This is a genomic window from Arthrobacter sp. ATA002, assembly GCF_026898095.1.
Taxonomy (GTDB): Bacteria; Actinomycetota; Actinomycetes; order Actinomycetales; family Micrococcaceae; genus Arthrobacter_B.
The window spans coordinates 170,853-227,952 of sequence record NZ_CP114015.1; the positions used below are offsets into that span (position 1 = coordinate 170,853).

Annotated in this window: 51 protein-coding genes, 3 tRNA genes, 10 pseudogenes and 1 riboswitch (2 of these 65 only partly in view); of the genes and pseudogenes, 28 read left to right on the plus strand and 36 right to left on the minus strand. The window is 64.5% G+C overall.

What is annotated here, in order from left to right; all coding sequences use genetic code 11:
- From thiM to soxR, 3 genes and pseudogenes are all read right to left on the minus strand, one after another.
- Positions 1–527: pseudogene (thiM, locus tag OL239_RS00900) on the minus strand (hydroxyethylthiazole kinase) (it extends 291 nt beyond the left edge of the window).
- Positions 510–599: riboswitch (TPP riboswitch) on the minus strand. It overlaps the preceding pseudogene by 18 nt.
- Positions 600–752: 153 nt before the next feature.
- Positions 753–1,163: a flavin reductase family protein gene (locus tag OL239_RS00905; protein ID WP_329609313.1), complete on the minus strand. Its 411-nt coding sequence runs from the start codon at positions 1,161–1,163 to the stop codon at positions 753–755.
- 97 nt (positions 1,164–1,260) lie between these two features.
- The gene (gene soxR, locus OL239_RS00910; RefSeq protein ID WP_329609314.1) at positions 1,261–1,743 is read right to left on the minus strand and encodes a redox-sensitive transcriptional activator SoxR; all 483 of its coding nucleotides are present in this window, start codon (positions 1,741–1,743) and stop codon (positions 1,261–1,263) included.
- A gap of 558 nt (positions 1,744–2,301) precedes the next feature.
- On the opposite strand from soxR, the gene OL239_RS00915 reads away from it, so the two are divergent.
- The 3 genes and pseudogenes from OL239_RS00915 to OL239_RS00925 all read left to right on the plus strand — a co-directional run bounded on the left by OL239_RS00915 (position 2,302) and on the right by OL239_RS00925 (position 4,460).
- A complete protein-coding gene (locus tag OL239_RS00915) occupies positions 2,302–3,264 on the plus strand; it encodes a hypothetical protein (protein ID WP_268910349.1) in 963 nt (320 codons plus the stop codon).
- A gap of 15 nt (positions 3,265–3,279) precedes the next feature.
- A pseudogene (gene ku, locus OL239_RS00920) lies at positions 3,280–4,196 on the plus strand (non-homologous end joining protein Ku).
- Positions 4,197–4,199: 3 nt separating this feature from the next.
- Positions 4,200–4,460, plus strand: coding sequence for a hypothetical protein (locus tag OL239_RS00925; protein WP_268910350.1), 261 nt, complete (start codon positions 4,200–4,202; stop codon positions 4,458–4,460).
- 98 nt (positions 4,461–4,558) lie between these two features.
- On the opposite strand, the gene OL239_RS00930 is transcribed toward OL239_RS00925, so the two are convergent.
- The 7 genes from OL239_RS00930 to OL239_RS00960 all read right to left on the minus strand — a co-directional run bounded on the left by OL239_RS00930 (position 4,559) and on the right by OL239_RS00960 (position 8,637).
- Positions 4,559–4,798: a DUF2630 family protein gene (locus tag OL239_RS00930; protein ID WP_268910351.1), complete on the minus strand. Its 240-nt coding sequence runs from the start codon at positions 4,796–4,798 to the stop codon at positions 4,559–4,561.
- Positions 4,799–4,807: 9 nt separating this feature from the next.
- On the minus strand, positions 4,808–5,623 hold the full coding sequence (locus tag OL239_RS00935) for a glycosyltransferase family 2 protein (protein WP_268910352.1): 816 nt from the start codon (positions 5,621–5,623) through the stop codon (positions 4,808–4,810).
- Positions 5,565–6,806 carry a bifunctional PIG-L family deacetylase/class I SAM-dependent methyltransferase gene (locus tag OL239_RS00940; RefSeq protein WP_268910353.1) on the minus strand — a complete coding sequence of 414 codons (1,242 nt, stop codon included), beginning with the start codon at positions 6,804–6,806 and terminating at the stop codon, positions 5,565–5,567. The genes OL239_RS00935 and OL239_RS00940 overlap by 59 nt, the downstream gene beginning before the upstream one ends.
- Complete coding sequence (locus OL239_RS00945) at positions 6,755–6,922, minus strand: hypothetical protein (RefSeq protein ID WP_268910354.1); 168 nt, start codon at positions 6,920–6,922, stop codon at positions 6,755–6,757. Before OL239_RS00945 ends, OL239_RS00940 begins: the two co-directional genes overlap by 52 nt.
- Entirely contained in the window at positions 6,916–7,215 is a 300-nt protein-coding gene (locus tag OL239_RS00950) for a hypothetical protein (protein WP_268910355.1), read from the minus strand. Before OL239_RS00950 ends, OL239_RS00945 begins: the two co-directional genes overlap by 7 nt.
- A gap of 26 nt (positions 7,216–7,241) precedes the next feature.
- Complete coding sequence (locus tag OL239_RS00955; RefSeq protein ID WP_268910356.1) at positions 7,242–7,958, minus strand: hypothetical protein; 717 nt, start codon at positions 7,956–7,958, stop codon at positions 7,242–7,244.
- A 211-nt stretch (positions 7,959–8,169) separates the two neighbouring features.
- Complete coding sequence (locus tag OL239_RS00960; protein WP_268910357.1) at positions 8,170–8,637, minus strand: DUF4383 domain-containing protein; 468 nt, start codon at positions 8,635–8,637, stop codon at positions 8,170–8,172.
- Positions 8,638–8,803: 166 nt separating this feature from the next.
- Between OL239_RS00960 and OL239_RS00965 the strand changes: the two are divergent.
- Positions 8,804–9,600, plus strand: a pseudogene (locus tag OL239_RS00965) (SDR family oxidoreductase).
- Between the two features lie 3 nt (positions 9,601–9,603).
- Positions 9,604–11,088, plus strand: coding sequence for an FAD-dependent oxidoreductase (locus OL239_RS00970; protein WP_268910358.1), 1,485 nt, complete (start codon positions 9,604–9,606; stop codon positions 11,086–11,088).
- 102 nt (positions 11,089–11,190) lie between these two features.
- Here OL239_RS00970 and OL239_RS00975 read toward each other — a convergent pair whose 3' ends face one another.
- The gene (locus OL239_RS00975) at positions 11,191–11,766 is read right to left on the minus strand and encodes an SRPBCC family protein (protein ID WP_329609315.1); all 576 of its coding nucleotides are present in this window, start codon (positions 11,764–11,766) and stop codon (positions 11,191–11,193) included.
- A gap of 183 nt (positions 11,767–11,949) precedes the next feature.
- On the opposite strand from OL239_RS00975, the gene OL239_RS00980 reads away from it, so the two are divergent.
- A complete protein-coding gene (locus OL239_RS00980) occupies positions 11,950–12,447 on the plus strand; it encodes a Dps family protein (protein ID WP_268910359.1) in 498 nt (165 codons plus the stop codon).
- A 109-nt stretch (positions 12,448–12,556) separates the two neighbouring features.
- Here the strand turns inward: OL239_RS00980 and OL239_RS00985 are convergent, their stop codons facing one another.
- A complete protein-coding gene (locus OL239_RS00985) occupies positions 12,557–13,264 on the minus strand; it encodes a FadR/GntR family transcriptional regulator (RefSeq protein WP_268910360.1) in 708 nt (235 codons plus the stop codon).
- Between the two features lie 154 nt (positions 13,265–13,418).
- Between OL239_RS00985 and OL239_RS00990 the strand changes: the two genes are divergently transcribed.
- From OL239_RS00990 to OL239_RS01000, 3 genes are all read left to right on the plus strand, one after another.
- Positions 13,419–13,937, plus strand: a complete 519-nt coding sequence (locus OL239_RS00990; protein ID WP_268910361.1) for a gluconokinase — start codon at positions 13,419–13,421, stop codon at positions 13,935–13,937.
- An 83-nt stretch (positions 13,938–14,020) separates the two neighbouring features.
- Positions 14,021–15,421: a GntP family permease gene (locus tag OL239_RS00995; protein WP_268910362.1), complete on the plus strand. Its 1,401-nt coding sequence runs from the start codon at positions 14,021–14,023 to the stop codon at positions 15,419–15,421.
- Positions 15,422–15,586: 165 nt separating this feature from the next.
- The gene (locus tag OL239_RS01000) at positions 15,587–16,360 is read left to right on the plus strand and encodes a metal-dependent hydrolase (RefSeq protein ID WP_268910363.1); all 774 of its coding nucleotides are present in this window, start codon (positions 15,587–15,589) and stop codon (positions 16,358–16,360) included.
- Positions 16,361–16,553: 193 nt separating this feature from the next.
- On the opposite strand, the gene OL239_RS01005 is transcribed toward OL239_RS01000, so the two are convergent.
- Complete coding sequence (locus OL239_RS01005) at positions 16,554–16,928, minus strand: VOC family protein (RefSeq protein ID WP_268910364.1); 375 nt, start codon at positions 16,926–16,928, stop codon at positions 16,554–16,556.
- 88 nt (positions 16,929–17,016) lie between these two features.
- Positions 17,017–17,793: a LysR substrate-binding domain-containing protein gene (locus tag OL239_RS01010; protein WP_268910365.1), complete on the minus strand. Its 777-nt coding sequence runs from the start codon at positions 17,791–17,793 to the stop codon at positions 17,017–17,019.
- Between the two features lie 125 nt (positions 17,794–17,918).
- Here OL239_RS01010 and OL239_RS01015 point away from each other — a divergent pair, with 125 nt between their 5' ends.
- Positions 17,919–18,350, plus strand: a complete 432-nt coding sequence (locus OL239_RS01015) for a DUF5997 family protein (protein ID WP_268910366.1) — start codon at positions 17,919–17,921, stop codon at positions 18,348–18,350.
- 111 nt (positions 18,351–18,461) lie between these two features.
- On the opposite strand, the gene OL239_RS01020 is transcribed toward OL239_RS01015, so the two are convergent.
- Positions 18,462–18,544 (minus strand) — tRNA-Leu (locus OL239_RS01020).
- A gap of 432 nt (positions 18,545–18,976) precedes the next feature.
- On the opposite strand from OL239_RS01020, the pseudogene OL239_RS01025 reads away from it, so the two are divergent.
- The 8 genes and pseudogenes from OL239_RS01025 (at position 18,977) to pknB (ending at position 28,328) form a co-directional block, all read left to right on the plus strand.
- Positions 18,977–19,704: pseudogene (locus tag OL239_RS01025) on the plus strand (FhaA domain-containing protein).
- Positions 19,705–19,763: 59 nt separating this feature from the next.
- Positions 19,764–20,187: pseudogene (locus OL239_RS01030) on the plus strand (FHA domain-containing protein FhaB/FipA).
- 44 nt (positions 20,188–20,231) lie between these two features.
- A pseudogene (locus OL239_RS01035) lies at positions 20,232–21,694 on the plus strand (PP2C family protein-serine/threonine phosphatase).
- Positions 21,694–23,211 carry an FtsW/RodA/SpoVE family cell cycle protein gene (locus OL239_RS01040; RefSeq protein WP_268910367.1) on the plus strand — a complete coding sequence of 506 codons (1,518 nt, stop codon included), beginning with the start codon at positions 21,694–21,696 and terminating at the stop codon, positions 23,209–23,211. The pseudogene OL239_RS01035 and the gene OL239_RS01040 overlap by 1 nt, the downstream one beginning before the upstream one ends.
- Positions 23,108–24,562, plus strand: coding sequence for a peptidoglycan D,D-transpeptidase FtsI family protein (locus OL239_RS01045; protein WP_268910368.1), 1,455 nt, complete (start codon positions 23,108–23,110; stop codon positions 24,560–24,562). Before OL239_RS01040 ends, OL239_RS01045 begins: the two co-directional genes overlap by 104 nt.
- Before the next feature lie 65 nt (positions 24,563–24,627).
- Positions 24,628–25,920 (plus strand): serine/threonine-protein kinase, encoded by a 1,293-nt coding sequence (locus tag OL239_RS01050; protein WP_442864184.1) that lies wholly within the window; start codon positions 24,628–24,630, stop codon positions 25,918–25,920.
- The gene (locus tag OL239_RS19905; RefSeq protein ID WP_442864185.1) at positions 25,905–26,399 is read left to right on the plus strand and encodes a PASTA domain-containing protein; all 495 of its coding nucleotides are present in this window, start codon (positions 25,905–25,907) and stop codon (positions 26,397–26,399) included. Before OL239_RS01050 ends, OL239_RS19905 begins: the two co-directional genes overlap by 16 nt.
- A gap of 6 nt (positions 26,400–26,405) precedes the next feature.
- Positions 26,406–28,328, plus strand: a complete 1,923-nt coding sequence (gene pknB / locus OL239_RS01055) for a Stk1 family PASTA domain-containing Ser/Thr kinase (protein WP_268910369.1) — start codon at positions 26,406–26,408, stop codon at positions 28,326–28,328.
- On the opposite strand, the pseudogene OL239_RS01060 reads toward pknB, so the two are convergent.
- From OL239_RS01060 to OL239_RS01070, 3 genes and pseudogenes are all read right to left on the minus strand, one after another.
- Positions 28,329–28,992: pseudogene (locus OL239_RS01060) on the minus strand (aminodeoxychorismate/anthranilate synthase component II).
- A 5-nt stretch (positions 28,993–28,997) separates the two neighbouring features.
- Positions 28,998–29,126, minus strand: coding sequence for a hypothetical protein (locus OL239_RS01065; RefSeq protein WP_268911829.1), 129 nt, complete (start codon positions 29,124–29,126; stop codon positions 28,998–29,000).
- A gap of 43 nt (positions 29,127–29,169) precedes the next feature.
- Positions 29,170–29,976: a class E sortase gene (locus OL239_RS01070; protein ID WP_268910370.1), complete on the minus strand. Its 807-nt coding sequence runs from the start codon at positions 29,974–29,976 to the stop codon at positions 29,170–29,172.
- A gap of 216 nt (positions 29,977–30,192) precedes the next feature.
- On the opposite strand from OL239_RS01070, the gene OL239_RS01075 reads away from it, so the two are divergent.
- On the plus strand, positions 30,193–30,444 hold the full coding sequence (locus tag OL239_RS01075; protein WP_268910371.1) for a cell division protein CrgA: 252 nt from the start codon (positions 30,193–30,195) through the stop codon (positions 30,442–30,444).
- A 702-nt stretch (positions 30,445–31,146) separates the two neighbouring features.
- Here OL239_RS01075 and OL239_RS01080 read toward each other — a convergent pair.
- Together OL239_RS01080 and OL239_RS01085 are read right to left on the minus strand one after the other, a co-directional pair.
- The gene (locus OL239_RS01080) at positions 31,147–31,788 is read right to left on the minus strand and encodes a rhomboid family intramembrane serine protease (protein ID WP_329609319.1); all 642 of its coding nucleotides are present in this window, start codon (positions 31,786–31,788) and stop codon (positions 31,147–31,149) included.
- Positions 31,789–32,082: 294 nt separating this feature from the next.
- The gene (locus OL239_RS01085; RefSeq protein ID WP_268910373.1) at positions 32,083–32,625 is read right to left on the minus strand and encodes a peptidylprolyl isomerase; all 543 of its coding nucleotides are present in this window, start codon (positions 32,623–32,625) and stop codon (positions 32,083–32,085) included.
- Between the two features lie 171 nt (positions 32,626–32,796).
- Here OL239_RS01085 and OL239_RS01090 point away from each other — a divergent pair, with 171 nt between their 5' ends.
- A complete protein-coding gene (locus OL239_RS01090; RefSeq protein WP_268910374.1) occupies positions 32,797–33,777 on the plus strand; it encodes a hypothetical protein in 981 nt (326 codons plus the stop codon).
- A 74-nt stretch (positions 33,778–33,851) separates the two neighbouring features.
- On the opposite strand, the gene OL239_RS01095 is transcribed toward OL239_RS01090, so the two are convergent.
- From OL239_RS01095 to dnaA, 12 genes are all read right to left on the minus strand, one after another.
- Positions 33,852–34,763 carry a DMT family transporter gene (locus OL239_RS01095; protein WP_268911631.1) on the minus strand — a complete coding sequence of 304 codons (912 nt, stop codon included), beginning with the start codon at positions 34,761–34,763 and terminating at the stop codon, positions 33,852–33,854.
- A 97-nt stretch (positions 34,764–34,860) separates the two neighbouring features.
- A tRNA-Ala gene (locus OL239_RS01100) sits at positions 34,861–34,933 on the minus strand.
- 66 nt (positions 34,934–34,999) lie between these two features.
- Positions 35,000–35,119 (minus strand): DLW-39 family protein, encoded by a 120-nt coding sequence (locus tag OL239_RS01105; protein WP_268910375.1) that lies wholly within the window; start codon positions 35,117–35,119, stop codon positions 35,000–35,002.
- A gap of 45 nt (positions 35,120–35,164) precedes the next feature.
- Positions 35,165–35,238 (minus strand) — tRNA-Ile (locus OL239_RS01110).
- A gap of 153 nt (positions 35,239–35,391) precedes the next feature.
- Entirely contained in the window at positions 35,392–35,901 is a 510-nt protein-coding gene (locus tag OL239_RS01115) for a DUF3566 domain-containing protein (protein WP_268910376.1), read from the minus strand.
- On the minus strand, positions 35,898–38,528 hold the full coding sequence (gene gyrA / locus OL239_RS01120; RefSeq protein ID WP_268910377.1) for a DNA gyrase subunit A: 2,631 nt from the start codon (positions 38,526–38,528) through the stop codon (positions 35,898–35,900). The genes OL239_RS01115 and gyrA overlap by 4 nt, the downstream gene beginning before the upstream one ends.
- Positions 38,529–38,585: 57 nt before the next feature.
- The gene (gene gyrB / locus OL239_RS01125; RefSeq protein WP_442864186.1) at positions 38,586–40,652 is read right to left on the minus strand and encodes a DNA topoisomerase (ATP-hydrolyzing) subunit B; all 2,067 of its coding nucleotides are present in this window, start codon (positions 40,650–40,652) and stop codon (positions 38,586–38,588) included.
- A gap of 293 nt (positions 40,653–40,945) precedes the next feature.
- Positions 40,946–41,548 carry a DUF721 domain-containing protein gene (locus tag OL239_RS01130; protein WP_442864187.1) on the minus strand — a complete coding sequence of 201 codons (603 nt, stop codon included), beginning with the start codon at positions 41,546–41,548 and terminating at the stop codon, positions 40,946–40,948.
- The gene (gene recF, locus OL239_RS01135) at positions 41,532–42,716 is read right to left on the minus strand and encodes a DNA replication/repair protein RecF (protein WP_268910378.1); all 1,185 of its coding nucleotides are present in this window, start codon (positions 42,714–42,716) and stop codon (positions 41,532–41,534) included. The genes OL239_RS01130 and recF overlap by 17 nt, the downstream gene beginning before the upstream one ends.
- Before the next feature lie 105 nt (positions 42,717–42,821).
- Entirely contained in the window at positions 42,822–43,790 is a 969-nt protein-coding gene (gnd, locus tag OL239_RS01140; protein WP_268910379.1) for a phosphogluconate dehydrogenase (NAD(+)-dependent, decarboxylating), read from the minus strand.
- Positions 43,791–43,835: 45 nt separating this feature from the next.
- Positions 43,836–44,960, minus strand: coding sequence for a DNA polymerase III subunit beta (dnaN, locus tag OL239_RS01145; RefSeq protein ID WP_268910380.1), 1,125 nt, complete (start codon positions 44,958–44,960; stop codon positions 43,836–43,838).
- A gap of 555 nt (positions 44,961–45,515) precedes the next feature.
- On the minus strand, positions 45,516–46,934 hold the full coding sequence (dnaA, locus tag OL239_RS01150) for a chromosomal replication initiator protein DnaA (protein WP_268910381.1): 1,419 nt from the start codon (positions 46,932–46,934) through the stop codon (positions 45,516–45,518).
- Positions 46,935–47,412: 478 nt separating this feature from the next.
- Between dnaA and rpmH the strand changes: the two genes are divergently transcribed.
- From rpmH to OL239_RS01190, 8 genes and pseudogenes are all read left to right on the plus strand, one after another.
- Entirely contained in the window at positions 47,413–47,550 is a 138-nt protein-coding gene (gene rpmH, locus OL239_RS01155) for a 50S ribosomal protein L34 (protein ID WP_056010217.1), read from the plus strand.
- 62 nt (positions 47,551–47,612) lie between these two features.
- The gene (gene rnpA / locus OL239_RS01160; RefSeq protein ID WP_268910382.1) at positions 47,613–47,981 is read left to right on the plus strand and encodes a ribonuclease P protein component; all 369 of its coding nucleotides are present in this window, start codon (positions 47,613–47,615) and stop codon (positions 47,979–47,981) included.
- Between the two features lie 7 nt (positions 47,982–47,988).
- Positions 47,989–48,359, plus strand: a pseudogene (gene yidD, locus OL239_RS01165) (membrane protein insertion efficiency factor YidD).
- Between the two features lie 8 nt (positions 48,360–48,367).
- Positions 48,368–49,329 (plus strand): annotated as a pseudogene (gene yidC / locus OL239_RS01170) (membrane protein insertase YidC).
- A complete protein-coding gene (locus tag OL239_RS01175) occupies positions 49,326–49,898 on the plus strand; it encodes a Jag family protein (RefSeq protein WP_268910383.1) in 573 nt (190 codons plus the stop codon). Before yidC ends, OL239_RS01175 begins: the two are co-directional and overlap by 4 nt.
- A gap of 46 nt (positions 49,899–49,944) precedes the next feature.
- Complete coding sequence (rsmG, locus tag OL239_RS01180; protein WP_268910384.1) at positions 49,945–50,577, plus strand: 16S rRNA (guanine(527)-N(7))-methyltransferase RsmG; 633 nt, start codon at positions 49,945–49,947, stop codon at positions 50,575–50,577.
- 535 nt (positions 50,578–51,112) lie between these two features.
- Positions 51,113–51,999 (plus strand): annotated as a pseudogene (locus OL239_RS01185) (ParA family protein).
- Positions 52,000–52,470: 471 nt separating this feature from the next.
- The gene (locus tag OL239_RS01190) at positions 52,471–53,496 is read left to right on the plus strand and encodes a ParB/RepB/Spo0J family partition protein (RefSeq protein WP_268911634.1); all 1,026 of its coding nucleotides are present in this window, start codon (positions 52,471–52,473) and stop codon (positions 53,494–53,496) included.
- Positions 53,497–55,685: 2,189 nt separating this feature from the next.
- Here the strand turns inward: OL239_RS01190 and OL239_RS19910 are convergent.
- From OL239_RS19910 to OL239_RS01205, 4 genes are all read right to left on the minus strand, one after another.
- Entirely contained in the window at positions 55,686–55,841 is a 156-nt protein-coding gene (locus OL239_RS19910; protein ID WP_442864188.1) for a class I SAM-dependent methyltransferase, read from the minus strand.
- On the minus strand, positions 55,835–55,969 hold the full coding sequence (locus OL239_RS01195) for a hypothetical protein (RefSeq protein WP_268910386.1): 135 nt from the start codon (positions 55,967–55,969) through the stop codon (positions 55,835–55,837). The genes OL239_RS19910 and OL239_RS01195 overlap by 7 nt, the downstream gene beginning before the upstream one ends.
- A 160-nt stretch (positions 55,970–56,129) precedes the next feature.
- Positions 56,130–57,044 (minus strand): hypothetical protein, encoded by a 915-nt coding sequence (locus OL239_RS01200; protein ID WP_268910387.1) that lies wholly within the window; start codon positions 57,042–57,044, stop codon positions 56,130–56,132.
- An 11-nt stretch (positions 57,045–57,055) separates the two neighbouring features.
- Positions 57,056–57,100: the final stretch of a hypothetical protein gene (locus tag OL239_RS01205; RefSeq protein ID WP_268910388.1), read on the minus strand. 210 nt of this gene lie beyond the right edge of the window; the window shows 45 of its 255 coding nt (coding positions 211–255); its start codon lies off the right edge, out of view — the gene reads right to left on this strand; the stop codon is at positions 57,056–57,058.

Here is a 57,100-nt window from a genome sequence, read left to right on the forward strand (position 1 = left end):
GGTAGGCCCGGACACCGCCACCACGGACCCGTATTTTTCGGCCAGCAGCAATGCAGCCGGGAGGGCGTCTTCGGGGTTGTCGGTGGCGTCGACGCCGCGGCCGCCGGTCCCCAGACCGGCGAGGGCGATGACCTCCGAGGCATTCCCGCGGATCGCCGTGGGCCGCAGGGCCAGCAGTTCCGCCGCGAGCGCAGTGCGCACCGGCAGGCTGCCCACGGCCACCGGATCCAGTACCCAGGGCGTGCCGGCGTCGTTGGCTGCCCCTGCGGCCTCCAGCATGGCCGCGCGCTGTTCCGCGTGCGGGGTCCCCAGGTTGATCAGCACACCGGAGGCCAGCCGGGCGAACGGCCCTGCCTCCCCGGGATGTCGGTCATGGCCGGTGCCGCCCCCAGGGCCAGCAGCACGTTGGCCGTGAAGTTCGTGACCACGGCATTGGTCAGGCACTGCACCAGGGGCGGTTCCGCACGCAGGCGCGCCAGGAGAGTGGAAACAGTTAACGGTGTCAGGCGAATAGTCATCCGCGACATCCCTTCGCTAGTTCGAACTAGATCAGGTTCAACGGGTGTTATCTCAGCCGGTCGGCACCCCGTGTCACTGCACAGCACTCTAGGCCATCGGCGCGCAGGTTCCCACCCGCTCCGCCCTGCCCGCCGTGCCCGCGTCTCCTCCCTGCCGTCAGAGCGTGGAGTGCCCGCCCAGCCGGTGGTACGTGCGGTTGTGGTAGACCAGCGGCTCGTCCGGGGCGCCCGGGCTCAGGATCTCCAGGACCTCGGCGGTGACCAGTACCGAGGAGCCCACAGGGTGCGCTGCAGAATCCGGGCACGCAGGGCACGCGGCACATCCCGCAGCAGCGGTTCCCCGGTGGGAAGCTGTTCCCAGGCCAGCGTTGAGGTGAAGCGCGCCGACCCCGGACGGGCAAAGAGGTCGGCCAAACCGGCATTCCGGGCGCCCAGGAGATGCACCACGATGGTGTCGGCCGAAGCAATAACTCCGGCTGAGCCGGCGGCGGACGCCAGCGAGAACACCAGGATGGCCGGATCGGCCGAAACCGACGACACAGACGATGCAGTGAGGCCCACCGGTCCGGAGTCACCGGCTGCGGTAATGACGGCCACTCCCGCCGGATGGGCACGGAAAGCGTCCTTGAAATGGTCTGTGAGCATACGTCCTACGCTAGAACCTCAACATTGGTTGAGGTCAAATCGGTGCCGCTTGCCGGGCCGGGGCCCCGGGATGCGGCCCGGGGCTCCGTCCGGCAGCTTAGTAGTCCAGGGCCGGGGCGCCGGTGCCCCGGCCGGCCGATTCGTCGTCGGGGTTTACGAACCGGCACTCCGTAAGCGAGAGGCAGCCGCAGCCGATGCAGCCGCCGAGGCGGTCCCGCAGGGCCTCCAGCGAGTGGATCCGGGCGTCCAGTTCCTGCCGCCAGGCCAGGGAGAGCCGCTGCCAGTCGCCGTGGTCGGGCACCGCATCGGTGGGCAGCTCGGCAAAGGCCCGGGAAATCGTGGACAGGGGGATCCCCGCGCGCTGGGCTGCCCGGATCACCGCCACCCGCCGGAGCACCGACCGGTCGAAGCGGCGCTGGTTCCCCGCCGTGCGGCGGCTGGCGATGAGGCCCTGCCGCTCGTAGAAGTGCAGGGCGGAGACCGCCACGCCGCTGCGCTCCGCCACCTGGCCGACCGTCAGCTCGGACCGGGCGGAGCCGCCCGCATCCGTCAAAGAGTCACTGTCCGCCATCTTGCCCATGTTCGCCTCCGTCCCTCCCATTATCCGCCCCGCGCCGCCCCGCGTTCATTCCTGTGTCCCGGCCCAACCCCGCCAACCCCGCCGACCCCGCCGACCCCGGCCGTTGACCCCGCCCTACCCCCGCCGAGTGTCGGGATCGTGCTGTTCCCCCCGCCCTTCCCCCGCCGAGTGTCGGGATCGTGCTGTTCCCCCCGCCCTTCCCCCGCCGAGTGTCGGGATCGTGCTGTTCCCCCCGCCCTTCCCCCGCCGAGTGTCGGGATCGTGCCGGAATCCGGCCCGGTTTGCCGCATTGCCGCGTCACTCGATGAGGCAAAGGGACCTGATTCCGACACTCGCCGGACGCCGTTGCACCCTCCGCCTCTGGCGGTCCGGACCCGCAGGTGTGAGAGTAGCGCCGTGACTACGCGCGGAAAGCTCCACCGAGTGTGGAGCTCCTGCCGGAAAGCTCCACCGAGTGTGGAGCTCCTGCCGGAAAACGGCGCGGATTGCCGCAGCATTCCGACACTCGGCGTGATGAAAGGCCCTGAGCTCAACACTGGTTTCCCCGGAAAGGCCGCTATGACTTCCACACTTCCATCCGCCGGAACCCTGGTTTTCCTGCAGGGCACCGGCGGCCCTGACCCGGTTCCAGCCGAAACCATCCGCGGCCAGCTGGCGCTGGAGTCCGACTTGTCCCGCTACACCGTCCTCGATGTGGCGTGGGCCGCCGGCGCTGCCGCGGAGGCCAGCGTGGTGCCCGCCCTGCCTCCGCGGTACCGGAACGGGGCCGATGCCGCGGCAGCGGAACTGCCCGGTGCGGACGGTGGGCGGGGCCTGGCATTGGCCGGAATGGACGTCCTGCGGGCGGCCGCGGCGCCGTGGCCGCCGACTACCGGACCGGCAGCCCCGGCCACCGAAGCGGCAGCGGCAGCGGCGGAAGAGCAGCTGCTGGCCGGCAGCGTGCAGCGGCTGGTGTTGGGGCTGGTCACCGACGCCGCAGTACGCCGGCGTGTTCCGCTGGCCGAAGCGGCCTCGGATTTTTCCCGCAGCATCCTTTATTACCTCCGCCGCGGAGACGCTGCCCGGTCCGTCATCGCCGACGCCCTCCGGATACTTCCGCAGGATGCCCCGGTCATCCTGTTCGGCCACAGCCTCGGCGGGGTGGCCGCGGTGGATCTCCTGACCACACCTGACTGGGCCGCAGCCGGAAGCCGGGTCGACCTGTTGGTGACGGCCGGTTCCCAAAGCCCGTGGCTCTACCTGCTGGGCGCTCTGGCTCATCTGAGTCCCGGGATGCCGGGCCGCATGCCGGTGCCGTGGCTGAACTTCTGGGATGAGCGTGACCTGCTGTCCTTCTGCGCCGAGGAGGTCTTTGCCGGCCGGGGCACAGTGATCCGTGACGTCGAACTTGCCTCCAACGAACCTTTCCCGGCATCGCACAGCGCCTACTTCACCGACCCCGCCCTTTACGCCGCGGTCCGTGAGGCGCTGGCAGGCACGGGTCCGGCCCGGGACCGCTCTGGTCCGGACGCCGGGGTTTAGTGTTCACTGGACTACATGAGAGCCATTTGGAAGGGTGCGATCGCTTTTGGACTGGTGAACGTGCCGGTCAAGGTGTACGCCGCCACCGAAGACCACGACGTCAGCCTGCACCAGGTCCATGAAAAAGACGGCGGGCGCATCCGCTACCAGCGCCGCTGCGAGATTTGCGGTGAGGTGGTGGAGTATAAGGACATCGCGAAGGCGTACGACGACGGCGAGCAGACCGTGGTGCTGACCGACGAGGATCTGGCTTCCCTGCCGGTGGAGAAGAGCCGGGAAATTGATGTGGTCGAATTCGTGCCCAGCGAGCAGGTGGACCCCATCCTGTTCAACAAGACCTACTATCTGGAACCGGATTCGAAGTCCACGAAATCCTATGTGCTGCTCCGCCGGACGCTGGAGGACACCGACCGCACTGCCATCGTGCAGTTTTCGCTGCGCCAGAAGAGCCGGCTTGGCGCGCTTCGGGTCCGGGGGACGTCCTGACGCTGCAGACGCTCCTGTGGGAGGACGAGGTGCGCGAGGCGTCCTTCCCGTCCCTGGACGAGAAGGTCAGGATCAGCGTAAAGGAGCTGGAAATGTCCTCCGCCCTCGTGGAGTCCTTCAGTTCGGACTTCAATCCGGCCGAGTTCACCGATGATTACCAGGAACAGCTCAAGACCCTCATCGAAGCCAAGCTCGAGAAGGGCGAGGCGCTGGACACCGAGGAAACTTTCGGCGCCGAGGACGACGACGAGGGCGGCAAGGTCCTGGACCTGATGGAAGCGCTGCGCCGCAGCGTGGAAAAGAACCGCGGCAAAAAGTCCGGCGGTGCCAAGTCCGGCAGCCCGGGCTCGCGCTCCTCATCCGGTAAGAAGAGTGATGACGGGGAAACCACCGGCAAGAAACCTGCGGCACGCAAAACCGCCGCCAAAACGAAGAAGGGTGCGTAGGGCATGGCCATCACGAACTTTTTCCGCGACCGCAACGGACGGGTCCGCATTTTTGAAGCACCCAATCTTCCCCTGCTGGCCTGGGCAGGGTTCGGCGCGGCGTCAATGATGGCCCTGACGCCGAGGTTCCAGGGGCTCATGGGCCGTTTGAGTAAGGTATCGCTGCTGTTCTGGGCACTGCTGGAGACGGCGGGCGGACGCAGCCCGTTCCGCCGGACTGTGGGGGCCGCCGTGCTTGCCGGGGAGGTGCTGCCCCGCAGCTGACAGCGGACAAGGCGCAGCCTGTGCGGCAGGGCGCGCAGCCTGCGCGGCAGGGCGGGCAGCCTGCGCGGCAGGGCGGGAACTGCCGCTCAACGCGGTTGTTACTGCTTGTAGCCTTCGACCTCACCGACCGGGCGCAGCGTTGCCTCGTCCGGGTCCTCGCCCGCGTCCAGGCGTGCCCGGCGCTGGCGCAGCAGGTCCCAGCATTGGTCCAGTTGCTCTTCCACCCGGCGCAGCTGCTCCAAGCGCTCTTCCGGGTTCTCGCCGGCGGGCGCATCCCGCAGGGACTGTTCCTTCTCGACTAGTTCTGAAATCCTGTGCTGAATCTCGCTGGCATCCATTCCCCTACGCTAGCCATCCGCCGCTGCCGTGACCAGCACCGGGCGGCCGGCGCGACGCTGTTCAGCCCGGCAGCAGCTGGCGCAGGAACCCGGAAAATCCCTCGGGCGTCCGCCCGTCGCGGCGTCCGGAGGTGACCACCCGGAGGGTGTCGGTGGCAATCCATGCGGTTCCGGCCGCCTTGAGCCGTGCCGCCAGGTACACGTCCTCATGGGATGCCAGCGGCGCGAATCCTCCGGCCCGGCGGTAGGCCGCAGCGCTGAATCCCATGTTGGCTCCGTGAATATGGGGGTGGCCCTCCCCAGTGAATGCAGCCGCTGCCAGGCTTCAAGTTCACCGGCGGTGAGATCGGCCGGATCGGGCACCACGGTTCCCAGCACGAAGCCGTAGCCGGCTGAAGCAAGCGCATGCTGGCGCACGAGCCAGTGGTGCGGAACCACTGTGTCGGCATCGGTGTTGGCGATCCACAGCCCGGGTTGCGGCCGCTGGGCGGAAATCCCGGCGGCGCGGGCAGCACCGACGGTGCCGAACGACCCTGACACGATGCGCAGGTCCAGTTCGGGCATCCACAGGCCCTGGATCCGGGCGGCGGTCTTTTCGGAGCCATCGGTGCAGGAATCGAGCACGACGGTCACGCTCACTTCCACCTGCTCAGCCGCGACCAGCGCCCGGACGGCCGTGCGGATGGACGACAGGGCGGCCGGGAGCAGCTCTTCTTCGTTGCGTGCTGGAAGGACGACGGCCAGGCGGTCCGGAGCGGTCAACCGGTCACCGCGGGTCCGCTCGCGCGTCCGGCGGGGCCTCCACCGCAGTGCGGACGAGGACATCGATCCGAAAGTCCTCTTCCCTGTGCTCCGCGAACACCCGCAGGCCGGGCCGGGCCCGGAACGCACCGTGGACCTCGTCGCCGGTCAGTTCCCAGCCCTCGTTGCGGTGCCGCCAGTGGCAGAGCAGGACCACGCCGTCCTCCGTCAGCGAAGTTTCGGTGCGGGCCGCCAGTTCGCTGAGCTCGCTGTGCTGGAGGAAGTAACCGATTTCGGAGATGACCACCAAGTCGAAGCGGCCCTCGGGCCAGTCCTGCGGCACCGCTCCCCGGGCGAGCGTGACCTGGGGCGTACCGGCCAGTCGGATCCGGGCCAGGTCCAGGGCGCGGCGGCTAATGTCCGTGGCAGTCACCGCATCCGCGCGGGCGGCCAGGTCCGCAGTAAGGACACCAATGGAGCAGCCGGGTTCGAACACCGAAGCGAAATGCGGCCGCGGCAGCATCGCCATGCTAAGGGCCCGCTTGCGGTGCTCGTAGAAGCTGCTCTCGAACTCCCAGGGGTCCGGGGAGCGCCGATAGAGGTCCTCGAAAACTTCCCGGGGCGGGCGCGGACGGGTCACGGCAAAGGACTCAAAACCGCGTTCGAAATGGGCCAGCACCGTTTGGCTGAGCAGGGCTTCGTCGCCGGGTGCGTCCGAGAGCGGTTCGACCTGGCTCACGTGGGTTGCCATAGCCCGGGCCTTCGCGGCAGCAGCGGCGGGGTCGAGAGGCAGCACCGCCAGGCCGGCCGGAATGTCGGCCGGCGTTCCCCAGTGCCAGAGCCAGATCGGATACTCCAGGAGCGGTATTCCCAGCGTCCTGGCCAGCCCAGCAGCTGCCAGGCCGGCGGTGTCGTGGTCAGTGTGGCCGTCAGTCCGCCAGGGCGCGGCGAGAACGGTGTTCTCCACCGCCGGCCCGACAATGGCAGCCAGGGCGGCGTCGAGCCCGCTCCGTGACGCGGCGAGGCCGCCGTCGGGCAAATTCAGCAGATGAACGGTGGCATCGGGAGCCAGCTGTGCCACGGCCGCCGCCAGCTCCGTCCTTCGGATGCCGGCCAGTTCCCTGCGGGTGTGGGTGGGCGAGCCGGGATGGGAAGCCTCCCCTGCGGTAGCGACAATGACGTCGACGGCGGCGCCGCGGGCCGCCATGGCTGCGATCAATCCGCCCGCGCCCAGCGTTTCGTCGTCGGGATGGGCGGCCAGGACCACCAGGCGCCCGGGTTCGCCGGGAAGAGCTCTTCCAGTGCCAGCGTCCCGCAGCCCGCCAGTGCACTAATCCACGCCTCTTCGGGCATGGAGTCATCCAGGTGGCTGAAATTCACCATGGGGCCCTGTTTCCCTGCAGCAGGGAGGCGCCCAGCGCTGCATTGTCGCGTTCGGCGTGGTGCTGGCGCAGGTAAATCCGCAAATCTGCGGTCCGCCGGGCGTGCTCCTCTTCCAGCGCAAGCGGGCCCGGCCCGAGGCCGTGATCAGCCAGGACCAGGACCTCTTCCGCGGCGTCGGCCACGATGCTTCGCACTCTCCGGGCCAGCAGGGCGCCGTCGTGCCCCTTGGCCCTGCCTGCGTCCACATCACCGGCGGCGGAGTCCAGCGCGGCACGCGCCGCCTGGAGTCTCACGTCAGCCCTGCCCAGCAGCAAGTGGGCTATCTGGTCAGGTTCCCGGTCCTGCGCCGCCAAGAACATTCGGCGCGCCACGCCCACCGCTCCCCGTACCAGCAGGCGGCGACGCCGATCCCTCCCCAGGCGAAACCGGGCCGTTCGAGGTACCAGTTGTCGTCCCCGACGGGACGGGCCGCGGCGCAGTGAAAATCCACCGGTCCGCTGTCCACCTGGGCCAGTCCGCGGCTAACCCATGTTCCGGGCACTGCCGACACGCCGGGCTGGCGCAGGTCAACGGCGAAGGCCCGGCGCAGGCCCGGTTCGGTGTGGGCGGTAACCACGGCATGGTCGAGACTGCCGGCGAGGGAGCACCAGGGCTTGCGTCCGGACAGCTCCCAGCCGCCGGGCACCTGAGTGGCTTTGAGGACGGTGCCGGGCGCTTCCGCCGCGAACACGCCCCATGTTCCGGAGTTGGCAGTGTCTCTGGCCTGCTCCAGGATGGCGAGGGCATCCAGATGGGGTTCGACGGCGCGGGCAGCCGTCAGGTCGGCGGCGGCGACGACGGCGAGGATGGACCACAGGCTCCGGGTGCGGCCTTCTCCGGGAAAAGGTGCGGCTGAGGCGACGGTGCCGGCCAGTTCGAGCGCCGCGGCCGCGGAGCCGCGCACCTCCGCTGCCTGCGTGGAAAGCCAGGGCAGGCCGGGCAGCGTCCCCTGCGCCCCAAAGCCCGGATTAGGTGCCGGAATAGCTGGAGTGTCCACCGTGTCCTTACTCCGAGGATCGGTTTAGCCGACGCGCCCCAGGTGCTCTTCTAGATAATGTTGTCCCCAGTTTGCCAGCTTTCCGGAGTGGTTTCCTCTTTGCCGCCGGGCGGCGGGGTGCGGGCCGGGCCCGGGCCGAAGCCGGGCAGTAAATTACCTGGGCAGCACAGGGAAAAGGACCGGCAGGCCGCCGGTCCTTTCCGCGGGTTGGCTAGGCGGCGGGGGACGTCCTCCCCGTCGTAGCCGAACGGCTGCCGAACAGCACGCCCAGTCCGACCATGACGACACCGAGAACCAGGTGCAGCCAGTTGTCGGCGTTGTTGACGGGTACGAAGTTCCCGGCTGAGTGGTGCGGCACGATGAGGCCGTAGATCCACAGCAGCAAATAAATAATCCCGCCGCCGATGAGGTAGATCCGGGCCGAGTTGTTGGCCCTGGCCATGATCAGTCCGAGGAAGCCGAACAGCAGGTGCACGATGTTATGCAGGACGGAAACCTGAAAAACCCCGAGCAGGACTGCTTCGGAGGTGTAGCCGGAGAAATACAGGGCTTCGTAGTTCTGGGTGATTCCCGGAACGAAACCCAAAACACCAATAACGATGAAGATAAAGCCGAAATACCATGATGCGCGTTGGGCATTGGTGCGGCGGAGTGATCTGCCGCCGGTGGGATAGGACATAGCGATCTCCTCTTGCTTTGCCGAACTCCTTTGCCATACCGGTTCCGAAACCGGCTGCGGCCGTTATCCGGGATATATTCCCTGACACGAATGGTTCTTCAACTGTTGCACAACGTCCCTAACATGGGAAGCATACTTAGCATCACCGACAGAAGGGAACGCAGTCATGGCTTTCACTCCCCGCACCGCGATCGTCACCGGCTCCGACTCCGGGATAGGCCGTTCCACGGCCGTGGCGCTGGCGGCTTCCGGAATGGACGTGGGCATCACGTGGAATACCGATGAGCAGGGCGCCAAGGAGACCGCCGAAGAAGTCCGCTCCCACGGCCAGCGGGCCTTTACCGCGCGTCTGGACACCACCGATCTGCCCGGCTGCGGACGCGTCATTGACCAACTCGTGAGGGAGCTGGGGTCCCTGGATGTGTTCGTTAACAATGCCGGCGCCGGCGACGGAAAGCCGTTTCTGGACCTGGACTACGAAACGTGGATGCAAACCCTGGACACCAACCTCAACGGCGCCTTTGTTTGCCTGCAGCATGCCGCCCGGACGATGGTTGATGCGGGACAGGAGGGCCGGCTCATCGCGGTGACCAGCGTTCATGAAACCCAGCCCGGGTGGGCTCGTCCGCCTACACGGCGTCCAAGCACGGACTGGGCGGGCTGATGAAGGTTATGGCCCTGGAACTGGGCCGGTACGGGATCACCGTGAATTCGGTGGCACCGGGAGAAATTGCCACCCCCATGACGGACCAGCACAACGAGGACCCGCATCTGGCCGACCGCCCGGGCATTCCCCTTGGAAGGCCCGGCGATGCGCGGGAGATTGCCGCGGTGGTGGCCTTCCTCGCGTCTCCCGCCGCCAGCTATGTCACCGGCGCTTCCTGGCCGGTCGACGGCGGGATGCTGCAAATGGGACCACAGGGCGGTTCCCACATCACGTCAACCGACTGGCTGGAGGCCTGATCCGTGAAGTCGCTATGGCTGGCCACCGCCCCGCCCGTTCCTGCCGACCCCTTCGCTCCGGGAGCGTCCTACGACACAGTGGTGGTCGGGGCCGGCCTGACCGGACTCACCACCGCCCTGCTCCTGGCCCGCCGGGGCCAGAAGGTCGCTGTACTGGAAGCCCGCCGGGCAGGAGCCGTCACCACCGGAAACACCACGGCCAAGGTCTCCCTCCTCCAGGGGCTGCAGCTGTCGTCGATCTCCTCCCATCAGGGGGCCGACGGCGTCCGCGGCTATGTGGAGGCAAACCGGGCAGGCCGTGACTGGCTGCTGGAGTTCTGCCGGGAGCACGGCGTGGACCACGATCTCCGCACCGCCTACACCTATGCGAACAGTGACAAGGGCCGGCAGAGCCTGGAGAAGGAACTGTCCGCCGCAACCGGGGCTGGGCTTCCGGTCCGGATGACCCGGGAGACGGAGCTGCCCTTTGAAGTATCCGGAGCCCTCGAGCTTCCCGGGCAGGCACAGATCCATCCGCTGCAGGCCCTGGCCGCCCTTGCCGCCGAGTTCCGCGCCGGCGGAGGGACCCTGGTCCAGGGTGTCCGGGTCACCGGGGCGGGCACTGCCGCCGGAGAGCGGATCCGCGTGATCACTTCTTCGGGTTCGGTGTCCGCGCAGCATCTGGTGCTGGCCACCGGCATTCCCATTCTCGACCGGGGCGGTTATTTCGCCCGGCTCCTTCCGCTCCGGTCCTACGCTGCGGCGCATCCGGTTCAGGGAGAGGTTCCGCAGGGAATGTACCTGTCCGTCGACGCTCCCTCGCGGTCGCTGCGCACGGCCCGGGTGGACGGCACCGACTACCTGATCTCGGGCGGCAACGGGCACGCCGTCGGGCGCCATCCGCATCCACAGGCACTGGTCGATGACCTGGCGGACTGGACGGTACGACATTTCCCGGTATCGGCTCCGGCCTACGCATGGTCCGCGCAGGACTATGAGCCGGCAGCCGGCCTGCCCTATGTGGGAAAGGTGCCGTTCGGCAACGGCAGCATTCTTGCCGCAACCGGCTTCAACAAGTGGGGCATGACCAACGCGGCAGCCGCGGCGCTGGGGATGAGCGATGCGATAACCCCGGCTGCGGTAGAACACCCGGCCCGAAACTGGTACCAGCCGAAACTGTCGTCCCGGGATGTACTTTCCGCCGTGCGGGACAACGCGGAGGTGGGACTGGCAATGCTGGCCGGCTGGGCATCGTCGATGGCCGGCACTGATGAGTCGGCACCCCCGGAGGGGCAGGGCAAGGTGGTGCGCCGGAACCTGAAGCCGGTGGGCATCTGCACAGTAGACGGGGATGTTTCCCGGGTGTCGGCCGTATGCCCGCATCTGGGCGGAGTGCTCGGCTGGAACGACGCCGAAGCATCCTGGGACTGCCCGCTGCACGGCTCCCGCTTTGCCGCCGACGGAACTCTGCTGGAGGGCCCCGCCGTCCGCGGCCTGGACCGGGCCTGAGGCTCCCGCTGGTCCGGTGGCCGGCGCGGCAAAGGGCGCACCCCGGGGTGCGCCCTTTTTGCCTCGGCTAGTCCATTGCCGGCGGTAGCGGTGCCCGTCAGGTCATAGACCCGCCCGGGGACCGCCGGACTCCGGATCGTCCATGGCCGGATCGGCTTCCGGAGCTGCCGCCAGCCCGGACGTGGAGGTGGCTGCGGGGGCGGCCGGCGCCGGGTCCGCTGTGGGCGGGGCGTCAACGTTGCCGCGCCAAGCTCCGGTGGGAGCGCCGCGTCCCTCGATGAACTCCTTGAAGCGCTTGAGGTCGGACTTAATCTGGCGGTCGTCAGCGCCGACCACTGACCCGACCTTCTCGATGAACGTTTCCGGATCCCAGTCCAGCTGAACCGACACCCGGGTTTCGGCGTCCCCCAACCGGTGAAAGGTCACCACTCCGGCATGGGAAGTGCCGTCGGTGCTTTTCCAGGCCACCCGCTCATCCGGGTGTTGTTCGGTGATCTCCGTGTCGAATTCCCGCTCCACCCCGCCAATTTTGGTCACCCAGTGGCTGGAAGTTTCGGAGGTTTGGGTTATGGATTCAACACCTCCCATAAACTGGGGAAATGATTCGAACTGCGTCCACTGGTTGTAGGCGGCGGACACGGGAACAGCAACATCGATTGATTCTTCTACGGTGGTCATTATGTGTCCCTACGGTAGTCGGATCGTGCGTCATTCAGATGTTCACGCTACCCAACGCACCTGCGTACTTCAACCGGAAGGTAAGCTTACTTAGGTTGACGGCTGCCGGTTCCTTCCCCATCCGGGGCAGCGGCACTAAGCAGGCGTCTTTCGTCAACATATTTCGTCACTATTGGAGGAAACGTGAAGGCATCTAAAGAACTGACCACCAATCTGCAGGCCGTGCTCGTGGACCTGATCGAACTGCATCTGCAGGGCAAGCAGGCGCACTGGAATGTTGTGGGCAAGAACTTCCGCGATCTCCACCTGCAGCTCGATGAAATCATTGAGGACGCCAGGCTGTTCGCGGACGAGCTGGCCGAGCGGATGCGCGCCCTGGAAGCCGTCCCCGACGGCCGCAGCGTGGCCGTTGCCCAGGGAACGTCGCTGCCGCCCTTCCCCGCAGGCCTGGTGGACACCCGGGACACCGTTACCCTGACCGTCGGAATGCTGAACGCCGCCGTGGGGACCATGCGGGAGGTTCATGACCAGGTGGATGAGGAAGATCCCACAACCGCGGACATCCTGCACGGTTTTATCAGCAAGCTGGAGCAGTATGCGTGGATGGTGAACGCCGAAAACGTGAAGCCCACCGCCTCGGTGGTCACCCCGGACCACGCCAACGCCCAGGCCACGCTGTAACCGCTGCCGGCGTCGGACCAGCGGCCGGTCCGTCCCGCAGGGGCGGCCGGCCGCAGCCGTGTTTAAACCGGATTAAATCCCCGGCCGGCGGCGCCGCCGGCTCCTGCCGTTATGCAACTGCGGTTCTGACCTCTTCGAGCAGCGCAGCCATCTGCAGCATCGCTTCGTCACCGTCGCCGTCGGCCACCGCCCTGGCCACCAGCTCATGGCCCTGCAGGGCCACTTCCCGCGGATGGTCGGGCATGAGGCCCTGCTGAGTCCTCCCGGTCAGCACTTCCGCCACGACCGAATCCAGGGACGAGAACATTTCGTTGCCGCTGGTGTGCAGCAGGAGAGTGTGAAAGGCGATGTCCACGGCCAGGAACTCATCCAGCCTGCCTTCCTCTCCCAGCCTCCGCATCTGCGCGGCAAGCTCCACCAGTGTCCGCCGTTCCTCGCCGCCCGCGTTCCGTGCTGCGCCGCAGGCGGCCATTGGTTCCACGGCCACCCGGAGTTCGGTCAGGGTCCGGTACTGCTCGGCCCGGCCCGGGCCGTTCAGGCGCCAGCGGATGATTCGGGAATCAAACCAGTTCCAGTGCCGGGACTCCTGAATGACAATGCCGATCCGGCGCTTGGAGTAGACCAGGTTCATTGATTCCAGGATCCGCATGCAGTCCCGCACAACGGTGCGGGAAACGCCGAAGTCTTCCTGCAGGCCGTCCAGGGTCAGCCGGGATCCGGGTTGGAGGACACCGGAAATGATGTCGGCTCCGATGGCATCAATGATGGCCCCGTTCATGACGGGTGCCGCCGACTGCGGCGACACGCTGCGCTCCACGCTGTTCCCCTGACTGCCGGTTACGGCAAGATCTACGGAACCAAGCCTAGCGCGGCATTGGTGTTATCAATCACTTGTATGGTGATACCTTTGTCCTCATATTACTTCGGAGGGGCCTGCCCGCTCCGGCGACAACGGCGTCCAAGGAGAAACCATGAGCCCCACCCCGCAGCACCTTGTCATTATGGGCGTATCCGGTTCCGGCAAGACCACCATCTCCACCCTGCTCTCTGAGCAGCTGGGCTGGATTGCCGCCGAAGCCGATGAATTCCACCCCGCAGCCAATATTGCAAAGATGTCCTCCGGTATCCCGCTGACCGACGAGGACCGCTGGCCCTGGCTGGACTCCATCCGCACTTGGATGGACACCCAGGCCGGGAACGGACGGTCCACGATCGTTACCTGTTCCGCGCTCAAGCGCGCGTACCGAGACGTTCTGTCCACCGCAGCGGGAGAGGTCCACTTCATCCACCTCGAAGGGGACGTTGCCGTGCTGCGCGAACGGATGAAGACCCGCAGCGGTCATTTCATGCCCGCCTCGCTTCTGCCGTCCCAGATCAACACGCTGGAGCCGCTGGCGGAGGATGAGCCGGGCATCGTCGTCGACATCCTGAAGCCTCCGGCCGAAATCTCCGCGGACATCGTCACCCGCCTGAACCTCCCAGCCAACTAGCCCTTCAGACCGGCCCCTGCTCCGGCACCAGCCGCAGCAGCCACCCACCCAGCAGCACCCCCTAACAACAACGGAGCACATCCATGACAATTGAAGGCTGGTCCCAAACCCTCGGTGCGGGACCCCTCCTCCTGATCGCGGCAGGAGCCATCGCGCTGCTGCTGTTCCTGATTCTGAAACTGCGCCTGCATGCCTTTGTCTCGCTGATCCTGGTCAGTTTGCTGACGGCGTTCGCCACCGGCATCCCGACGGCCAGTGTGGTTACGGTGCTCACCGGAAGCTTTGGGTCGACACTGGCCACGGTGGCCCTGCTCGTGGGCCTCGGCGCGATGCTTGGCCGGCTGGTGGAAACCAGCGGCGGCGCCAAGGTCCTGGCCGACACCATGATCCGGGTCTTCGGCGAGAAACGGGCCCCCTTCGCCCTGGGTGTGGCCTCACTGATTTTCGGCTTCCCCATCTTCTTTGACGCCGGCCTCGTGGTCATGCTCCCGGTGATCTTCTCGGTGGCACGGCGCCTGGGCGGCGGTGTGCTCCGCTACGGCCTCCCCGCTGCCGGAGCATTCTCCGTCATGCATGTCTTCGTGCCCCCGCACCCGGGCCCCGTTACGGCCTCCGGGTTCTTTGAAGCCAATATCGGCGTTGTCCTGATCCTCGGTCTCATCATTGCCCTGCCCACCTGGTACGTCACGTCCTATCTGTTTGGCCTCTGGGTCGGCAGGAAGTTTGTCCTGCCGGTCCCCGCAGTGCTCGGCGAGATTGACGGCGACGAAATCAAGAACCCGCCCAAGTTCGGCACCGTGGTGGCCGTTCTGCTGCTGCCCCTGATCCTGATCTTCCTCAATACCGGGCTGAACACGCTGGCCTCGGCCGGCGTCGTCTCCGCCGCAGCCGCGGAGCAGCCCTGGTTCGCCTTCCTTCGCACCCTGGGTGAAACACCGGTGGCACTGCTGATTTCCCTCCTCGTGGCCTGCGTGGTCCTGGGAACCCGACGCGGCGAATCCAAAACCGCCATCGAGAAAGTGCTGGAATCCGCACTGGGCCCGGTCTGCTCCGTCATCCTGATCACCGGCGCCGGCGGCATGTTCGGAGGCGTCCTGCGCACCTCCGGCATCGGTGACGCGCTGGGCGATGTCCTCAGCGACCTCGGTGTCCCGCTGATCCTCGCCGGCTTCCTGATCGCCGCCATCCTGCGTATCGCCCAGGGTTCGGCCACCGTGGCCCTGACCACCGCCGCCGCCCTGGTCGCCCCCGGCGTCCTGGATGCCGGCTACAACACGGTCCAGACGGCCGCCGTGGTGGTGGCCGTTGCAGCCGGCTCCGTGGTGGTCAGCCACGTGAACGACTCCGGCTTCTGGCTGGTGGGCCGGTTCATGGGCATGGATGTCAAAACCACGTTGAAAACGTGGACCGTGCTGGAAACACTGATCGGCGTCATGGGCTTTGGCCTGGCGGCAGCAATCTTCGGTCTGGCTTCGCTGGGCTAATCAGCGCACGACGGCGGCGGGGCACCCGGGCGGGTGCCCCGCCGTCGTCGTGCCAGGCGGGGCGGATGGGGCTCTGTGTAAGGAGTGTCAGCGGCGCGTGAAAACATGAGAAGTTACGAAAGTTTTCGGTGCTTCACACCGCCCTAGGGAAGGACCCCACGCACCATGATGGGTGGTCATCACGCAGCATCAGGCGCAGCAGCCTGGATTGCTGTCGCTTCAACCGCACCGCACGCCCTCGGCTGGTATCCGGTGACACCGCTGGGAGTGGTCACCGGAGCCCTGCTCACCGCCGGAGCAGCCCTGCTCCCGGACCTCGACCACCACAGCGGAACCATTGCGCATTCCCTGCCGCCGCTCACCAAGATCCTGGCCCGGATCACCGAACAGATCAGCGGCGGACACCGCCGCGGCACGCATTCCCTGCTGGGACTGGCAGTGTTTGTTGCCCTGTCCACCGCCTTGGGCAAGGTCACCGCCGTTGTCCCCTTCTTCGGCTCCGTGGCCGTGGGCGCAGGTCTGCTGTCGGTGCTGTTGATGGGCTTTGCGCTCAAAGCCCTGAAGATCGCCGGCGGTCCCGGCCGCAGCTGGCTGCTGGCCCTGGGGCTTTCGGCTTTCATTGCCATCTACGCCCCCGAAAACAACGACTGGCTTCCCGTGGCCGTCGGGCTGGGCGTCGCCGTACACATCGTCGGAGACCTGCTGACCCATCAGGGTGTCATGATCCTCTGGCCTCTTCGGATCAAGCGTCCGCGTTCCCTGGCGGGAATGCCGGTGCTCAATAAGCTGTGGCGCAGCAGCGGCTGCCTGTCCCTGCCGCTGATTGGTGCTGCCGGATCCTGGCGGGAATGGGCCCTGATGGTTCCCGTCACTGTCTATGCCATCTACGGGGTAATCCACGCAGCGTTCCTAACGCTGACCCACTGGGCCGTTGCCTAAGGATGCTTCCGCCCGCACCGGAAATCCCCTGCCGGCGCGCTGAGCCGGGACAGGCTGATACGCCCTGTCCGCAGGTTCATGGGCCGAAGTAGTTACTATCGTGAACAATGATGGCAGTTGTGGAACCAGCCCTTTTCGCGGGCAGCAGTAAGCCTCCGGTGAACTTCCGGCGGAAGCCCCAGCTGGGCGAGCACTAGCCGGCTCCGTCCTGATGCAGCTGGATGTAATTTCCGCAGCCGTCGTCGAACACAGCCTGGGTACCCATCGCGTCAATGGACGGCGGGCCGGTGAAGCGGACGCCCCGGGCCTCCAACCGCTCCATCTCCGCGGCCACATCCGGCACCCCGAAAACAATGGCCGGCATGCCCAGGTCATACAGGCCGCTGCGGTAGGCCCCCGCCACGGGATGGTCGCTGGGTTCCAGCAGCAGGCCGGGGCCATCGGGGATACCGGGCGCCTGCACGATAAAGAGGTTGTAGTCCGGCATCACCATGAGCGGCTCAAACCCCAGGGTGCCCGTGTAAAACTCGAAGGCGGCGGCCGGATCAAGGACGTGGATGCTGCTCATCTTTACGCGCATGGGCGACACGCTACCCCGTCCGGCAGCGGATGGCCCCGGGCTGCCGAAAAACAACTTGGTCGGCTGACTCTAACAGCTAGCGGCCTCCACGCGGTTTGCCGCCCTTGCGGCTGCCCCCGGATTTACCGCCGGCGCCTTTGCCGCCGGTGTTCCGTTTGCCGCCTGACCGGCCGCCCGGCTTCGTTCCTGCCTGCTCCGCGCTTCTGCTCTGGCGTTCCTTCGTCCGCTGCCGGGCCGTGCTCTTCTGTTCGGCCTGCACCGAGGGCTGGCGTGAGCTGTTGGCTGTCCGCCCGCGCACGATGCCCACCAGTTCTTCAATGCCTTCATCCTCGCTGTCCTGTGCCCAGGCAACGGCAACCCGGGTACCGGGCACGCCGGTCAGCGGACGCGCCACAACATCGCGGCGCGAGTAGAGCTTGGCCACGGCCATGGGGAGGATCAGCAGTCCGGCGCCCGAGGCGACCACTTCCATGCCCACGTCGGCGCTGCCGAGCTCCTGAAGATCCAGAAGGTGCTCACCCGCCAGGTCGGCAAGGTCCAGTTCGTCGAAGGCGGCAACCGCGGAGTCCTTCGCCGCGGCAACCACCGGGCGCTCGTCATAGAGGGCGACGACGCTTACCCCCGCCGGACGGATGTAGTCCTGATCCGGGATCCGGATAAAGACCACATCGGCGCGGCCGGCACGCAGGTCAGCCAGCACCGAGTCTTCGGGGCACTGATAGGCCGTCAGTTCGCGGTCCTGACGCTCGTTCCACCGGCCGATCCATTTACCGGGCGTCACTCCGGGAACGTAGGCCAGCTTCAGCGGACGGGCTGGGCGGGGCGGGCGGAAGGAGGCATCAGTTGGCACCATTTCAGGTTAGCCCAGGCGGGACGGCGATCCTTGCCGGTGCTCCTGCCGCTTCCCAACGTTCTCCGAACTCCCGCCCGGCTTCAGCCGCGGGACACCCCTGCTCCTGCGCCGGATACCCTTATGAGATGACTTCCGAGAAATCCCAATCCATGAAACCTGCCACGGCAGCCAAGAAACTGGGCATCTATCTGCCCGCCGCGCCGCAGGAGTTCCAGGACGGGCCTATTTCCCGGGCCCAGTTTGATGAGCTTCAGGCCAATCCGCCCCAGTGGCTGGTTGATCTGCGTCGCAACGGCCCGCACCCGCGCCCGGTGGTTGCTCAAAAGCTCAACATCTCCATCAGCGGACTGACCCGCTCCGGCATTACGGAGGCCCTGACCACGCAGGAGATCACCGCGCTGCTGGCCGCTCCGCCGGCATGGCTGGTTGAAGAACGTGCCAGCTTTGCGGCGGTGCGGGAAGAAGCAAAGCGCGTGAAGGAAGCGGAGGCCAAGAAGAAACGCAAAGCCCAGCAGGCAGCGCAGGCGGCGGCGAAAGAGCCCAACCAGCGGCGCTAGCACCCCGCCGCCGCGCGGCCACTGCCTGCGGGCAGTGGCCGCCGCCCCGCCGCCCCGCCGGCGCGAACATAAAAAATCACCCCGGTCTTTCAACCGGGGTGATTCGTTTTGTGCGCGAGGGGGGATTTGAACCCCCACGCCCTTTCGGACACTGGCACCTGAAGCCAGCGCGTCTGCCGTTCCGCCACTCGCGCCTAAATGGTCTCCCGCGGAGAGTGTGCCTTCAGTCTCACGACCGGCGGCCTCTCGATTCCCCGGGAACAGCAGAATCAAGCATACCCACATTTTGGGCAAACACCTAAACGGGCGTGGAATCTGCTCGAAAACCGCGGTTTCCCGCGGTTTTCGGCCGTCCGGCCGGTCCGCCGTCACAACTGCTCCAGCTACTCCGGGGCATCCCGCTGCCCCCGCGGCGCCCCGCGGCACCGGAGCTGCGTTAGGACATTTCTCAGTTGTCCCCAGTAGTATCGAAGAGGACCTGTGTACCTTTGGCCTGCCTTGTCACCGCACCGAATCCGCCCCAGCGGGCACACCCGGTGCCGCCGCAGGGCCTAAACCGGTGGCATATTGGTCCAAGTATCCGCCGGACATCCGGACAGCATCAGGACCTAGGGAAGGAGGCGAACATGGGCTTACTCGACAACGTTGAACGCGGAATCGAAAAGGTTGTGCGGGGTGCCTTCTCCACGGGCTCATCCGGCCGGGTGGAACCTCTTGAACTGGCCATCGCCCTGCGGCGTGAACTGGACGAGCGTTCCTTCACCGTGGGCCAGGGCCGCACCCTGGCGCCCAACGTCTTTACGGCCCGCCTGTCCGACTCCGATTTTAAGCGGGCCCAGGAATGGGGCGCGCCGCTGGCGGAAGAGCTTTGCGACGTCGTGATCAAGCACGCGCGGAGCCAGTCCTACACTCTCCAGGGGCCGGTGCGCGTATCCTTTACCCGCGACTCGGCGCTTAAGTCCGGCGTGCTCGAGGTCGACTCCGCAACGGAAAAGGCCGGATCGCCGGCACCCCGCCCGGCTCCGCCGCCCACCCCCGCCAGGGGCCGGGGCGGATGCAGCCCGTGTTGGATATTGACGGTCAACGGTATTCACTGAATGCGCCGTCAGTTGTCCTCGGCCGTTCCTCCGAGGCGGATATCCTCGTTGATGACACCGGCGTTTCCCGCCGGCATCTGGAAATCCGCACCGAAAACGGTGCCAGCCGCGCCATCGACCTCGGCTCCACCAATGGAAGCTTCGTCAACGGTCAGAAAGTACAAGGGGAAGCAGATCTTACGGATGGTTCCACAATTGCCATGGGCCGGACCCGCATTACGTTCCGGCTTCTGCCGATTCGGACCGGGGGACGTTAGTGGACGGTGAACTAATAGTGACCCTGCTCCGCTACGGGTTCCTGATTCTGCTGTGGCTCATGGTCCTCAGCGTCGTCGGCGCGATCCGGCGCGATTTGGTGGTCGGCAGCCGTAACCGGACCGGTACGCCCAGCGCGCGCCAGCTGCGCCGCAACCCGGCCCTGGAGAAGCAGGCCCTGCTCGGTAAAGGTCCCCGCGCGCCAGGTAGTGGTGACCGAGGGCCCGCTGCGGGGCACCACGCTGGAGTTGGCTTCCAGCCCCATCCTGCTGGGCCGCGCCCAGGAAGCGACCCTCGTGCTCGACGACGACTACGCTTCCGGCCGCCATGCCCGCCTGTTCCCCCAGGGCAGCCGCTGGTTCATCGAGGACCTCGGCTCCACCAACGGCACGTTCCTCGGCGGCAGCCAACTCACCCGGGCGCTGCCCGTGGAACCCGGAGTACCGATCCGCATCGGCAAGACGGTCCTTGAGTTGAGGCCTTAGCCGTGGCACTGGTGCTCAACTACGCAGCACGGTCCGACGTCGGCATGGTTCGTTTGAAGAATGACGATTCCGCCTATGTCGGCCGCTATCTCGCCGTCGTCGCCGACGGGATGGGCGGCCATGCCGGCGGCAACGTTGCCTCGGCTTCCACCGTCCTCGACCTCGTCCACCTGGACCGCGGATCGCACGACGATGAGCCCCTCACCGTTCTCGCCGACGAAATCCAGGCCGCCAATTCCCTCCTCTCGGAACTGGTCACCACCAGCCCCCAGCTGTCCGGAATGGGGACCACTGTCACCGCCCTGCTGCTCAACGGCAACCGGTTCGCCTTTGCCCACATCGGCGATTCGCGCGCCTACCGGCTCAAGAACGGCGTCTTCGAACAGGTCAGCATTGACCACACCTTCGTGCAGCGCCTCATTGACGAAGGCCGGTTGCGTCCCGACGAGGCCGAGGTACATCCCCACAAGAATGTCCTGATGCGCGTGCTGGGCGACGTGGATGCCAGTCCGGAGCTGGATCTGGCGACATTTGAGGTGGAGCCGGGCGAGAAATGGCTGCTGTGCTCCGACGGCCTCACGGCTGTCCTGCGGGACTCGGACATCGAAACCGTGCTCCGGGAGACCCGGGACCTGCAGCGGTGCGTCGACATCCTGGTGGAACTCACCCTCGCGGGCGGTTCCCCGGACAACGTGACCGTCGCAGTCATCGAGATCGACGAGGTCCCGGATGACTCCCTTCCCGCCGAGCTCCCCTCGGCCCGCACCTCCCAGGCCGCCGGACCTGTTCTGCCGGCCGCGGCAGCGGCGCCGGCCGCCACCGCGGATGACCGGGAAACCGCAGCCGACACAGCCGGCGGTGACGACGACGAACCGGTCCGTGCGGACCTCATCCGCCAGGATCTTTCCTCGCGTCCGCACATCCTGGTGGGAGCAGCATCGCTGGCCACCGAGACCGGCCAGATCCCCATCGTCACCAAGCGGTCGGCCGAACGCCGCGCTGCGCGGCTGCTGACGCACAAGGCAGCTCCGGAACCGGAAACGGCTCCGGAACAGGAATCCCCAAGAAGCGGCGGCGCTGGCTGCTGCCTACTGCCCTGGCAGTGATCGCCGTCCTGTTGGCAGCCGTGCTTTGGGTGGGCTACACCTGGACGCAGACCCGCTACTACGTCGGGTCGAGCGACAACAACGTGGCTATCTATAACGGCGTTTCGCAGTCCCTCGGACCGATACGGCTTTCCACCGTCACCGAACGCACGGAAATTCCGGTGGACAGCCTGCCCGAATACCAGCGCAACCGGGTCGAGGGCACCATTCCCGCCAAGGATCTGCTGCACGCTGAACAAATCGTCGAGGATCTCCGGGGTACGGCGCAGCCCGGCGCCTGTGGCCCTGCCGCTCCCGCTGCGCCTGCGGCCGGTGCAACTCCCCAGCCGTCCGCGTCGGCCTCCCCCACTGCCGCGGCCATGCCGGCGGCCGGAAACGAAGACTGCGAAGGGCAAAAGTAATGTCCGATGTGCTGACAGCGCCCAAGTCGCGGAGGAACATTGAAGCCGTACTGCTGGTGCTTGCCCTTTTGGTGGGCATCGGAGCCAACATGGTGGTCAGCCTGGACCAGGACCGCGCCTTTGACTCGGACTTCTGGACGCAGGGCGCCACCCTGGTCGGGCTGGTTCTGGTATTCCACATCGTCCTGCGGATTCGGGCAAAATATGCCGATCCGGTTATACTTCCCATCGTCACCGCCCTCAACGGCATTGGTCTGGCGATGATCCACCGGATCGACATCGCGGAGGACACCAGCGCGGCCGACCGGCAGCTGCTCTGGAGCGCCGTCGCCGTTGCCGCAGCCATCGCAGTACTCTTTGTGATCAAGGACCACCGGATTCTCCGGCGGTACACCTATATCTCCCTGATTGTCAGCGCCATTCTCCTGCTTCTGCCCCTGACGCCCGTGGGAGTGGAAATCAACGGTGCCCGCATCTGGATCCAAGTTGGCTCCGGAACCTTCCAGCCCGGAGAAGTCGCCAAGATCACCCTGGCTATATTCTTTGCCGGGTATCTATCCACCAACCGTGACCTCATCCTCATGGCCGGCCGCAAGGTGGGTCCGCTGCAGCTGCCCCGCTTCAAGGACCTCGGCCCCATGATGGCGGCCTGGATCGTCAGCATCGGCGTACTTGTCCTGCAGCGTGACCTGGGGTCCTCCATCCTCTTCTTCGGCCTTTTCATGGCCATGATCTATGTGGCGACCAGCAGGGTCAGCTGGGTATTGATTGGTCTTGCCCTGCTCGCCGCCGGCGGGCTTGTCGCCATGCAGCTGTTCAGCCACGTCGCCCTGCGGATTGACGGCTGGATCAATGCCTTTGATCCGGAGGTTTACGACCGGATCGGCGGAAGCCACCAAGTGGTGCAGGGCCTGTACGGGCTCGCCAGCGGCGGACTCGCCGGCACCGGCCTCGGGCAGGGCCGGCCCGACCTGGTCACCTACGCCAACTCCGACATGATCATTGCCGCACTGGGTGAAGAACTGGGCCTGCTCGGCATCTTCGCCATCGTCCTGCTGTACGTCCTGCTCGTATCCCGCGGCTTCCGCGCCGCCCTGGGCACCCGCGACGGCTTCGGTAAGCTGCTGGCCTGCGGATTGTCCTTCACCATCGCCCTGCAGTGCTTCGTCGTCATCGGCGGCGTCACCCGCCTGATTCCGCTGACCGGCCTGACCACGCCGTTTATGTCCGCGGGCGGATCCTCACTGCTGGCGAACTGGATCATTGTGGCGCTGCTGCTGCTGATCTCCGAAGCCGCCCGCCGGCCGGCGGCGACGGGGCCCTCACCGGGCCAATGGTCCCGGCCATGCAGGAGTCGCCGGTGGGATCGCCGCAACGGAAGAGCAAGGCAAGGGAACAGGAGGTGCAGGGCGCATGAATCAGGCCATCCGCAACAGCTGGATCGTGGCACTGTCCATGTTCATCCTCATCCTCGGGTCGCTGACTTATGTCCAGTTTTTCGCTGCCGAAGAGCTTAACGCTGACCCGAACAACAACCGGACCATTTACCAGAACTTCGGCCAAAACCGCGGCGCGATTTTGGTGGACGGAGCGCCGGTCGCCGAATCAGTGCCCTCGGACGACCAGTTCAACTTCCAGCGCGTGTATCACCAGCCCGAGCTCTACTCCCAGCTGACCGGGTACTTCTCCCTCGTCAGCGGCACCACCCAGCTGGAAAAGGTCATGAATGACCAGCTCACGGGCAACAGCAACCAACAGTTCTTCGACCGGCTGGTGCAGCTGGTCTCCGGCAACCCTGTCCAGGGAGCCTCGGTCGAGCTGACCATCGACTCCGAACTGCAGCAGCTCGCCTATGACCTCATTCCCGAGGGCCAGAAAGGCTCCATCGTGATGATGGAACCGAAGACCGGAAACATCCTGGCGATGGTGTCCAAGCCCAGCTATGACACGAACCTGCTGGCCGGACACGACACACAGGTGGTGGAACAGAACATGGAACAGCTGCTCACCGTCGAAGGGCTGTCGCCTTACCGCAACGCTGCGACCCAGTCGCTGCTCGCCCCCGGCTCGGTCTTCAAACTGGTGGACGCCGCCGCGGCCCTGGAGTCCGGTGACTTCGACGCGGACACACTGATTGACAATCCGAGCTCGCTGCCGCTGCCCGGCACCAATATTTCGCTGCCGAACTTCACCAACGGCAACTGCGGCATCCGGTCCGAAGCAACAATTGGCTTCGCGCTGGAGCAGTCCTGCAACACCGTTTTCGCCCAGATTGCCTGGGATCTCGGGGAAGATGCCATCGCATCGCAGGCGGAGAAGTTCGGGTTCAATCAAGCCCTGAGCCTGCCTGAGCGCGGCATCCAGGAAGTGGCGCCCAGCGGTTTCCCCACGGAGATGGACCAGGCTCAGCTCGCCCAGGCTTCCATCGGCCAGTACAGCGTCACGGCAACCCCGCTGGAAATCGCCATGATGTCCTCAGCCATCGCCAACAACGGTGTCCAAATGACCCCCAATCTGATCCGGAATGTCCGTGCGGCCGATCTGTCAATCATTGACGAGCCGGAGCCGGAGGTCCTGAACACCTCCGTCAGCCCGGAAACAGCCCGCCAGCTCACTGACTGGATGGTGGGCGTCGTCAACAACGGCACCGCCTCCGCAGCCCGGGTCTCCGGCTTCCAGGTGGCCGGCAAGACCGGTACCGCCGAAGTGGAGAACAGGGGTGACAATGCCTGGTTCACCGGCTTTGCTCCGGCGGACGACCCCGAGGTGGCTATTTCCATCGTCATGGAAGACGTTGATCTGGCCACCGGATCCCAACTGACCACTCCAAGCGCGCAGAAACTCCTAGAGGCGGTGTTAAATAAGTGAGGCCTACATCGGGAATCACCTTAGGCGGCAGATTCCAGCTCACTGACCGTATCGCCATCGGCGGTATGGGTGAAGTCTGGAAGGCACGGGACCTGGTCCTGGGCCGAATTGTTGCCATCAAGATCCTCAAGGAGGAGTACACCGGGGATCCTGGTTTCCTGAACCGTTTCCGGGCCGAAGCCCGCCACACGGCGCTGTTGAACCACGAGGGCATTGCCAACGTGTTCGATTACGGCGAGGAGGAGGGATCCGCCTACTTGGTGATGGAACTGGTGCCGGGCCTGCCCCTGTCCTCCATCATCGAACGCGACAAGAGCCTCACGCCGGACCGCACGCTTTCCATCATTGGCCAAACAGCCACCGCCCTGGCCGCCGCCCACAAGCAGGGACTCGTCCACCGCGATGTCAAGCCCGGCAACCTCCTAATCCTGCCCGACGGACGGGTCAAAATCACCGACTTCGGCATCGCGCGCCTTGCCGACCAGGTGCCGCTGACCGCCACCGGACAGGTGATGGGCACAGCCCAGTACCTGGCACCCGAGCAGGCCACCGGCCAGCAGGCCACCGGCTCCAGCGACATTTACGCTCTCGGTGTCATCGGCTACGAGCTCCTCGCCGGAACCCGGCCGTTCTCCGGTGAATCACAGATCGCCATCGCCCTCGCCCAGGTCAACGACACCCCGCCGCCGCTGCCCGAGAGCATTCCACTGCCGGTCCGCGCGCTGATTATGTCCATGCTGGCCAAAGATCCGGCCGACCGGCCGGCCGACGCCGAAGCGCTGGCCCGCGCCGTTGCAGCGATCCGGCGCGGTGACATCGCCGCTGCCGAGGCTGCCGTTCCCGGCATGCTGCTCTTCGGCGGCGGCGGCGACACCGCCGTAACCGATGCGGTAACCGCGCCGGTGCCCACCGCAGGAACCTCCGCCACCCGCGTCGTTAACACCGCGCCGTCCACCTCCGCCCTTCCCACCGTTGCGGGAGCCGCGGTGGGTGCGGAGTCAGCCGCGACCGGTGAACTCGCTGCCTCCCGTGAGTGGACCGATGAGGAAGTGGACGACGCCGACGGCGGGGCAACCGATGGAACGGACGGGGACGACGCCCCGGCCAAGCGCCGCAGCCCCTGGGTCATTCCGCTGGTAGTCCTGCTGGTGCTGGCTATCGCCGGCGCAGTGGCCTGGTTCCTGTTCACCGGTTCCAACGACGATGAGGCAGAGCCGGCGCCGTCGGCCACTACCACCCAGGCCAGCCCAAGCGCCACCCCTTCCCCTCCGCCACTCCAACGGAGAATTCCGACGAAATCACGATCAATGCCGCCAGTTTTGAGGGCCGCTACTTTGCCGATGTGGAAGCTGAGCTGACCAATCTCGGTCTTTCCGTCAGCGGCAACGCCGTGGAATCCGCCGATAACCCGGAAGGGCTCGTTTTTGACGTCAGCCCGGTGGGCGTGCTTTCCCGCGGCGACCGGGTAACGGTTAGCTACTACACGGCGCCGCAGCCCACCGTGGAGCCCACCACCCCGGAACCGAGCGAGACCATGACCACGGTTCCCTCCGGCATCACCGGGCAGGCCGCAGCCGCGGCCGAGCAGCGGATCAGCGCCGCCGGTCTGGTGCCGGTCAACGGAGGCACTCGCGCCTCCAGCCAGCCGCAGGGAACGGTGGTGGCCGTCAACCCCTCCGAGGGTGCACCGCTGCCCCAGGGATCCACCGTGACGTACTTTACGTCCACGGGCCCGGCCACGCTCGAACCTGCTCCGCCGAGCGCGCCGCAGCCGACGCCGTCGACCCAGGCGACCGTTCCTGCTGCCCCCAACGGCACGAATCCCTCGGCCGGGTAAGCGGCCATGAGCGCAGAATTCCTTAAAGGACAGCCCACTCTGAATACAGAGCGTGTGTTGAACGACCGCTATGAGATCGCGGAGCTGATCGGCCGCGGCGGTATGGCAGACGTGTACCTGGGCCGGGACATCAGGCTTGGCCGTGCCGTCGCCATTAAGGTCCTGCGCCCCGATCTTGCCCGCGACCCCCTGTTCCAGTCCCGGTTTAGGCGGGAGGCGCAGGCAGTGGCGGGACTGAACCATGCCGCTATTGTCTCCGTTTACGACACCGGTGACCAGGAGTCACCGAACTCATCACCGGACGATGTGCGGCTGCCGTTCATCGTGATGGAGTATGTTCCCGGCCGCACGCTGCGTGATCTGGTCAAGGCCCGGGAGATCACCACGGAGATGGCCGTTGATTACATCCTCGGGGTTCTTTCCGCGCTCGAATACAGCCACCGTTCCGGCATTGTTCACCGCGATATCAAGCCCGCAAACGTCATGGTCACCGCAGACGGCGGAGTCAAGGTCATGGATTTCGGCATTGCCCGGGCCATGGCCGATTCCGCCGCCACCATGACCCAAACCCAGGCTGTCATCGGAACGGCGCAGTATCTGTCCCCGGAACAGGCCCGCGGCGAAACTGTTGATGCGCGGAGCGACCTGTACTCCGCGGCCTGCCTGCTGTTTGAGATGCTGGCCGGACGCCCGCCGTTCATCGGCGACAGCCCCGTCTCGGTGGCCTACCAGCACGTCCGCGAAACTCCGCCGAAAGCCAGCAGCTTCAATCCGGAGATTCCGGCGGCGCTGGACTCCGTGCTGGAGCGGGGTCTGTCCAAGGACCGCAGGGACCGCTATCAGGATGCCCACGCGTTCCGGGACGCGCTGCTCGCAGTGCGCAGCGGAGTTCCCGCCGCTGACCCCACACCTGCCACCGGCGCCACCGAGGCGCTGGCCGTGTCCGCTCCGGCCCGTCCCGCCGTCGACGTCACCCCCATTGAGGACGAACCGCGCACCCGCGCCATGGCCCGGGTCCTTGCCGGCGGGCCGCTTACCACTCCCGCCAACGATAAGAACGACGGCGGCGTTCCCGAGGCCCTGGCGATCGGTGCCACCGGGGACCGGGATCCGGAGCAGAAGGCACGGCGCCGGGCCTGGATCACTACGCTGTTCATCGTCCTGATACTGCTGCTGGGTGCCGGATCCGTGCTGGCTTTCAACCTGATGAATCCCCAGGAAGAGGCCCCGGTAACGGCCGTCCTGCCAAACGTGCAGTCCAAGAGCCAAACTGACGCACTGAACCTCATTATGGATGCGGGATTCGGGCCGCCGACCATCGAACAGCAGTACAGTGACACCGTCAAGAGCGGCCTTGCCATAGGCACGGAGCCGCAGGGCGGAACCGAACTGCCGCTGGAGGAGAATGTCATCCTCCTCATTTCGCAGGGGCCGTCCAGCGTGACCATACCGGACAACCTCACCGGCATGACCGAGCCGGAAGCACGCGACACCCTGCGCAGTCTAAACCTGCAGGGCGGCACCACGGCAGAGGCCAACAGTCCCACCGTGCCGGCGGGACGGGTGCTGTCCACCAGCCCCGCCGCCGGCGGGGCCGTTCCGGTGGGCAGCAGCGTCAATCTGGTGCTCTCCACCGGTAATGTGACCGTTCCGGACCTCATCGGCGCGACGCTGGAAAATGCCCGGGCGATCCTCGCCGATCCGGTGTACCAGCTGCCGGTCACCGTGAACGAAGTGGAGAATCCGACGGTAGCCCCCGGGACCGTCACCGCGCAGAGCGTTCCCGGCGGTATGGATGTGGAACAGGGTTCCACCATTTCCCTCACCGTCGCGAAGGCACCGGCAGAGCCCACAGAGGAACCCGAGCCAAGCCCGAGCGCTTCCCCGTCACCAACTGAGTCGGAAAAGGCAGAAAAGAAAGACGACTAGTTAGTTACCCGGAGCGTCGCCCGCGGTGGACATCAGTGGACTCAGAGCGGCGGCGTGGGCTGCCGCGCCGGTCAGGCCCAGCCCCTCCAGCCAGTTTCCCAGCATCTGGTAGCCGCCTTCGGTCAGCACAGATTCCGGGTGGAACTGCACGCCGGAAAGCGGTGCCGAGGGCGTGGCGCAGCCCCATGATGATGCCGCTGCCGGTTCGGGCCGTGACCTCAAGTTCGGGCGGGATACTGTCGGCGACGGCCGCCAGGGAGTGGTAGCGGGTGGCCGTCACCGGGCTTGGCAGTCCGGCGAAGACATCGGTGCCTTCGTGCCGGACAAGCGAGGTCTTGCCGTGCATGAGTTCGGGAGCGTGGGTCACGGTGCCGCCGTAGGCCTCGGCCAGGGCCTGGTGACCCAGGCAAATCCCGAGCATCGGCTTGTTGTTGTCGCCGCACCAGCGGATCAGGTCAACGCACACGCCGGCCTCAGCCGGGGCTCCGGGGCCCGGTGAGACGAGGACGCCGTCCCGGGCGGCCGCCAGCTCAATGGCTTCGGCTAGGGTGACGTCATCATTGCGCACCACGGTGGTCTCTGCGCCCAGTTGCTGGAGATACCCGACCAGCGTGTAGACAAAGCTGTCGTAGTTGTCGACGACCAGGATTCGGATACTGCTCATGCGTTCTAGGAACCGCCAATCGTGGAGTCGGTGAGGGGATTAAGGAAGCTGAACTCGGAGAACCACGGAAAGACGTAATTCATAAGCAGCAGCACAACTCCGGCAATCAGCACGAGCGCCGTGAGGATGCGCATCCAGAGCGGGCCTGGGAGATTCCGAAAGATCCAAGCGTACATTCTACTTCGCTCCTTCCGCATTGTGGGCTACTTGGGCAGCGATCTCGGCGGGCGGTCCGGCGGACAGCGGCTGCCAGGCGTCCATAGCCGCGTAGGCGATGATGCGCTCCTCCGCTCCAAAGCGGGGGTTGCAGCTCGTCAGCGTCAGAAAACGTTCGGTCGGAACTGCCCCGGGTTGCGTGGGCACCGGAGCAATCACATCCACCCGGTCCGGCAGCACAATCTGGTTGTTACGGTAGACATAGGTGTAATAGCCGTCCTTGGTCTGCACATAGATTTTATCCCCCGGCACAAGGGTATGAATGGCGTCCAAGACCTGCCCATGGGTCTGCCTGTGCCCCGCCAGAGCAAAGTTTCCGATTTCTCCGGGCATCGCGGTGGAGGGATAGTGTCCCAGGCCGAGTGAATCCAGCACGGCCGTCCCCACGCCGCTGGTTACCGGCCGGGAATAGGTTTCCCCGAAACGGGGAATATAGACCACCGCAAAGGTTCGGCCCTCCTGCTGAATGGCCGGCAGCACCACCGGATCGCCGTAGTCGGGGGCGGAATCGGCAGCCTCCGGCGCCGGTGCCACGGGACCGTCAAATTCGGAGAACAGATTGCCCACGGCCTGCTCCTGCTTATTGTTGGCGTCGATATTGGTCCACCAGAGTTCCCACGCGACATACAGCACCAGCAGCAGCCCCAGGGTAATCAGCAGTTCACCGGCCGCTTGGACAATTAGTTGCCCCGGGCTGCGCCGGCGCCGCCGGCCGCCGGGCGTACGGACTTTCCTGTGCGCGTGCGCTGCCCTGCTGGTGGCCGCCATGGTTTCCCCTTTTCCTTTGGAACCGGACTGTCGTGCGGCGGCACGGATGGGGGCCGGTATTCGCTACGATGAGTACTAAGGAAAACACCCAGGTGCGGTGGCAGCCCCCAGTCAGGATACAGCCGGACAGCACCAGGCTGCGGCAGCACTGCACCCGGAGCCCCGCCATGACCGTATACACCGGCGTCCATAGAGCCGGTTCCGCCAGGAGGATCCGTGCCCGAGTCGAAGTCCCGCAAGAAGTCCGCACCGGCAGCACCCGCCGCAAAGACAACTTCCACACCCAAGCCCAATCCGGCGTGGTACAAACCGGTGATGTTCGGCCTGATGATCATTGGCCTGCTGTGGATCATCGTGTTCTATATTTCGGAGAGCCGGTTCCCGATTCCCGCGCTTGGCGCCGGAAACATCCTGGTGGGCTTTGGCATCGCCATTGTCGGATTCCTCATGACCACCCGCTGGCGCTAGAACCGCCCTCCGCACAGCACCTGCCGCAGCCACCGCACAACACAGCACAACACCTGCGGCACAGCCTCGAGCCACCCCGTACCCAGCCCGCTTCCCCGCGGGCGGCCTTCGCCTGCCCAAAACGATAACCTCGACGGCACAGCGCCCGGTCCAGGCCGGAAAACCCCGGCCGGCGGGGTTTTGCCGGATCTGCCCTGTGCAGAACCTTTGTGCACACTCTGTGCACAGAGTTATCCACAGGTGTGTGTAACTTTTCCTGCGGCGCGGCCCACATCACCGCCATGACGGGCGGAGAAGTTATCCACAACTGTGGAATTACATGTGTGTAACTCAGTTTTACCTCTGGATAACCTGTTCACAGCGGCCGTTACAGCCTGTGGATAACTTTGGCGCTTCGCAGCGGTCAGATCCCGACGAGGCATGTACCATGCCTGTGCGGACCGCGGCGGTACACGGGCTTTTGACGGGCTAACGCCTTAATCGGCACGGATTTCCACGGACTGGAGTCCAGGCTGGCGCTGTCTACGGAGGCCGGGCACCAACGAGTTATTAACACTGTGGGTATCCCTGTGGAAAAGATCAGGGCGGCTGTGGACTAACTTCCCGGCGGTGCCCGGCTCGCCTGCCCCAGCAGCCCGGGTGCCGTGCTTGCCCCCCGTCCTCACTCCAGTGGCGCGAGTGTGGCGCAGGGGATGCGCAGCTCTAGAAGAGCAGGCCCTTGGACCCAGCCAGGACAGCCGTCAGGACGCACAGAACCGCGGCCACCGCGGCGAGTCCGCCGAACTGCACGAGGGACCGGTTCTTGCCCTTGGGCGCGTACACCAGGACCGCGGCACAGGCCGCGCCGGTCAGGAGCCCGCCCAGGTGCGCCTGCCAGGCAATGTTGGGAACAAAGAACCCCAGGGCAAAGTTGGCGGCCAGCAGGATCAGCACTGACCTTACGCTGGCACGCCGCTGCAGCAGCACCACCAGCAGGGCGCCGAACAGGCCAAAGATGGCCCCGGACGCCCCCACCACCGCCTGCAACAGCGGGCTGAGCGCCAGAACTCCCACTGACCCTCCGAGCGCCGAGATGAGGTAGAGCAGCGCGAAACGCAGCCGTCCCAGCTGCGGCTCCAGCCCCTGCCCCAGGAACCACAGGGCATAGAGGTTGAACACAATATGAAGTATTCCTCCCGGGGAATGGAGGAAGGCGGAGGACAGCATTCGCCACGGCTCGACGCCGGTGAGGACGGGCGCGTACCAAAGCTGGGAGGTGAAGGGCGGATAGAGGAACTGGATGACGAAAAACGCCGCACAGAGGATCATCAGCGTGATGGTGACGACCGGTTTGCCCTGTGACACCTTTCCGCCGTACGGGGTCCGGTATTCCGGCGCCTGCCGGCGGCTTTCACGGAAGCAGTCAACACACTGAACACCCACCGGCGCTGCATGCTGGCACTCCGGACACGCCGCCCGGCCGCAGCGCTGGCAGCGGATGTAACTTACCCGGTCCGGGTGCCGCGGGCAGACCGGAACCTGTGAGGCCGGTGTTTCAGCAGGCACTCCATACGACATTGCGGTACTCCCAAAGAGAAATAGGGCCAGATGGACGAAAGGCCCCGGCCGAAGACTCCGGCCGGGGCATCCGTGGAGGGGCTAGAGCTGCTCGACGGAGATGTTCTTGATAACAACGTCTTCGGCCGGCTTATCGCGCATATCGGTGGCGACGGCGTTGAGCTGGTCGACCAGGGCGCGTGACTCGTCGTCGGCGACTTCACCGAAGATGGTGTGCTTGCCCTGCAGCCAGGTGGTGGGCACCGAGGTGATGAAGAACTGTGATCCGTTGGTGCCGCGGCCCATCTGGATGCCGGCATTGGCCATGGCCAGCTTGTACGGGGTGGAAAAATCCAGATCGGGGTTGATCTCGTCGTCAAACTGGTAACCCGGTCCGCCGGTGCCGCGGCCCAGGGGATCTCCGCCCTGGATCATGAAGTCCTTGATGATCCGGTGGAAGATGGTGCCGTCGTACAGCGGGCGGCTGGTCTTCTCGCCGGTTGCCGGATCGGTCCACTCGATCTCACCGGTGGCCAGGCCAACAAAGTTCTTGACCGTCTTCGGCGCGTGGTTGCCGAAGAGGTTGACCTTGATGTCGCCAAGGGACGTGTGGATGGTTGCAATTGCGGTAGGAATAGCAGTCATATCCTTCATTCTTCCACGGCAGCGCCGCCCGCGGGCGGAAATCGCCCGGTTCAGCGCACAGTGAAAAGTCCGCCCCGCCCGGCCCATCAATAGCATGCACCTGTCCCGGCAACGTAGGGTAAGGGTGAACCGTCACTATCCCGGGAGGTAGTTTTGAAGAAGAAGGACCGCATGGCCCGTGACTTTGAAGCCAATGTCACTGCAGGCGTAGAGACCGCACGTGACTGGGCTGCACCCAAGGTGGAAGCTGCACGTGACTGGGCAGTGCCCCGCATCGAAAAGGGGATCGAAACCGCTTCGCCCAAGATCCAGGAAGGCCTCAAGCGCGCCGGCGACGGCGTTGCCGCCGGAGTAGCAACGGTCACCCCCCGCATTCAGGAAGGCCTGCAGAAGGTCGGACCGAAGATCAGCAGTGCCGTGGATGAAGCCACACCGCGCATCCAGCACACCCTGGACCGTGCCACTCCGGTTCTGACCGGCGCACGGGACAAGGTAGTTGACGACTACATCCCCGGTCTCTCCACACGGATTGGTGACGCCTCGGCTACCGTAACCCGCAGCCTGGGTGCCGCCTCGGTTCCGGTGCAGACCGCGGTGGCCAAGGCCACCGGCAACAAAAAGGCACTCAAGAAGGCCCGGAAGGCTGCTGCCCAGGCCGCCAAGGCTGCCGGCAGGAACCGCAGGAGCGGCAAGCGCTGGCTGATCTTCGGCATTCTCGCCGCGGCCGTCACCGCCGGTGTCGCTGCCTGGCGTGCTTCGCGCCCGGTGGAGGATCCGTGGAAGACGCCGGCACCGGCCAAGCCCGAGACCATCAAGGTTCCCGAACCCAAGCCCGCCGCCCCCGCCCCCGCACCGACCGCTGCTGCTCCTGCTGCTCCTGCGGCTCCCGCACCGGAGGCTCCGGCCCCGGGTGCTCCCCGCCCCGCTGACAGCTCCGCGTCCAAGGCTGCATCCAACGGCAAGGAATCCGTACAGGAAACCAAGGAGACCGTTGCCAGCATCAAGGAGGCTGCGGAGCGCGCAGCTGCCCGCAGCGGCGAGAAGGTCACCGAGGCCGCCAAGCACAGTAAGGAAGCGGCTTCGAAGGCTGCTGACGCTGCCAAGACCTCCGGTGCCCATGCCGATAAGTCCACGGAGAAGACCGCCGAGTAAAAACGGCGCCACGTACCCCGTTCCGTAAAGGAGGGCTTCCGCTTCGGCGGAAGCCCTCCTTTACGTGTGGCGGTTTAGTCCACGATGTCTCCGCCCAGGGCCGGTGGAGCCGGCGGAAGCGCCCGGGAGCGCGGCCGCCGCCCCTGTCCGGCAACCACGACGGCCAGACCGGCAAGGATAAGCGCCAGGCCGCCGTAGGTTCCCGCCGGCAGCTGTTCGCCTAGGAACACCGCGGCAAGGATTGCAGCGCCGGGGATTTCCAGCAGGATGATCATGGACACCACCAGCGGGGAAATGACTGCCAGCAGGTGGTTGAACACGCTGTGCCCCAGAAGTTGGGCCACCACGGTCACGGCCAGGATTCCGGCCCAGGCAGCCGGTTCGAAGGACACCAGCGGCTGTCTGAACGCCAGGCACATTGCCAGTAGCAGGAGGGCGCACAGACCGTAGCACAGCGACGTGTAGGTTCCCGTGCTCATTGTGGCCCGGGCCTTGCCGCCGGCGATCGTGTACAGCCCGGCCAGCGCCCCGCCTGCGACGGCGAGCAGGTCGCCAATCAGGGCGTCGCGGGAAAGGGCCAGGTCAAAGCCGGTGATGACCACGACGCCGGCAAGGGCGGCTCCCAGTCCGGCCAGGACCCGCGGGGCCACCGGGATGCCGCGGGCGAGGTTGAACAGTGCGATCCAGCCTGCCTGCAGGCAGACCAGGGCTGTTGCTGCCGCGACCGAAGTGAGCTGGAGCGCGGTGATGAAGCAGGCGAAGTGGAGGGCGAGGGCAACGGCCGCCAGGGCCGTCCACTTAGTTTCGGTGCGGGTCAGGCGGGAGAAGGCGCGGGGACTGCGCAGTGCGGCGGGTGCGCCCATCACCACTGCTCCGAGGGCATTTCGCCAAAAAGCGATCGCGAGGGCGGGAGCGGCGGTTGCTGCCATGATGGGGCCGGAGGCTGATACTCCGAGGACGCCGATCACGGCGAGGAAAACGGTCACAGAGCAACAATAGGTGACCGGAGGCAGCCGTTTGGACATCGGCGGCTTCCGCATTAAACGCAGAAAGCTCCGGCCGTTGGCCGGAGCTTTCTTTCGGTGGAGGCACGGGGACTCGAACCCCGAACCCCCTGCTTGCAAAGCAGGTGCGCTACCAATTGCGCCATGCCCCCGAATGTGAACTCATCCAGTATACCCCACCCTGACCTGCGGTGGAACCGATTCGTTCAGTGCGGAAATCACTCGACCTTGTCGGTTGCCGACTTCCATACGGATTTCTCCGCGGCAGTTTCCTGCCATTTTTTTACTGCAAGGATTCCTGCTGCCGCGGCTGCAGCTACTGCCAGCAACTTCTTCACAGTGCCTCCTTGCCTAGTGGTCCATTACCTTGCGGTAGTGTTCCGTGGGCGCACCAGGACTTGAACCTGGGACCTCTTCGTTATCAGCGAAGCGCTCTAACCGCCTGAGCTATGCGCCCCGATACCTTCTCGGGCCGAGATAAAACTTTACCCCACCTCTGCCGTGAACCCAAATCGGGATCCGGTGCTGTTCCCATTTTTGTGCCCGTCCGGCTCGTTTCGCGGGCCGGGCGGGCACAAAATACGGAATCTTTTGGCGCTTTTTCCGCTGCTTAGTCGTCCGTCAGCGTGACACCAATGCCGCCCACCAGGGTGGAGGCAATGTTGTACAGCACCGATGCGAGCATGGACAGCGCCGTCAGGAGCAGGACGTTGACGACGGCGATGATGGTGGCGAAGGAGACCACCTGTCCCAGGGACAGGAGTTCACGGATGTCCCAGCCGCCGGATTCGGTGCCGGCAATGTCGCCGAGGAGCGTGTTCACCCGGTCAAAGATGTTGGTGAGGTCCAGGACTGTCCACAGCACGATGGCTGCCACCACTGTGACCACTCCCAGGGCCACAGACAGGAGGAACGACATTTTCAGGACCGACCAGGGATCGATCTTGCTCACCAGGAGGCGTGCCTTGCGGGCTTTGGCCTTCGGTGCGGGTTTGACGAGCGGCTGGCGGTTGGCCGGAGCGCTCTGACCACCCCCGGGGCGCTGGGCAGGGCGTGCGGGTGTCTTTACCCGCGGGCCCGCGCCCGACGTCGACCTGGGATTTGAGTTGGTCGAGCTCACTCGCTACCTCCATCTTCTGCTGGCCGCGCATCCGGCGCCGCCGTTTCGTCTGTAGCCAACGGTACTTCATCGGCATCCGTGCCTACAGACTCTTCTGCGGTCTGCGGCGCTGTGTTACCGGCACCGGAAACGCCGTCCCCGGAAACGGTTTCGTCGTCGGCTTCTTCGATGCCCAGATCGCGCTCGGAGTTGCGCGCAACCGCAATGATGCGGTCGTTCTTGTCCGGTTTGGCGAAGATGACCCCCATCGTGTCGCGGCCCTTGGCGGGAACGCCCGCAACAGATGAACGCACCACCTTGCCGCCCTGCATGACCACGAGGACTTCGTCCTCCTCCTGGACGATCATGGCTCCCACCAGATGCCCCCGGTCCTCGGCGTACTTGGCGACCTTGATGCCCAGGCCGCCGCGGCCCTGAACGCGGTATTCGTCCACCGCGGTGCGCTTGGCATAGCCGCCCTCGGTGACGATGAACACGTAGGACTCATCCGTGACGACGTCGGCGGCCAGCAGTTCATCGTCCTCACGGAACTTCATACCGGTGACGCCGGACGTGGCGCGGCCCATGGGGCGCAGGGCGTCGTCGGCGGCCGTGAAGCGCAGTGACTGGCCCTTCCGCGAGACCAGCATCAGGTCATCCGTTTCGGAGACCAGCTGGGCGGACACCAGTTCGTCGCCGTCGCGCAGGTTGATGGCGATGACGCCCGCGGAACGGTTCGTGTCATAGTCCTCCAACCGCGTTTTCTTCACCAGCCCGCGCTTGGTGGCGAGCACCAGGTACGGGGCTGCGTCGTAGCCGGGCAGGTCCAGCACCTGGGCAATGTGCTCGTCCGGCTGGAAAGCCAGCAGGTTGGCTACATGCTGGCCCTTCGCGTCACGGCCGGCTTCAGCCAGCTCGTAGGCCTTGGCACGGTAGACCCGGCCCAGGTTGGTGAAGAACAGCAGCCAGTGGTGCGTGGTGGTCACGAAGAAGTGCTCGACGACGTCGTCACCGCGCAGCTGCGCACCCTTGATGCCCTTGCCGCCGCGGGCCTGCTGGCGGTAGTTGTCGCTGCGGGTGCGCTTGACGTAGCCGCCGCGGGTGATGGTGACCACCATTTCTTCTTCGGGAATGAGGTCCTCCATGGACATGTCACCGTCGTAGCCCATGAGGATGTGGGTGCGGCGGTCGTCACCGTACTTGTCGGTGATTTCGCGCAGCTCCTCGCTGACGATCCGGCGCTGCCGCTCTTCGGAGGCGAGGATGTCGTTGTATTCGGCAATCTCGAGCTGCAGCTTCGCGTACTGGTCCTGGATTTTCTGCCGTTCCAGGGCCGCCAGACGGCGCAGCTGCATGTCCAGGATGGCCTGGGCCTGCAGTTCGTCGATCTCCAGCAGGCCCATCAGACCGTTACGGGCCTCTTCGACGGTTGTGGAGCGGCGGATCAGGGCAATGACATCATCGAGGGCATCCAGGGCCTTGAGCAGGCCCAGCAGGATGTGGGCCACCTCTTCGGCCTTGCGCAGCCGGTAGCGGGTGCGCCGGACGATGACTTCGAGCTGGTGGGTGACCCAGTGGCGGATGAACGCATCCAGGCTCAGGGTGCGCGGCACCCCGTCCACGATCGCCAGCATGTTGGCGCCGAAGTTCTCCTGCAGCTGGGTGTGCTTGTAGAGGTTGTTCAGGACAACCTTGGGCACGGCGTCGCGCTTGAGCACGATCACGAGGCGCTGGCCGGTGCGGCCGGAGGTTTCATCGCGCATGTCGGCGATGCCGGTGACTTTGCCGTCCTTGACCAGTTCGGCGATCTTGATGGCAAGGTTGTCGGGGTTGGCCTGGTAGGGCAGTTCCGTGACCACCAGGCAGGTGCGGCCCTGGAGCTCCTCGACGTTGACCACGGCGCGCATGGTGATGGACCCGCGGCCCGTGCGGTACGCGTCCTCAATGCCCTTGTGGCCCAGGATCTGCGCTCCGGTGGGGAAATCCGGTCCCTTGATGCGGCGGATCAGTTCCTCGAGCAGCACATCGTTGGGGGCTTCCGGGTTTTCCAGGTACCACTGGACGCCGTCAGCGACTTCACGCAGGTTGTGCGGCGGAATGTTGGTCGCCATACCCACGGCGATGCCGGAGGAGCCGTTGACCAGCAGGTTCGGGAAGCGCGACGGCAGGATCGTCGGCTCCTGGTTCTTGCCGTCATAGTTGTCCTGGAAATCGACCGTTTCCTCATCGATGTCCCGGACCATTTCCATGGCCAGCTGCGCCATCTTGGTTTCGGTGTACCGGGGTGCCGCAGCGCCGTCGTTACCCGGTGAACCGAAGTTGCCCTGGCCCAGGGCCAGCGGGTAGCGCATGGTCCAGTCCTGGATCAGGCGTACCAGCGCGTCATAGATCGCCGAGTCGCCGTGCGGGTGGTACTGGCCCATGACTTCGCCGACCACGCGGGCGCACTTGTTGAACGAACGCTCGGGGCGGTAGCCGCCGTCGAACATTGCGTACAGGACGCGGCGGTGCACCGGTTTCAGTCCGTCGCGCACGTCCGGGAGGGCACGCCCGACAATGACCGCCATGGCGTAGTCCAGGTAGGACCGCTGCATTTCAGTCTGCAGGTCGATCTGTTCAACCCGGTCTGAGAGGGTCTCTTCACTCATTGGTTGTTCCGTTCTTCAAAAGCTCTGTAAATCCGCGGGCGCAGGGGACACATGGTCCTAGATGTCCAGGAAGCGCACATCCTTGGCATTCTGCTGGATGAAGTTGCGCCGGGATTCCACGTCCTCGCCCATCAGGACGGAGAAGATCTGGTCGACGGCGGCGGCGTCGTCCATGGTGACCTGCAGCAGGGTGCGGTGGTCGGGGTCCATGGTGGTGTCCCAGAGCTCGGTGTAGTCCATTTCGCCCAGGCCCTTGTAGCGCTGGATGCCGTTGTCCTTGGGCAGCCGCTGGTTGTTCGCCAGCCCGCGGGCCACCACTTCGTCGCGTTCGCGGTCGCTGTAGACGTAGTCATGGGCGTGGTTGGACCATTTGATCCGGTACAGCGGCGGCTGCGCCAGGTACACAAAACCGCTTTCAATCAGCGGACGCATGTAGCGGAAGAGCAGCGTCAGCAGCAGCGTGGTGATGTGCTGGCCGTCGACGTCGGCATCGGCCATCAGCACGATCTTGTGATAGCGGGCCTTCTCCACGTCGAAGTCCTCACCAATACCCGCGCCGAAGGCGGTGATCATGGACTGGACTTCGGCGTTACCCAGCGCCCGGTCCAGGCGGGCACGCTCCACGTTCAGGATCTTGCCGCGCAGCGGCAGAATGGCCTGCGTCTCCGGGTTGCGTCCACGGACGGCGGAGCCGCCGGCGGAGTCACCCTCCACGATGTAGATTTCCGACTTGGACGGGTCCTTCGAGGAGCAGTCCTTGAGCTTGCCGGGCATGCCGCCCGATTCCAGCAGCCCCTTGCGGCGGGTGGACTCACGGGCCTTGCGGGCCGCGAGGCGTGCCTGGGAGGCCTGGATGGACTTGCGGATGACGTCGCGGGCGGGGCCGGGGTTGCGCTCCAGCCAGTCGCCGAGCTGGTCGGTGACCACACGCTGCACAAAGCCCTTGACCTCGGAGTTGCCCAGCTTGGTCTTGGTCTGGCCTTCGAACTGCGGCTCGGCCAGCTTCACGGAGATGACGGCGGTGAGGCCCTCGCGGATGTCATCACCGGTGAGGTTGTCATCCTTTTCCTTAATGATGTTCTTCTCGCGGGCATACCGGTTGATCAGCGAGGTCATGGCGGCGCGGAAGCCCTCTTCGTGGGTGCCGCCCTCGTGGGTGTTGATCGTGTTGGCGTAGGTGTGGACGCTTTCCGAGTACGCGGTGGTCCACTGCAGGGCCATTTCCACGGCCATCTTCTTATCATTGTCTTCGGTTTCGAAGGCGATGACGTCGTCGTGGATGGATTCGTTCTTCTTGGAGGAGTTCAGGTACTTGACGTAGTCCAGCAGCCCGTCCTTGTACAGGTAGTCCACCACGCGGTGCTTGGGGCCGGTGTCCACGCTGTCTTCGGAGGGGGTTTCGGCAATCTCCTCGGTTTCCTCCTCGACGGTGCGCTCGTCGGTGAGCACAATCCGCAGACCCTTGTTCAGGAAGGCCATTTGCTGGAAACGCGCCCGCAGGGTCTCGAAATCGAACTCCGTGCTTTCGAAGATGGCGGGATCCGGATAGAACGTCTGGGTGGTTCCGGTCTCTTCGGTGGAATCTCCTTTTCGCAGTCCGCCCACCGGATGTCCGCCGTCCGCGAAACTCTGGCGCCAGACGAATCCCTGCCGCCGGATTTCGGTTTCCACGCGGGAGGACAGAGCGTTGACCACCGAAATGCCGACGCCGTGCAGGCCGCCCGAGACTGCGTAGCCGCCGCCGCCGAACTTGCCGCCCGCGTGCAGGATGGTCATGACGACCTGAACCGTGGGCATGTTCTCCGTCGGGTGCATGTCCACCGGGATGCCGCGGCCGTTGTCACTGACCCGGACGCCGCCGTCGGCCTGGAGCGTGATGTCGATGCGGTCGCAGTAGCCGGCCAGCGCCTCATCAACCGAGTTGTCCACCACTTCGTACACCAGGTGGTGCAGCCCGCGGGGGCCGGTGGAACCGATGTACATGCCGGGGCGCTTGCGGACGGCTTCCAGTCCTTCCAGCACGGTGATTTCATTGGCGCCGTACTCGTGCGGAGTGGCGGCAACCGGCTCGCTGGAGTGATCTGCTGTTACGTCAGCGTTGTCCATCTCATTGTCGTTAGCCACAGGTGCTGTCGACTCCTCAGTGTGTTGGTCAAATATTGACGCCTCTCCACAGGACAGGCGTCTCAACTACCAATTCTACCGTGCCGCAGGGGGCATTACGTCCCAAAACACCCTCTTAGCGGCCATCAAACCGGGGTTTGAGCCCGCTTCCACCCCTTCTCTAGGTCCGGATATGGACGCAGGGGTGCCAGAGCCGCTAAAAGCCACAGAGCAACGATCCGCCGGGCAGCCTTCGGCCTCCCGGGAACGGACACAGACTTCCTGCGGCAGCGGCCGGAATGCAGGGGAGCGGCCTATCCGTAGGTGTCCCGGGGGCCGCGTCCCTTAACGCTCCGCTGGCCCTTGCGCCAGTTCGGCGCCGCAGGGCCGATAACTTCAATTTTCGTGACGACGCCGGGTCCGAGTTCAGCGTCAAAACGGCTGATCAGCGAACTTCTCAGGAGGCGGAGCTGTGTGGCCCAGGCAGTCGAATCACAGCGGACCTGAACGGTGGTGTCCGAAAAGGACTCGGGCTTGCAGTGCGCGCTGACATCGGCGCCCACCAGTTCTTCCCAGCGGGAAATCACCGAGCCCACGGCGACGGGGGAGTTCCAGCCGCGTTCGCTGACAAACCGGTTGAAGACCTTGCCCACACCCTGGGGATCCCGGCCGGTGTATTCGCCCGGTACGAAGGGCAGCGCAGCCCGGCGGTGCCCCGCTTTTCGCCGGCTGGCCGGGATCCGCTGGCTGCCGCGTGCCTGGGCCGCCTGGCGCATCCGGTTTAGCTGGGCCTGTGCCGCATCCTGGCGGGCCTCCGGCTCGTCGGCCCCCTGGTTTCCGGTCCGGGCCGGCGGCAGGGACGCGCCGGGATCCGGCACCGTTCCCCCGCTGCCTGCGGCGTCAGAGGGCGGGAACACTGATGCCCCCGGGAACGACGGTTATCACTTCGCCCGCCAGGGCATCCGGAATATCTCCGGCGACGGCCGCGGTGACAAGAACCTGCTCAGCGCCGGCAACAATTCCGGCCAGGCGGGTGCGGCGCTGCACATCGAGCTCGGCAAAAACATCGTCAAGGATCAGGATCGGTCCGGCCCCCGGGCTTTCGTCGTCGCTGAGCAGCAGATAGTACGTCCCCAGCCGCAGGGCCAGCGCGAAGGACCAGGTTTCGCCGTGGGAGGCATATCCCTTGGCCGGCGCCTGGCCCAGAATCAGTTCAAGATCGTCCCGGTGGGGACCCACCAGTGACGTTCCGCGCTCGATTTCCCGGCGCCGGTTGGCGGCAAAGGCGGCCAGGAACCGTTCGGTCAGTTCCACTTCGGTGAGCTCGTAGAGCTCGTTTGGGTCCGGATCGCCGGTGACGGCGCCGTCGTCGTTCACCGCGCCCTGAAGGGTGGAGCGGTAGACGGCCCGCGCCGCTTTGGTTCCGTCCGTCAGATCCCGGTACGCCCCCTGGAGATGCGGCTGCAGCCGGCGCAGGGCCTGCAGCCGGGCCGCCAGCAGCCGGGCTCCGGCCACCGCCATGTGCTGGTCCCACACCTCGAGGGTTGCTTCGTGCGAGGACGTGAAGCGTCCCGCGGTCCGCGCCGACTTCAACAGGGCGTTGCGCTGTTTGAGAACCCGCTCGTAGTCGCTCCGCGTGGCCGCATGGCGGGGCACCAGCGACACGATCAGGTCATCCAGGAATTTCCGCCGGGCGGCAGGATCGCCTTTCACCAGGGTGAGGTCTTCGGGGGCAAACAGAACGGTTCGGCACAGGCCGAGGACTTCCCGTGCCCGCACCGGGTTAGCGCGGTTGATCCGCGCCCGGTTGGTCCGCCCGGGGTTCAATTCCAGCTCGATGCTGGTGTGTTGGGTTCCTCTGGCGAGCCGGGCGCGGATGAGCGCCTGGCCGGCATCAAAAGCAACAAGGGGGGCGTCGGTGCTGACCCGGTGGGAGGAAAGGGACGCCAGATAACCGATGGCTTCAACAATATTGGTCTTGCCGGTTCCGTTGGGTCCAACAAAAACTGTCACACCGGGTTTGAGCTCAACGTCCAGCTGTGCATAGCTGCGGAAACCGGTCAGGGAGAGGTAATCAACGTACAAGCCTGTCCACCCTTACCCTGCCTTCCAAAATCCCTGAGGTCCGTTTCTGCTTCCTGCCCGGAAATGCCCGGCAGGACTTGCTGTCTTCCAGCCTACTGCCGGCGCCTACTCAGGGCTGCCGGCGCCGTCGATGACGGCGGGCGGAAGGCTCCGGTCCGCCGCCACCGGATCGGGCGCTTCCTCCAGCCCGCTGCCGGCGGACTTTACTGCGTGTCCGCCAAACTGGTTCCGCAGCGCGGCCACCATCTTCATCGCCGGCGATTCATCCTGCCGGGACGCAAACCGCGCGTAGAGGGCTGCGGTAATGGCCGGGGCTGGAATGCCACGGGCCACTGCTTCCTCCACCGTCCACCGCCCGGCACCGGAATCCTCCGCGTAACCCGCGATCCGGCTCAGCTCGGGATCTCCCTCCAGGGCGTTGACCACCAGGTCCAGCAGCCAGGAACGAATAACCGTCCCGTCCTGCCAGGCATGCATGACCCCGGGAACATCGGTGATGATGTCTTTGGCGGCCAGCAGTTCATATCCTTCGGCGTAGGCCTGCATAAGGCCGTACTCAATGCCGTTGTGGATCATTTTGGCGTAGTGGCCCGCACCCACGCTGCCGGCGTGTACGAAGCTCCGTTCCCGGGCACCTTCGGGCCGCAGCGCGTCAAAGACAGGCAGCGCCAGCGCGATGTCCTCATCGCTGCCGCCGGCCATCAGGGCATAGCCGTTGTCCTGGCCCCATACGCCGCCTGACACGCCGCAGTCGACGTACCGGATACCTGCCTCCGCGAGCTTGCCGGCATTGCGGAGGTCCGCGTCGTACCGGGAATTGCCGCCCTCGATAACCAGGTCACCGCTGGAGAGCACTTCGGTCAGCTCGCTGATCACGGCGCCGGTGACGCCGCCGGCAGGAACCATGACCCATACCACCCGCGGAGAGGGCAGTTCCGCGGCCAGTTCCGTCAGCGACATCACGTCGCTCACCACCGGGTTCCGGTCGAACCCGGTGACGTCGATTCCGTTGCGGCGCAGCCGTTCGCGCATGTGGAAGCCCATTTTGCCGAGTCCGATAAGGCCTATGTGCATGTCAGGTTCCTCTTTCCTGCATCCCTGCCCGGACCGGCTTCGCTGCTACTGGTTGGGCAGCCGAACCGGCATCAGCAGATATCGGTAGTCTTCCCGGTCGTCGCCGGTGAGCTCTTCCTGGGCGGAGATGACGGCCGGCTTCGGAGGTGTCGTAAACGAAAAGCGCACGTACTTGCTGGGGAAGGCGCCCAGGCCCTCGCTGAGATAGTGCGGATTGAAAGCAACCGTAATGTCATCGCCCACCAGCGACGCTTCCAGGGCTTCCGAGGCCTGGGCATCTTCTCCGGTTCCGGCGTCCAGGGTTACCTGGCCGTCGGTGAAGGCCAGCCGGACCGGGGTGTTCCGTTCGGCCACGAGGGAGACACGGCGGACAGCTTCCACCAGGGCACTGGTTTCAACCGTGGCGTGGATGGGTGTGTTGTCGGGGAACAGAGACCGGATTTTGGGGTAATCACCGTCGACCAGGAGGGAAGTGGTGCGCCGTCCGCCGCTTTCGAAGCCGATAAGTTCGCTGTCATCAGAGAAGGCCATGTTCAGGTCGCCGCTTCCGCCGAGGGTCTTGGCGACCTCGTTGAGGGTTTTGGCCTTGACCAGTGCGCTGGTGGAAATGCCCGGAGTCGCCGGCTTCCAGGAAAGCTCCCGCAGGGCCAGCCGGTAGCGGTCAGTGGCGAGGAAAGTGATGAGATCGTCTTCGATTTCCATGCGCACGCCGGTCAGGATGGGCAGGGTGTCGTCCCTGCTGGCAGCAATGATCACCTGGGAGACGGCCTGGGCGAAGGCATCGCCGTCGACGACGCCGCTGATTTCCGGAAGAGCCGGAAGCTCCGGGTACTCGGCAACGGGCATGGTGGCCAGGTTGAACCGGCTGTTGCGGCAGGTCAGCGTGACCTTTGATCCGTCTGTTTCGACCTCGACCGGTGCGGAGGGAAGGCTGCGGCAAATCTCGGCCAGGAGCCGGCCGGAGACCAGGATGGTGCCCTCTTCAGCGATCTCGGCGGCAATTTGCAGCCGGGCCGAAATCTCGTAATCGAAGCTGGCGATGCTCAGTGATCCGTTCTCCGCCCTGATCAGCAGGCCCGACAAAACCGGAACCGGGGGACGCGGGGAGAGGGAACGCGCTGTCCATGTAACCGCTTCGGCCAGGACATCCCGCTCAACTCTGAACTTCACTGCAGGGTGCCGCCTTTCACAACGTACTTTTCAGTACAACTGAATTTTCATGACAAGTGAGGGAGCATCGCGGGCACTGCGGCGCCGCAGCTGCGCCGCATTCGGGACACCATCTTGGGATGGAGCCGCGGATGACAACAATACTCTCTGCCAGCTTAGCTTCCGACCTGCTGTTGTTGCACGGTGTCCGAAGATCCAGGCGGTGCGCTTCACAGAAGACATCCGATGTTCCTTCCGGATGGGCTCGATGGGCGGTCCGGAAAGGTCAGATGTTATTTGGTGGAACCGAATTCTTAAGGTTCGTAGTGTTAATAACTCCTGTGGATACTGTGGATAACCCGGTACACGGGGGCGCCCCGGCGCTTTAAGGCTGTGGATAACCTGTGGGTCTGCGCTGCGGCGAACTTGGCGGGCTGTGGGGAACTTTTGGGGAATTCCGCGTATCCACAGGGAAGCACGACATCTGGGCAGTTATCCACCGGGTTATCCACACCCTTGTCCACATCTGTTAATTTCGAGCCCCTTCGGGGCCTCCGATCCGCGCCGTTCCGCGGATTATGCCTCGCGCTGCTGCTGCTTGATCCGGTTCGTGAGTTCCGTGACCTGGTTGTAGATCGCCCGGCGCTCAGCCATCAGCTCGCGGATCTTCCGGTCTGCGTGAATGACCGTAGTGTGGTCGCGTCCACCCAGTTCCTGGCCGATCTTGGGCAGTGACATGTCGGTGAGCTCGCGGCACAGATACATGGCGATCTGCCGTGCCGTCACCAGCGTGCGGGTGCGGGACTTTGAACACAGTTCCTCCAGACTGATCTGGAAGTAGGCCGCCGTCTGCCCCAGGATGGATGCGGCCGTGATCTCCTGGGCACCGTCGTCGGTAATGAGATCCTTGAGCACAATTTCGGCAAGGCCCACGTCCACCTGCTGCCGGTTCAGGCTGGCGAATGCCGTTACCCGGATCAGGGCCCCTTCAAGTTCCCGGATATTGGTGGAAATCTTGGATGCGATGTACTCCAGCACATCATCGGGGGCACTGAGGCTGTCACCAATGGCTTTTTTGCGCAGAATCGCGATGCGGGTCTCCAGCTCCGGCGGCTGGACATCGGTCAGCAGACCCCATTCGAAGCGGGAGCGCATGCGTTCCTCAAACCCGGAAAGCTGCTTCGGCGGCAGGTCGGAGGTGATCACCACCTGCTTGTTGTGGTTGTGCAGGGCATTAAAGGTGTGGAAGAACTCTTCCTGCGTTGCGTCCTTGTTCGCCAGGAACTGGATGTCATCGATGAGCAGGATGTCCACGTTGCGGTACAGCTGCTTGAAGCTGGCGCCTTCGTCATACCGGATGGAGTTGATGAAGTCGTTGGTGAACTCCTCGGAATTGACGTACCGCACCCGGATACCTGTGTACAGGTGACGTGCGTAGTGGCCGATCGCGTGCAGCAGGTGGGTTTTTCCGAGTCCGGAGTCTCCGTAGATAAACAGGGGGTTGTACGCCTTGGCCGGAGCCTCCGCCACGGCTACGGCGGCGGCGTGGGCAAACCTGTTGGAAGAACCGATCACGAAGGTCTCAAAGACGTACTTCGGGTTCAGCCGGCCGAACTCCTGCGATGTGCTCGGCGGGGTGGGGGACGGAGCGCTTTCTCCGCCGGGGACGGGGTTGGGAGCCTGCGGTTCCGGTTCCGGCTCGGGAACGGCCGTCACCGCGGGCATCATATCCGCGTCGATGACAAAGGCACACTGAATATCGGCCTGGAAAACTCCGCGGAGAACCTCGTCCAGGATGTGTTTGAGCTGTGTCTGCAGGACTTCGCGGGTGAGTTCATTCGGAACGGCCACAAGGAGCGTGGTTCCGATGAGGCCCTGCGCCTGGGCCAAAACTACAAAGCCGCGCTGCCGCGGAGAGACACGGTCGTCGGTTTCCAGGGTTCGAATGACTTTGCGCCAGGAGCTGCCGACGTCGTTGATTTCGTCCGTACCCACAAAAACCTCTCGTGATCGCCCATAGCGGTCTCAGGAAACATGGAAGCCCGGGCGGGTTTCCGGCGGTTCATCCACAGAGTTATGCACAGCTGGTGGATAAAACGCCCGTGGCCAAGCCTAGAGGATGATTTACCCCGGTGGTAGCTGGATTCCGGCTGTGGACAGCGGCTGGGACCGGGCTCACACCACCGGGTGCCCGGGGGTGCAGAGCATAGTTGTCCACAGGTGTGGATGTATTTGTATGAACAGGGTCAGTCCATCAGCCGCTGCTTCCCGGTTTGACTGGCGGCGGTCCTGCCCCTAACGTGGAGTAGTCCTTTGTGTCTGCTATCTGCACTCATTCATGCCCATCAGGGTTCTGGGAATCAGGGTCCAGGTCCGGGTTGAGAGCAGTCAGAACACATGAAATAAGCGCCGCTTGTTCTTCCCCCTTGTCGCAGCAAGCCAGCGCAACTCAGATTGTCTTGGAGTAACTACCGTGAGCAAGCGGACTTTTCAGCCGAATAACCGCCGTCGTGCCAAGAAGCACGGCTTCCGCCTTCGCATGCGTACCCGTGCAGGCCGTGGAATCCTTTCCGCACGCCGCGCCAAGGGCCGCACCGAACTGTCGGCTTAAATAGCCTCAAATTTGTCGATGCTGCTTACCGGCAGCTCCGTTGCCAATTCCAGGTGGTCTGAATGCTGGCCCTAGGGAACCGGATACGGACATCGGCGGATTTTTCTTTTACTGTACGTTCCGGTGTCCGCAGTGGACGCCGGAACGTCGTGTTATATGCGGTGGTAACAGGGCCCGCCCCTACCCGGGTAGGCTTCATCGTCGCAAAAAGCGTTGGGAACGCCGTGACACGCAACCTCGTTAAGAGAAGACTGAGAGAAGCAGCTGCCCAAAGTCTGCGTGAGCACCCCTCCGGGTTCGACATCGTTGTCCGTGCCTTGCCGCCGGCGGCGGGTGCATCCTGGCAGGAGCTTCGCACAGACTATTTGGGTGCGCTGCGCACCTGTGCGGGGAAACTGAACCGCACCCAAACGCCAAGCCAGAAGGGGTGACCCGCTGATGAGCCGTTCCGGTACTGATCCGGTAAGGGCTGTTCCGGCGATTGTCCGCGGCGTGTGGAATTCCCCGCGCCTCCTTCTCATGGGCCTGCTGATGGCCTACCGCAAAACCATTTCGCCTCTGTACGGACCGGTCTGCAGGTTTTTCCCTCCTGTTCCGCATATGCTCTTGAAGCCGTGACTGTTCACGGGGCCGTTCGCGGCACCTGGCTGGCGGCGCGGCGGCTTGTCCGCTGCCACCCGTGGAACGACGGCGGCGTGGACCATGTCCCGCCCGGACACAGGATTTGGGACCAGGAAAAGGTTCCGAGGATTATTGTGCTGAATCATCCCGTGATTCCAGCCGACGAAGACAGCCGCGAAGCGGCTTAGGAGAGTAAATGGGTTTCTTCGATACGATACTGTTCCCCTTTAAATGGGTAGTGTCCTGGATCATGTGGATCTTCCACGAGGGGTTTGTTTTCCTCGGGATGGATGAGGCTTCGGGCTGGACCTGGACTCTCTCCATCATCGGCCTCGTGATCGTGATCCGGGCCGCGCTTATCCCGGTCTTCGTCAAGCAGATCAAGGCGCAGCGCGGTATGCAGTCACTGCAGCCGGACTTGAAGAAACTCCAGCAGAAGTACAAGGGCAAGACCGACCAGCTGTCCCGTCAGGCAATGACGCAGGAGCAGATGGCTCTCTATAAGAAGCACGGGACCAACCCGTTTGCGGCCTGCCTGCCGATGCTGATCCAGATGCCGTTCTTCTTTGCCCTGTTCCAGGTTCTGAACGGCGTATCAAGGGCCAGTGACGAAGGTATTCACATTGGCGCGCTGTCCGCGGAAGCCATCCAGCAGTTTGACGCGGCGACTATTCTTGGTGCTCCGCTTTCGTCTTCCTTGCTGCACGGAGGCGGCGGTGACGGTCAGCTCGCCGTCGTCATACTCTCCATCGTCATGATCCTTGCGATGACCGCGTCGCAGTTCATCACCCAAAAGCAGATCATGTCCAAGAACATGTCCGAGGAAGCCCTCGCGAGCCCGTTCATGCGGCAGCAGAAGATGATGCTGTACATCCTGCCGCTGGTCTTCGGTATTGGCGGTATCAACTTCCCGATTGGTGTGCTGATCTACTGGACGACCACCAACCTGTGGACCATGGGCCAGCAGTTCTTCGTGATTCGCCGGATGCCTACGCCGGGCTCCCCGCAGCCAAGGCCCTGGCCGAACGCCGTGCCAAGAAGGGGCAGCCGATGGTTCCGCTGCTCGGTGAGTCAAAGACCGGGGCGGCCGAGCCGGCGCCGGTTGCCACCAAAACCCAGCGCCAGCAGCCCCAGCGGAAGAACAGGAAAAGGCGATGACATCCGAGCCCCTGGCGGAATCTCCTGACGCTGCTGCCGACGCTGTCGAAGAAACGGCGGCCCCGGCCGGGGAAGCAGCAGAGCCGCGCGGTCCCGGCCGCCTGGAAGAAGAGGGCGACGTAGCAGCCGACTATTTGGAGGAACTGCTGGATATCGCAGATATCGACGGTGATATCGATATTGAGGTGCGGCAGGGACGGACTTACATCTCCATCGTCGCCGAAGAGAGTGGCAGCTCGGACCTTCGTGCCCTCGTGGGCGACGACGGCGAGGTGCTGGAAGCGCTGCAGGAGCTGGCGCGGCTCTCCGTTTTGACGGCCACTGACAGCCGTTCGCGATTGGTCCTGGATATCACCGGGTACCGCAGGGAACGCGGCGCCGAACTCAGGGTTATCGCCGAGCAGGCCGTCAGCCGGGTGAAGGAAAGCGGCCAGAATGTTGCGCTGCGGCCGATGAGCGCATACGAGCGGAAAATAGTGCACGACGCCGTTGCCGACCTTGGCCTCTTCAGCGAGTCCGAGGGCGAAGGGGATGCCCGGCACATCGTGGTGTCGCTGGCGTCCTCCTAGGCCCGTTCCCCGCTGTAAAACTGCACCGCAGACAAGGAAGCACCACGTGGTTGAAACAACGCCCGCAGAACGCAAGGCGGCGGAAAAGATCTTTGGGTCCCGGTTGGATCTGGCCGAGCGTTATGTAGAACATTTGGCGACCTCCGGCATGGAGCGCGGACTGCTCGGTCCCCGCGAAGTTCCCCGGCTGTGGAGCCGGCATGTGCTGAACTGCGCGGTCGTGGCCGATTTGATTGAAGAGAACGCCAGAGTAGCCGACGTCGGCAGCGGCGCCGGGCTGCCCGGGCTGTGTCTTGCCATTGCGCGCCCGGATCTTCAGCTGACGCTGATCGAGCCCCTGGAACGCCGGGTGATCTGGCTCAACGAGGTCGTGGCGGATCTGGAACTCGAAAACGTCACCGTCCTCCGCGGCCGCGCGGAGCAGGTGGCCGGGGATGTCGACGCCGACGTCGTTACAGCCCGTGCCGTCTCTGCCCTGGATTCCCTTGCACGGCTGACCATTCCCCTGCTCAAGGGACGGGGAGTGGTACTGGCCATCAAGGGCCGAAGCGCCGAGGAGGAAATCCGGAAGGCCACCAAAGCCATCCGCAGGCTTGGCGGGCGGGAAACGTCCATTGTGACGGCCGGAGAGGACGTCCTGGAGGAGCATACGACGGTGGTCAGCATTTTGGTGGGGTAGCCCTCCCGGCATGATCTTCTGCACACACCGGCTGCGATCCGGGAAAATTGCCGGGCACCGGATAGGCTATATGAACTGATGCCTATGTTTGGAAAGTGAGCATGTCCAGGTGAGTGCGCGCCGTGAATCCGCTGCAAAACGGATTCCACCCTTTGCAGCGCTGGGGTCTGCCCTCTCGGCACAGTTCTCCAGGATTCAACCCCAAATGTTTGCCAGTAATCAAAATGCGCCGGCTGTTGCATCCGCAGAGGCCGAGGCCCGAGCCGAGGAAATCGCGAGCGTGGTTTCGGATCCTCCATCGTCGCAGGAAGTTCGGCCGTATTCCGCTCCGCCAGCGCCTGTAACGCAGGATGTGGTTCCCCAGGCTTCGCTCCCTGAACCGGCACCAGCGCCTGAACCCTTGGAACCTGTTTCACGTGAAACATTAGACAGCGTTGGCACCCTGCAAACGGCAGCTGATTCGGCTGCTGGCCCCGAGGCTATTGAAGGTGGTGGAACTGGCTCGGTGGCTATGCCGTCGAAGTCGGTGGACGTTATGGATTTGATGGACGAAAGCACCCCCTCGCCCGGGAACTTGCGCACGAGAACCGCCGCCGCGAGAAACTCCGGGGCAGAGTTCTGCCGCGTCCCGCTGAAACGCGGATCATGACGGTCAGCAACCAGAAGGGTGGTGTCGGAAAGACGACCACCACGGTCAATCTGGCTGCTGCCCTTGCCAGCGCCGGGCTGAACGTGCTGGTGATCGACATTGACCCGCAGGGGAATGCTTCCACCGCGCTTGGAATTGAGCACCACGCCGAGGTGGAAAGCATCTACGACGTGCTTATCGACGACCTTCCCTTGGGCAACGTGGTGGCCCAGTGCCCCGATATCTCTAATTTGATCTGTGCTCCGGCCACGATCCACTTGGCTGGGGCTGAAATCGAGCTGGTATCCCTGGTAGCCAGGGAACAGCGGCTCCGCCGTGCGATTGACACTTATGCCGCGGAACGGGAACGCAGAGGCGAAGAACGCCTGGACTACATATTCATCGACTGCCCTCCCAGCCTTGGGCTGCTGACCGTTAATGCGTTCGTCGCCGCTAAAGAAGTCCTGATCCCAATCCAGTGCGAGTACTACGCACTGGAGGGTCTAAGCCAGCTGTTGAAGAACATCGAGATGATCCAGAAGCACTTGAATGCGGACTTGGTTGTTTCAACGATTCTGCTGACCATGTACGACGGCCGAACGAACCTAGCTGCGCAGGTTGCCGCGGAGGTCCGGGAGCATTTTCCGGAGCAGGTCCTTGGAGCGGTGGTCCCGCGGTCCGTGCGCATTTCCGAGGCGCCAAGCTATCAGCAAACGGTCATGACCTACGACCCGTCCTCCAGCGGTGCGCTTTCGTACTTGGAAGCCGCCGCGGAAATAGCGCAACGCGGATAGATACCCGTCGTGCCTCCGCAGTAGTTGTCGTTTGGAATCGTAGAATACAGTCAGAATCAATCCATGCCGCTTGCTGTGTGCATAAGGGAAGGACATACCCATGACCGAGAAGCGTCGTGGTTTGGGAAGAGGCCTGGGGGCGTTGATCCCCAGTAGCGCAGATACTGAGGACGCGTCGCCGGTGACTCCGGCGCCAGCACGTGCCGGCCGCCCCGTGGATGTCTTTTTCCCGTCCGCAAACGATGAAGTAACGCCCTCCCGGCCGGTTGCCGGCGGACGCCGCAGTTCAGGAATCAATAAGGACGCGCTTCGGGGTCCGGCACCTTCTGCGGGGGGTACTTCGTCAGCGAAGAGCCAGCGGAAGACCGGGGGCCGAATCTTGACGCGAGGAATTCAGACGTTGAGAATTCATCTGTATGTGATGCCACTGGCACCGCCGACGCCACCGATGCCGGTGCCGGTGCCGGTGCCCTGAGTGTCCAGCCAGGGCAGCACAGCGGTGCTGCCGGCCCGGCGGCTGAGGACGGCCTCGAAGTGGACGGCCAGAATGCTGCAGAAGCCCTTGCGGCCCCCACATCGCGGGTTAGGAAGAAGACTGCGGTGGCAGGAACCGGAAGTGCATCCGCTTCGAATGGGGTCTCAACCGATGAGGCTGTTTCACGTGAAACACTGGTCCAGGTTCCTGGTGCCACGTTCGCAGAGCTGCCGGTTGACTCTATTCATCCAAACCGAAAGCAGCCCAGGTCCGTCTTCGACGAAGATGACATGGCCGAGCTGGTCCACTCCATTCGGGAAATCGGAGTTCTGCAGCCGATTGTCGTCCGACCCTCGCCCGAGAACGACCCCGAGCACCCCTATGAGCTTGTCATGGGCGAGCGGCGCTGGCGGGCAAGCCGTGAGGCCGGTCTAGAGGCAGTACCTGCGATCATCCGCTCAACGCAGGATGTCGATCTGCTGCGCGATGCTCTGTTGGAGAACCTGCACCGCAGCCAGCTGAACCCGCTCGAAGAAGCTGCAGCGTACCAACAGCTTCTAGACGATTTTGAATGCTCCCACGAAGAGCTTGCCGACAGAATTGGTCGGTCCCGACCCCAGGTAACCAACACGCTGCGGTTGATGAAGTTGCCGCCGCTGGTTCAACGCCGACTTGCGGCCGGGATTTTGTCCGCGGGTCACTCGCGTGCCCTCCTTGGGCTGGGCGACGCCGCGGAGATGGAGAAACTGGCACAGCGTATCGTCGCGGAGGGATTGTCGGTAAGGGCAACCGAAGAGATTGTTTCTTTGAGTGACGGCCTCCGTCGCCCCCCGAAAGAGACGAAGCCGAAGGTGGGTGCCAGGCATGAACGGCTGGACTACCTTGCCACTTCTCTATCGGACCGGTTGGATACCAACGTGAAGATCACCCTCGGCGCCCGCAAGGGGAAAGTCAGCATCGAGTTCGCCAGTGTTGACGACTTGAACCGAATTATGGGAGTGCTCGCGCCGCCGGCCAGCTGACTACTGCATGTAGGGCCGGCGTTGTCTGGATCACATTGTTACCGGTCTGCCTGCGGGAACGAATCTGCAAACGCTTGGCTTGTAGTTTCTATCGTCTTTGGACAGTACGCGTGGGTGTTTCACGTGAAACACCCACGCGTACTGCTTTTCAATGGCTACTTAATACCGAGTCCTTGACCCGGTCGCCGTGGGCCAGTCCCTCAGCCACCTACATATGTCGTCTTTCGACCGGATCCTCGCACCACGTGAGCCCTTAGGAGTTGTTTGGCGTGAAGAACAGCTGATCTTGTGGGACGTCCAACCCTTAATACGCCAGCGGTGGCATGCACCTCGGTGAGTGTTCACCTGTCATCTGCAAGGTCGTGCGAACCTCGCATACAGCCGCTGGAACTGTTCGGGCCTGGAGAGTTCTGGTGTTTCCCGTGAAACACGTGATCTCACGCAAAGTGGAATACAGGCGGATTTGCCTGATCTATCAGTTCCTTAGCCCGTATCGTTAACCTCCGCCTATCACCGATTTCGGCCACGGTCGACAGGTTGTCCGTGCGGAGGCAGGGTCGGATACCAGTCCAGCTGATGAGCCGGGGTTGGTATGCGGGATCGGTGCGAATGTGAGCTCACGGGAACGGCTGTTTGCAGGTACGTGCCTCCTGCTCCCGGACATCGTCGCCATTGAGCATGTCAGGCGCCGCATTGGCGCTTGAAGTGCCATGTTTCACGTGGAACCTCATCATGTTAGGCCAGGGCGAAGCACCTCGGATCTAATTCACTAGGATGTAATGCGCTAGGGCAGCTGGCGGATGAAGCCGCATTGCCTCGGAGAGGAGCGACGCCTTACCCTGGACGCCGTTCAGCCCCAGCCTTTGATCTAGTTGGCCGCGGGCCTGGTTCGGTTGATGGTCCTGCCTGTACACCTCACCCTGACCGTCGGCCGTGCTGCGACTGTGCTGCTGTTGCTTGGCCACTTCCATGCCGGCACCACCGTGGTGTTTCACGTGAAACGCGGCGGGAGCCCTACTCTCAGTTTGCGACAGACGTAGGCGCCCGAGCGAACATGTGTGGAAGCGAGTTCGGCGCCGCAGGACTACGCGGCGACTACCGGAGGGATGATATGGGAGATCACCCAAGAGAGATCAGCCAAGAGAGATCACCCAAGAGAGATCACCCAAGGCCGGAGGCGCGACGGGGTGGCTACCTTGGCGTCTGTTTCACGTGAAACAGAGAACTGACTTGTGCGCCGCGCACTGACGTTCACCGGGGGCCCGGCTACCGTCGTTAGCGGTTATGTGCGCCCCATCGTGCCTGCATTGCTCCAGCAGTTGCTTTCGCGCAGCACATCGCCACCCTTTGTAGGACAGATCCGACCCGCTACGGTGGCGCGCCTAGGACCATATGTCTCATCGTGTTGATCCCGGATCGCAGATCCTCAAAATTCCTCAACAAGCAGGAACTCAGCAATTCCCTACGCGATGACAAGCAGTCCTCGTCCCTCCCGTACACCGCAGGGCATCATGTCTGTGGAACGGGACCGCAAGGTTTATCGGGGCACGCATCAGCGTGGTCTCGACCCAAAGCCTCCGCACCACTTCTCATACGTTCGTGCCGGCGCCGACTGACCGGGCTCATCGCACGCGGTGATCAGGGATGTGACTTCAGGCGGGCTGCTGTTTCACGTGAAACAGCGTTGTCGACTCGTCCGTTTCACGTGAAACAAGGAGATGAGACCTGGATTCTCCAGGGAAACACGACCCCCTTCATTCGGCCTCGTGCTCCTTCCGCAAGTCTCCGATTAGGACGCCAAGACCACCGGAAAACCCGGCTACGACCGTTCTACGGTCACAAGTAGACGCTCCCTCCCTGCTGTTGTTTGTATCGGAACGGTAATGCTCAGCTAGTCCCAGGAGCCCTGAATCAGCTGCTGCGGCGTGATCGGAGACATCCGCGAGGAACTTATTCAGCAATGGACGGGCCGTAACTGGTCTTGTTAAATGTCGAGAACGCCTCCGTGGTGCTGAACAGTTCAACGCGGAGTAGCTGGCGTTCAACCTGAGAGTTCTGTACCTGGCTCCCGAAAAGGGTCTGGATATGATCCCATTCCCCTCACAGCGGAGGAAATTGGGCGCCGGGAGGCGGTGGAGGTGCATAGGGTTTCATGGCTGACATATGCGCCCGATGAACCCTTCAGGAGTTCAGTTAATCAGCCAGGTTCTGCCGCCGGGGCGACAAACCCTGAACAGCTCATCGGCCCTCTCCTGATGATGAGGAGCGATCACTCCGACACGGGAGAAAACGATGTTGAAGGATGCATCGGGGAAGGGGAGGGCTGCGAAGTTCGCCACTACCACTGGAGGCTGGCGGCCCGGGCATCCGCAAGACGCTTACCCTCATCGATCAGCTCCAGCATCAGATCGTATGCGGCCACCTCCGCCCCGGTGTCAACGGGCGGTACCGCAGCGTTGCCGGTTCCTGCCACGACATCCAACACGTGATCCCGGCTGCATACGCGGCAGTCCTTTACGAGTGGGGGCCAAGGACGGGAATCATCTTCATTGGCTACGGAAGTATAGTTCCCCAGCGCCTACCGGACTCTTGCTGTCGAGCCTCGCTGAGCAGCCGGTAGGCTCAGGTCGGCATCAGAAGCGAGGGGTGGGGGTCACGGTGATGCCCTCGACCGCCGCACCGGCCCTGGCATTGGCCAAAAGCCATGTGCGTGCCTCGCCATGTCCCGAGAGCACGAAGCCGCCTTCGGGGACGCGGGTTCCGGTCGTAAATTCACCGACCTGGCGGTCGTTGATCAGACTGACCTTGCCGCCCGTCACGGTCACCTCGCAGCCGATCGGGTTGGTGGACGTGGTTGGCACCCTGTCTGTGTAGGCCACCAGGGCATTGAGTTCGAGAGCGATGTCGATGCCTGACAGCGGATAGGAGGCCGAGCCGATCTTCACCACGGGCCCGGGAGGCTGAGCCAGCGCGGGCGGCAGGGCCGAGGGCATCGGCTGCTCGGGAATGACGTTGCCCAGGACGAGCGGGGCCAACTGCTTGGCAAAGGCCCACCCCCGGTCGGAATCGGTCTTGTGCTGCCACAGGAATGCCCCCCGGATCGTTGGGAACTCCTTCTCGATCGCCCGCCAGGCAGTGCGGATCTGATCGATCGAGGAGTAGTTCTCCATGTTTTCCATGCCGAAGCCCACGACGATCTTGCTCGCGTCCCCGCCGGCCACGTTCAGCACCCAGTCGCGCGTGGTGGCAATGATGTATTCCGGGTCGGCGAGCCCCGTGCCGTCGTAGAACTGTGGCCCGGCGTAGGTCATGAGGTCCCTCGACAGGGCCTCGCGGATCATCGCCTTGTCCTCTGCCTTCCAAGGGGCAGGCGGGGACGTGATGCCGAAGTCCTGGCCGAACCGGCGCTTCAGCTCCGTGAACATCCACAGATACTCGGCCGTGTTCGGCGTGGCCTCGGCCTCGAAGGTATTGAAGTCGACCCCGTCGATCACGGGGCTGGTCAGGGTGCCACCGAGCTCCGCGTTGATGCGCACGACGCTGTCCACGAAGCGCTGGCTCACCGACCGTGAGGAGAAGTCAATTCCCTGGCCCGCGCCCCCGT

Excerpts from the sequence above, each read along its gene's own strand:
- OL239_RS01005 (WP_268910364.1), bottom strand. The coding sequence starts at position 16,928 with ATGAGCAGCATCCACGTCCTTGATCCGGCCGCCGCCTTCGAGTTTTAC.
- OL239_RS01085 (WP_268910373.1), bottom strand. The coding sequence starts at position 32,625 with ATGACTGCTATTCCTACCGCAATTGCAACCATCCACACGTCCCTTGGC.
- OL239_RS00915 (WP_268910349.1), top strand. The coding sequence starts at position 2,302 with ATGACTTCCACACTTCCATCCGCCGGAACCCTGGTTTTCCTGCAGGGC.
- OL239_RS00905 (WP_329609313.1), bottom strand. The coding sequence starts at position 1,163 with ATGCTCACAGACCATTTCAAGGACGCTTTCCGTGCCCATCCGGCGGGA.
- OL239_RS00995 (WP_268910362.1), top strand. The coding sequence starts at position 14,021 with ATGACAATTGAAGGCTGGTCCCAAACCCTCGGTGCGGGACCCCTCCTC.
- OL239_RS00945 (WP_268910354.1), bottom strand. The coding sequence starts at position 6,922 with ATGGTGAATTTCAGCCACCTGGATGACTCCATGCCCGAAGAGGCGTGG.
- rnpA (WP_268910382.1), top strand. The coding sequence starts at position 47,613 with ATGCTGGCCCTAGGGAACCGGATACGGACATCGGCGGATTTTTCTTTT.
- OL239_RS00990 (WP_268910361.1), top strand. The coding sequence starts at position 13,419 with ATGAGCCCCACCCCGCAGCACCTTGTCATTATGGGCGTATCCGGTTCC.
- OL239_RS01065 (WP_268911829.1), bottom strand. The coding sequence starts at position 29,126 with ATGCGCATCCTCACGGCGCTCGTGCTGATTGCCGGAGTTGTGCTGCTG.
- OL239_RS01010 (WP_268910365.1), bottom strand. The coding sequence starts at position 17,793 with ATGGTGCCAACTGATGCCTCCTTCCGCCCGCCCCGCCCAGCCCGTCCG.
- OL239_RS00960 (WP_268910357.1), bottom strand. The coding sequence starts at position 8,637 with ATGTCCTATCCCACCGGCGGCAGATCACTCCGCCGCACCAATGCCCAA.
- OL239_RS00975 (WP_329609315.1), bottom strand. The coding sequence starts at position 11,766 with ATGACCACCGTAGAAGAATCAATCGATGTTGCTGTTCCCGTGTCCGCC.
- OL239_RS00925 (WP_268910350.1), top strand. The coding sequence starts at position 4,200 with ATGGCCATCACGAACTTTTTCCGCGACCGCAACGGACGGGTCCGCATT.
- OL239_RS01090 (WP_268910374.1), top strand. The coding sequence starts at position 32,797 with ATGGCCCGTGACTTTGAAGCCAATGTCACTGCAGGCGTAGAGACCGCA.
- OL239_RS01000 (WP_268910363.1), top strand. The coding sequence starts at position 15,587 with ATGATGGGTGGTCATCACGCAGCATCAGGCGCAGCAGCCTGGATTGCT.
- OL239_RS01175 (WP_268910383.1), top strand. The coding sequence starts at position 49,326 with ATGACATCCGAGCCCCTGGCGGAATCTCCTGACGCTGCTGCCGACGCT.
- OL239_RS01015 (WP_268910366.1), top strand. The coding sequence starts at position 17,919 with ATGACTTCCGAGAAATCCCAATCCATGAAACCTGCCACGGCAGCCAAG.
- OL239_RS00935 (WP_268910352.1), bottom strand. The coding sequence starts at position 5,623 with ATGTCCTCGTCCGCACTGCGGTGGAGGCCCCGCCGGACGCGCGAGCGG.
- soxR (WP_329609314.1), bottom strand. The coding sequence starts at position 1,743 with ATGGGCAAGATGGCGGACAGTGACTCTTTGACGGATGCGGGCGGCTCC.
- OL239_RS01040 (WP_268910367.1), top strand. The coding sequence starts at position 21,694 with ATGTCCGATGTGCTGACAGCGCCCAAGTCGCGGAGGAACATTGAAGCC.
- pknB (WP_268910369.1), top strand. The coding sequence starts at position 26,406 with ATGAGCGCAGAATTCCTTAAAGGACAGCCCACTCTGAATACAGAGCGT.
- gnd (WP_268910379.1), bottom strand. The coding sequence starts at position 43,790 with ATGCACATAGGCCTTATCGGACTCGGCAAAATGGGCTTCCACATGCGC.
- OL239_RS01070 (WP_268910370.1), bottom strand. The coding sequence starts at position 29,976 with ATGGCGGCCACCAGCAGGGCAGCGCACGCGCACAGGAAAGTCCGTACG.
- OL239_RS01045 (WP_268910368.1), top strand. The coding sequence starts at position 23,108 with ATGAATCAGGCCATCCGCAACAGCTGGATCGTGGCACTGTCCATGTTC.
- OL239_RS00930 (WP_268910351.1), bottom strand. The coding sequence starts at position 4,798 with ATGGATGCCAGCGAGATTCAGCACAGGATTTCAGAACTAGTCGAGAAG.
- gyrA (WP_268910377.1), bottom strand. The coding sequence starts at position 38,528 with ATGAGTGAAGAGACCCTCTCAGACCGGGTTGAACAGATCGACCTGCAG.
- OL239_RS01050 (WP_442864184.1), top strand. The coding sequence starts at position 24,628 with ATGGGTGAAGTCTGGAAGGCACGGGACCTGGTCCTGGGCCGAATTGTT.